The 55363-nt window shown below is 40.6% G+C and carries 51 protein-coding genes and 1 pseudogene; 18 read left to right on the forward strand and 34 right to left on the reverse strand.

Going from position 1 to position 55363, the window contains the following annotated elements; all coding sequences use genetic code 11:
• Window positions 1-50 precede the first annotated feature (50 nt).
• Window positions 51-305 (reverse strand): annotated as a pseudogene (locus tag RMX89_RS26490) (hypothetical protein); the annotation flags it as partial.
• Window positions 306-998: 693 nt separating this feature from the next.
• Here RMX89_RS26490 and RMX89_RS26495 point away from each other — a divergent pair.
• A complete protein-coding gene (locus tag RMX89_RS26495) occupies window positions 999-1925 on the forward strand; it encodes a LysR family transcriptional regulator (RefSeq protein ID WP_322691022.1) in 927 nt (308 codons plus the stop codon).
• Between the two features lie 80 nt (window positions 1926-2005).
• Here RMX89_RS26495 and RMX89_RS26500 read toward each other — a convergent pair whose 3' ends face one another.
• Together RMX89_RS26500 and RMX89_RS26505 are read right to left on the reverse strand one after the other, a co-directional pair.
• Window positions 2006-2404 carry a hypothetical protein gene (locus RMX89_RS26500; protein WP_322691023.1) on the reverse strand — a complete coding sequence of 133 codons (399 nt, stop codon included), beginning with the start codon at window positions 2402-2404 and terminating at the stop codon, window positions 2006-2008.
• A 25-nt stretch (window positions 2405-2429) separates the two neighbouring features.
• A complete protein-coding gene (locus RMX89_RS26505; RefSeq protein WP_322691024.1) occupies window positions 2430-4418 on the reverse strand; it encodes an AAA family ATPase in 1989 nt (662 codons plus the stop codon).
• A gap of 301 nt (window positions 4419-4719) precedes the next feature.
• Here RMX89_RS26505 and RMX89_RS26510 point away from each other — a divergent pair, with 301 nt between their 5' ends.
• Window positions 4720-4950 (forward strand): type II toxin-antitoxin system HicB family antitoxin, encoded by a 231-nt coding sequence (locus tag RMX89_RS26510; protein ID WP_322691025.1) that lies wholly within the window; start codon window positions 4720-4722, stop codon window positions 4948-4950.
• A gap of 28 nt (window positions 4951-4978) precedes the next feature.
• Here RMX89_RS26510 and RMX89_RS26515 read toward each other — a convergent pair whose 3' ends face one another.
• The 4 genes from RMX89_RS26515 to RMX89_RS26530 all read right to left on the reverse strand — a co-directional run bounded on the left by RMX89_RS26515 (window position 4979) and on the right by RMX89_RS26530 (window position 9546).
• Complete coding sequence (locus tag RMX89_RS26515) at window positions 4979-5596, reverse strand: Uma2 family endonuclease (RefSeq protein WP_322691026.1); 618 nt, start codon at window positions 5594-5596, stop codon at window positions 4979-4981.
• A 171-nt stretch (window positions 5597-5767) separates the two neighbouring features.
• The gene (locus RMX89_RS26520) at window positions 5768-7525 is read right to left on the reverse strand and encodes an ABC transporter ATP-binding protein (RefSeq protein ID WP_322691027.1); all 1758 of its coding nucleotides are present in this window, start codon (window positions 7523-7525) and stop codon (window positions 5768-5770) included.
• Between the two features lie 243 nt (window positions 7526-7768).
• Window positions 7769-8899 carry an aldo/keto reductase gene (locus tag RMX89_RS26525; protein ID WP_322691028.1) on the reverse strand — a complete coding sequence of 377 codons (1131 nt, stop codon included), beginning with the start codon at window positions 8897-8899 and terminating at the stop codon, window positions 7769-7771.
• 149 nt (window positions 8900-9048) lie between these two features.
• Window positions 9049-9546 (reverse strand): bifunctional nuclease family protein, encoded by a 498-nt coding sequence (locus RMX89_RS26530; protein WP_100901288.1) that lies wholly within the window; start codon window positions 9544-9546, stop codon window positions 9049-9051.
• A gap of 340 nt (window positions 9547-9886) precedes the next feature.
• On the opposite strand from RMX89_RS26530, the gene RMX89_RS26535 reads away from it, so the two are divergent.
• A complete protein-coding gene (locus RMX89_RS26535) occupies window positions 9887-10564 on the forward strand; it encodes a riboflavin synthase (RefSeq protein ID WP_322691029.1) in 678 nt (225 codons plus the stop codon).
• Between the two features lie 99 nt (window positions 10565-10663).
• Here RMX89_RS26535 and RMX89_RS26540 read toward each other — a convergent pair whose 3' ends face one another.
• Together RMX89_RS26540 and RMX89_RS26545 are read right to left on the reverse strand one after the other, a co-directional pair.
• Window positions 10664-12256 (reverse strand): peptidoglycan DD-metalloendopeptidase family protein, encoded by a 1593-nt coding sequence (locus tag RMX89_RS26540; protein WP_322691030.1) that lies wholly within the window; start codon window positions 12254-12256, stop codon window positions 10664-10666.
• A gap of 90 nt (window positions 12257-12346) precedes the next feature.
• The gene (locus RMX89_RS26545; protein ID WP_322691031.1) at window positions 12347-13165 is read right to left on the reverse strand and encodes a biotin--[acetyl-CoA-carboxylase] ligase; all 819 of its coding nucleotides are present in this window, start codon (window positions 13163-13165) and stop codon (window positions 12347-12349) included.
• 78 nt (window positions 13166-13243) lie between these two features.
• Between RMX89_RS26545 and pgeF the strand changes: the two genes are divergently transcribed.
• Window positions 13244-14029: a peptidoglycan editing factor PgeF gene (gene pgeF / locus RMX89_RS26550; protein WP_322691032.1), complete on the forward strand. Its 786-nt coding sequence runs from the start codon at window positions 13244-13246 to the stop codon at window positions 14027-14029.
• Window position 14030: 1 nt separating this feature from the next.
• On the opposite strand, the gene RMX89_RS26555 is transcribed toward pgeF, so the two are convergent.
• Together RMX89_RS26555 and csaB are read right to left on the reverse strand one after the other, a co-directional pair.
• Window positions 14031-14483, reverse strand: a complete 453-nt coding sequence (locus RMX89_RS26555; protein ID WP_322691033.1) for a retroviral-like aspartic protease family protein — start codon at window positions 14481-14483, stop codon at window positions 14031-14033.
• Between the two features lie 25 nt (window positions 14484-14508).
• Window positions 14509-15555, reverse strand: coding sequence for a polysaccharide pyruvyl transferase CsaB (csaB, locus tag RMX89_RS26560; RefSeq protein WP_322691034.1), 1047 nt, complete (start codon window positions 15553-15555; stop codon window positions 14509-14511).
• Between the two features lie 456 nt (window positions 15556-16011).
• On the opposite strand from csaB, the gene RMX89_RS26565 reads away from it, so the two are divergent.
• The 6 genes from RMX89_RS26565 (at window position 16012) to RMX89_RS26590 (ending at window position 20357) form a co-directional block, all read left to right on the forward strand.
• On the forward strand, window positions 16012-16722 hold the full coding sequence (locus RMX89_RS26565) for a TVP38/TMEM64 family protein (protein ID WP_322691035.1): 711 nt from the start codon (window positions 16012-16014) through the stop codon (window positions 16720-16722).
• A gap of 113 nt (window positions 16723-16835) precedes the next feature.
• On the forward strand, window positions 16836-17834 hold the full coding sequence (locus tag RMX89_RS26570; RefSeq protein ID WP_322672268.1) for a glycosyltransferase family 2 protein: 999 nt from the start codon (window positions 16836-16838) through the stop codon (window positions 17832-17834).
• Between the two features lie 124 nt (window positions 17835-17958).
• Complete coding sequence (locus RMX89_RS26575; RefSeq protein ID WP_322672269.1) at window positions 17959-18294, forward strand: DUF2499 domain-containing protein; 336 nt, start codon at window positions 17959-17961, stop codon at window positions 18292-18294.
• Window positions 18291-18590 carry a DUF3593 domain-containing protein gene (locus tag RMX89_RS26580; RefSeq protein WP_322672270.1) on the forward strand — a complete coding sequence of 100 codons (300 nt, stop codon included), beginning with the start codon at window positions 18291-18293 and terminating at the stop codon, window positions 18588-18590. The genes RMX89_RS26575 and RMX89_RS26580 overlap by 4 nt, the downstream gene beginning before the upstream one ends.
• A gap of 47 nt (window positions 18591-18637) precedes the next feature.
• Window positions 18638-19411 (forward strand): 1-(5-phosphoribosyl)-5-[(5-phosphoribosylamino)methylideneamino]imidazole-4-carboxamide isomerase, encoded by a 774-nt coding sequence (gene hisA / locus RMX89_RS26585; RefSeq protein ID WP_322672271.1) that lies wholly within the window; start codon window positions 18638-18640, stop codon window positions 19409-19411.
• 541 nt (window positions 19412-19952) lie between these two features.
• Window positions 19953-20357: a hypothetical protein gene (locus RMX89_RS26590; protein ID WP_322672272.1), complete on the forward strand. Its 405-nt coding sequence runs from the start codon at window positions 19953-19955 to the stop codon at window positions 20355-20357.
• A 186-nt stretch (window positions 20358-20543) separates the two neighbouring features.
• Here RMX89_RS26590 and RMX89_RS26595 read toward each other — a convergent pair whose 3' ends face one another.
• The 3 genes from RMX89_RS26595 to RMX89_RS26605 form a co-directional block, all read right to left on the reverse strand.
• Window positions 20544-20735 (reverse strand): hypothetical protein, encoded by a 192-nt coding sequence (locus RMX89_RS26595; protein WP_292774856.1) that lies wholly within the window; start codon window positions 20733-20735, stop codon window positions 20544-20546.
• Between the two features lie 320 nt (window positions 20736-21055).
• On the reverse strand, window positions 21056-22600 hold the full coding sequence (locus RMX89_RS26600) for a hypothetical protein (protein WP_322672273.1): 1545 nt from the start codon (window positions 22598-22600) through the stop codon (window positions 21056-21058).
• A gap of 125 nt (window positions 22601-22725) precedes the next feature.
• The gene (locus tag RMX89_RS26605; RefSeq protein ID WP_322672274.1) at window positions 22726-23328 is read right to left on the reverse strand and encodes a DUF3318 domain-containing protein; all 603 of its coding nucleotides are present in this window, start codon (window positions 23326-23328) and stop codon (window positions 22726-22728) included.
• A gap of 231 nt (window positions 23329-23559) precedes the next feature.
• Here RMX89_RS26605 and RMX89_RS26610 point away from each other — a divergent pair, with 231 nt between their 5' ends.
• Window positions 23560-23820 carry a hypothetical protein gene (locus tag RMX89_RS26610; RefSeq protein ID WP_322672275.1) on the forward strand — a complete coding sequence of 87 codons (261 nt, stop codon included), beginning with the start codon at window positions 23560-23562 and terminating at the stop codon, window positions 23818-23820.
• Window positions 23821-23892: 72 nt separating this feature from the next.
• Here RMX89_RS26610 and RMX89_RS26615 read toward each other — a convergent pair whose 3' ends face one another.
• The 5 genes from RMX89_RS26615 to RMX89_RS26635 form a co-directional block, all read right to left on the reverse strand.
• The gene (locus tag RMX89_RS26615; RefSeq protein WP_322672276.1) at window positions 23893-25572 is read right to left on the reverse strand and encodes an iron uptake porin; all 1680 of its coding nucleotides are present in this window, start codon (window positions 25570-25572) and stop codon (window positions 23893-23895) included.
• A 132-nt stretch (window positions 25573-25704) separates the two neighbouring features.
• On the reverse strand, window positions 25705-26334 hold the full coding sequence (locus tag RMX89_RS26620) for a Crp/Fnr family transcriptional regulator (protein WP_322691036.1): 630 nt from the start codon (window positions 26332-26334) through the stop codon (window positions 25705-25707).
• Window positions 26335-26766: 432 nt separating this feature from the next.
• Window positions 26767-27435 (reverse strand): phosphate signaling complex protein PhoU, encoded by a 669-nt coding sequence (gene phoU / locus RMX89_RS26625; protein WP_322691037.1) that lies wholly within the window; start codon window positions 27433-27435, stop codon window positions 26767-26769.
• A gap of 28 nt (window positions 27436-27463) precedes the next feature.
• Window positions 27464-28783 (reverse strand): sensor histidine kinase, encoded by a 1320-nt coding sequence (locus RMX89_RS26630; RefSeq protein ID WP_322672279.1) that lies wholly within the window; start codon window positions 28781-28783, stop codon window positions 27464-27466.
• A gap of 53 nt (window positions 28784-28836) precedes the next feature.
• Window positions 28837-29589 carry a winged helix-turn-helix domain-containing protein gene (locus RMX89_RS26635; RefSeq protein ID WP_094349166.1) on the reverse strand — a complete coding sequence of 251 codons (753 nt, stop codon included), beginning with the start codon at window positions 29587-29589 and terminating at the stop codon, window positions 28837-28839.
• A 513-nt stretch (window positions 29590-30102) separates the two neighbouring features.
• On the opposite strand from RMX89_RS26635, the gene RMX89_RS26640 reads away from it, so the two are divergent.
• Window positions 30103-31086, forward strand: coding sequence for a hypothetical protein (locus RMX89_RS26640; RefSeq protein WP_322691038.1), 984 nt, complete (start codon window positions 30103-30105; stop codon window positions 31084-31086).
• A 53-nt stretch (window positions 31087-31139) separates the two neighbouring features.
• Window positions 31140-32219 (forward strand): hypothetical protein, encoded by a 1080-nt coding sequence (locus RMX89_RS26645; RefSeq protein ID WP_322691039.1) that lies wholly within the window; start codon window positions 31140-31142, stop codon window positions 32217-32219.
• A 454-nt stretch (window positions 32220-32673) separates the two neighbouring features.
• On the opposite strand, the gene RMX89_RS26650 is transcribed toward RMX89_RS26645, so the two are convergent.
• From RMX89_RS26650 to acpP, 7 genes are all read right to left on the reverse strand, one after another.
• On the reverse strand, window positions 32674-35892 hold the full coding sequence (locus RMX89_RS26650; protein ID WP_322691040.1) for a S8 family peptidase: 3219 nt from the start codon (window positions 35890-35892) through the stop codon (window positions 32674-32676).
• 28 nt (window positions 35893-35920) lie between these two features.
• Entirely contained in the window at window positions 35921-36922 is a 1002-nt protein-coding gene (locus tag RMX89_RS26655; protein WP_322691041.1) for an ATP-binding protein, read from the reverse strand.
• Window positions 36923-37063: 141 nt separating this feature from the next.
• A complete protein-coding gene (locus tag RMX89_RS26660; protein ID WP_322691042.1) occupies window positions 37064-37357 on the reverse strand; it encodes a hypothetical protein in 294 nt (97 codons plus the stop codon).
• Between the two features lie 112 nt (window positions 37358-37469).
• Window positions 37470-39497: a transketolase gene (tkt, locus tag RMX89_RS26665; RefSeq protein WP_322691043.1), complete on the reverse strand. Its 2028-nt coding sequence runs from the start codon at window positions 39495-39497 to the stop codon at window positions 37470-37472.
• A 54-nt stretch (window positions 39498-39551) separates the two neighbouring features.
• Complete coding sequence (locus tag RMX89_RS26670) at window positions 39552-39707, reverse strand: hypothetical protein (RefSeq protein WP_157816647.1); 156 nt, start codon at window positions 39705-39707, stop codon at window positions 39552-39554.
• Between the two features lie 102 nt (window positions 39708-39809).
• Window positions 39810-41060: a beta-ketoacyl-ACP synthase II gene (gene fabF, locus RMX89_RS26675; RefSeq protein ID WP_322672284.1), complete on the reverse strand. Its 1251-nt coding sequence runs from the start codon at window positions 41058-41060 to the stop codon at window positions 39810-39812.
• Between the two features lie 235 nt (window positions 41061-41295).
• Complete coding sequence (gene acpP, locus RMX89_RS26680; protein WP_322672285.1) at window positions 41296-41550, reverse strand: acyl carrier protein; 255 nt, start codon at window positions 41548-41550, stop codon at window positions 41296-41298.
• Window positions 41551-41968: 418 nt separating this feature from the next.
• Here acpP and RMX89_RS26685 point away from each other — a divergent pair, with 418 nt between their 5' ends.
• Window positions 41969-42874 carry a CoB--CoM heterodisulfide reductase iron-sulfur subunit B family protein gene (locus tag RMX89_RS26685; RefSeq protein WP_322691044.1) on the forward strand — a complete coding sequence of 302 codons (906 nt, stop codon included), beginning with the start codon at window positions 41969-41971 and terminating at the stop codon, window positions 42872-42874.
• Window positions 42875-43202: 328 nt separating this feature from the next.
• Here the strand turns inward: RMX89_RS26685 and RMX89_RS26690 are convergent, their stop codons facing one another.
• The 3 genes from RMX89_RS26690 to RMX89_RS26700 all read right to left on the reverse strand — a co-directional run bounded on the left by RMX89_RS26690 (window position 43203) and on the right by RMX89_RS26700 (window position 46875).
• Window positions 43203-44009 carry an iron-containing redox enzyme family protein gene (locus RMX89_RS26690; RefSeq protein ID WP_322691045.1) on the reverse strand — a complete coding sequence of 269 codons (807 nt, stop codon included), beginning with the start codon at window positions 44007-44009 and terminating at the stop codon, window positions 43203-43205.
• A 597-nt stretch (window positions 44010-44606) separates the two neighbouring features.
• Window positions 44607-45659, reverse strand: a complete 1053-nt coding sequence (gene lpxD / locus RMX89_RS26695) for a UDP-3-O-(3-hydroxymyristoyl)glucosamine N-acyltransferase (protein ID WP_322691046.1) — start codon at window positions 45657-45659, stop codon at window positions 44607-44609.
• Between the two features lie 133 nt (window positions 45660-45792).
• Complete coding sequence (locus tag RMX89_RS26700; protein WP_322691047.1) at window positions 45793-46875, reverse strand: hypothetical protein; 1083 nt, start codon at window positions 46873-46875, stop codon at window positions 45793-45795.
• 292 nt (window positions 46876-47167) lie between these two features.
• Here RMX89_RS26700 and RMX89_RS26705 point away from each other — a divergent pair, with 292 nt between their 5' ends.
• Complete coding sequence (locus RMX89_RS26705) at window positions 47168-47650, forward strand: SMI1/KNR4 family protein (RefSeq protein WP_322691048.1); 483 nt, start codon at window positions 47168-47170, stop codon at window positions 47648-47650.
• 140 nt (window positions 47651-47790) lie between these two features.
• On the opposite strand, the gene RMX89_RS26710 is transcribed toward RMX89_RS26705, so the two are convergent.
• The 3 genes from RMX89_RS26710 to RMX89_RS26720 form a co-directional block, all read right to left on the reverse strand.
• Window positions 47791-49035, reverse strand: a complete 1245-nt coding sequence (locus tag RMX89_RS26710) for an NAD(P)/FAD-dependent oxidoreductase (RefSeq protein WP_322691052.1) — start codon at window positions 49033-49035, stop codon at window positions 47791-47793.
• A gap of 51 nt (window positions 49036-49086) precedes the next feature.
• A complete protein-coding gene (gene rd / locus RMX89_RS26715; protein WP_292774831.1) occupies window positions 49087-49251 on the reverse strand; it encodes a rubredoxin in 165 nt (54 codons plus the stop codon).
• A 140-nt stretch (window positions 49252-49391) separates the two neighbouring features.
• On the reverse strand, window positions 49392-49586 hold the full coding sequence (locus RMX89_RS26720) for a hypothetical protein (protein WP_292729343.1): 195 nt from the start codon (window positions 49584-49586) through the stop codon (window positions 49392-49394).
• A 421-nt stretch (window positions 49587-50007) separates the two neighbouring features.
• Between RMX89_RS26720 and RMX89_RS26725 the strand changes: the two genes are divergently transcribed.
• The gene (locus RMX89_RS26725) at window positions 50008-50565 is read left to right on the forward strand and encodes an SRPBCC family protein (RefSeq protein WP_322672291.1); all 558 of its coding nucleotides are present in this window, start codon (window positions 50008-50010) and stop codon (window positions 50563-50565) included.
• Between the two features lie 210 nt (window positions 50566-50775).
• On the opposite strand, the gene clpB is transcribed toward RMX89_RS26725, so the two are convergent.
• Window positions 50776-53394, reverse strand: coding sequence for an ATP-dependent chaperone ClpB (clpB, locus tag RMX89_RS26730; RefSeq protein ID WP_322672292.1), 2619 nt, complete (start codon window positions 53392-53394; stop codon window positions 50776-50778).
• 144 nt (window positions 53395-53538) lie between these two features.
• Between clpB and RMX89_RS26735 the strand changes: the two genes are divergently transcribed.
• A complete protein-coding gene (locus RMX89_RS26735) occupies window positions 53539-53778 on the forward strand; it encodes a hypothetical protein (RefSeq protein WP_322691049.1) in 240 nt (79 codons plus the stop codon).
• Between the two features lie 252 nt (window positions 53779-54030).
• Entirely contained in the window at window positions 54031-54579 is a 549-nt protein-coding gene (locus RMX89_RS26740; protein ID WP_322691050.1) for a hypothetical protein, read from the forward strand.
• A 338-nt stretch (window positions 54580-54917) separates the two neighbouring features.
• Here RMX89_RS26740 and RMX89_RS26745 read toward each other — a convergent pair whose 3' ends face one another.
• Window positions 54918-55094, reverse strand: coding sequence for a hypothetical protein (locus RMX89_RS26745; protein ID WP_322691051.1), 177 nt, complete (start codon window positions 55092-55094; stop codon window positions 54918-54920).
• Window positions 55095-55363: the final 269 nt, after the last annotated feature.

Genomic DNA, 55363 nt, shown 5'->3' on the forward strand with positions numbered 1-55363 from the left:
TTTTTATTTCTGTATCATTTTTCCATAACTTTTGTTTTAAGGACATGTCTTTTGGTTTCCCAGGAAATGGCAAGCATTGTTTGGAGGATAGCTGCTTTGTGAGGATGGTCTTGGATTCCTCCCAGAACTTGAGGGGCAAATACCCGGAAAAATTTTCCTTCTTCATCCAGTTGGACAACTATTAGGAAATCTTCTAGATTATCAGCCTCTACACCTGTTATAATTCGGTCTTCTTCATCATCAAAACGGTAGTCCCAACCAAGGTTGTCTAAATAGTTGGCAATCTGTTTGAGGTTAGCTCCCATAAAAGCCTCATAAGGAACGTGGAGCAGTTGTTACCAGACCTAGTTTAACCTGCTAGAGGTATTTGTTTGGGTTGGTGTGGATACTTCTAATCCCATAGAAGTATGCAATTAAGGTATTGGGCATGGGTTATGGGGCATGGTGCATTGAAGATGAGAAAAATAGATGATCGGTCGGCGCTATGAATGATATTTTTTGAATGACTCTTGCTCATTATTTAAGAAGCAATAATTACTCTTTTTCAAATCCTAGCCAGTGAAGTATATAGCACTAATTTGCGGAAATTTTAATATTATTTTCTAGTTTGAATGAATACTTTGTTATATCAAGTATGGTGGCAGTATTTGTAATCAAACTTGAAAACTGAAGGCAAGTTTAAATAATTTATATATAGCATCTGATGCTTTTGAGAATATACGTAAAGACTTCAAGTACTGCTTTTAAAAGCGAATAAATATAGCACAGAAGCTGATACAACTTTATATTACAAGCAACAATTTTTTCACAGAATAATTGTAGTGAAGAATACATTTTTGAGCGTCGAGTACCAATGAAATTTATGCGTAAATCAGCACTAATTCTAGCGATCGCACCTCTAATTTTTGTTATAAATTTTCTAAACCCTCTGCGCTACTTTGCGCCTCTTTGCGTTTATATATTTATAAATAATTGAAACTTGTAAAATATCAAAAAAAATGGAATTGCGACATCTGCGCTACTTTATTACTGTAGCTGAAGAACTGCACTTCAGTAGAGCCGCCGAGCGACTGCACATCGCTCAACCGCCCTTAAGTCAGCAAATTCAGCAATTAGAGGCGCAATTGGGGGTAGAACTGTTTCATCGCAAAACCAAACGACAGGTGCAGCTAACAGAAGCAGGGGAAGTTTTTTTGCAAGAGTCTTATCAACTTTTAGCTCAACTCCAAAAAGCAATTGAGCTAACCCAAAAAACGGGAAGAGGTGAAAAGGGACAATTACGAATTGGGTTTACCAGTTTGGTAACTTACGATTTGCTTCCTGTGATTTTGCGGCGGTTTAGAGAACAGTTTCCAGAAGTAGAGTTGGTATTGCAGGAATTAACCACAACTCAGCAAGAGCAAGCGCTACAGAATCGGCACATCCATGTAGGTTTTGCCCATCCACCTTTAGAAGACAACACACTCAATCAAGAATGCATTCAGCAAGAAGCTTTAATTGTCGCTATGTTGCAAACTCATTCTTTAGCTGAACAAGAAAAGATTTCAGTGCGATCGCTAGTAAACGAAAACTTTATCATGTTCCCTCGCCATTTGGGGCCCGGACTTTACGATCAAATCGTAAGTCTTTGTCAGCAAGGAGACTTCAGCCCAAAAGTGACTCAAGAAGCGATTCAGATGCAGACGATTTTCGGATTGGTTTCAGCGGGAATGGGGATTGCGATCGCACCGTCTTCATTGCAAAATCTTCAGAGAACTGGTGTAGTTTATCGTACTCTAGAGGAGAAAACACCATTAGTAGAAACGGCTATAGTGTGGCGGGAAGAAGATATGACACCTGTACTAAGGGAATTTTTACAAGTTGTCAGAAGTATCTACGGTTACAAGAGCGATCGCTTTTTATCAGATTTAGGGAGGGTTAACTAGCACCATAGTGATTGGGGGATAGTGGGATAAGCCTAAGCAGATGTTTAGTTCTTTTTATACTAAAAATAATGAATTTTCACTTAAGTCCAACGTTGACTGATACGTTCTCGTAATTTTCTTTGACTATCATAAGTTTGTTTTTGAGGTAAAGACATATATAGACTATCTTGTTGCAAGCAATATTCAACAAATAATTTAATAATAACTAGCCAATCTTGTCTAGTTCTTTTCTTTTTCAGAAAATCACGCACACGTACAAGATAACTTTGACTAGCAATAGGTGTATTTAAAGCCATTTGACCTATATAAATTCCTTCATTTTCTTCAACAGCAAATTCGTAATGTATACGTCCGCAAGGAGTAATTTTAACTCTTTGTAATTCGTAAATATTTGCATCAGTTGGGTCATAGGTTTCAATAAGGCGATAATCCAGAAGAGCCTTTAAGTGTTCCTTAACTAGAATCCTGTTAATTGTCACAGGCTCAAAATAATTTAGAATATCATCATATATACAGATAATTCTTTTCTGTATCTGAGTTCTCAGAATATGTGTCAGATAATAAGCGTAGTATAGATAACCTCAGTAGTGGGCTTGTAATACTGCTAGGTTGAACTTCAAAAAGGTTTAAAATAAAATTGCTATCTTTTTGATAAAAGTGATTATAATCTCCAACTAATAGTGCTTTTTTTATTTGCCAATGACTGATATGAGACTTTTTACCAATTACATAAGCATTTACAAGTAAAGAAATATCAGTGATAGGTGAAGTGATAATTCTTCGAGCAATTTGTAAACTTCTTCTGATATCATGATTAGAGAGCCATCCTACTACACGTCCTATGTAATCTTCATTAATAAATATATCTTCTACAGCAAAAGCAAAAGCACTAATGTTAGGAATTGATAAGCGAATACCTTTTTTAGTAAAGTATTTTTTACTACCTTCTGAATCTTCTATTGCTTTTTCTTTTATAAACTCTATCCGTTTAGCTAAAACGTCTTTTGTAGACGGTACAGGAAGATAAAAAGCTTGATTTTCATATGACTGTAGTGGGCCTGACTTTGACAACTGCCAAATCGTTCGATCTGTTATTGGACAAATAATAAATGAAAAAACTTTTCTATATATAGATTGTGCATATTGAAACACTGCTTTTTGGAATATCTGTGGGAAATGATCAGTGTTATCAAAAACTATACATGGCATTAATCCTCTTGCTTTAGTAGCATTTTTAATCAATTTCATTACATAATCATCTGGATGCTTTTCAGTAAAATCTGCTATATATTCTCCAAATTTTTCCTTAAATTCATTTTTGTTCCTTTCGTACAAAGGCTTACGCTCACCACATTTCCATCTTTGATATTCTTGATAAAATACTCCTTGAAGTTCGCTATATGATGGATATTCACCCTTAAACAAGCCATTTTCTAACTCAATTTTTAGTTGTTCTGTTAGCCAACTAGTAATAGTAGCTTTTTCCCCATTGGAATCAGCTAAATCAATCCTAATTAATAAACAATGTTCTCTAAGATTCTTGTCTAAGATTAGACGAAAAAATCTATCGATAAATGTAGTTTTACCAGCTCCTTTACTACCTATTATTAAAATAAATTCTCCTTTGTGCAATTCTACAGCATTACGGATTTGATTTTGTAGCTCAATACCCTTCGCTGAATTAACAATATCAATCCTATTCAATAAGTTCCGTGTTATTTTTTGTAAATTTTCATCGGCTTCTCTACTTTCTTTTGATTCCACAAAACATTTGGCAAGCATATCAGGATCATCTTCCCCTGACATACTAGTGAAAAAGCTGTGGTAGACGTTCTCAATATCTTTGAATAATGGAGACTTTGTAAGTAAATATCTATCAGAATTCTCAAGAACTGAATAAAGAGATTCATTATGACTAATTTTTAATCCTTCCGCCTCATATATGTACGTTTGGTATAAATTTTTTAAGATTCCCTCTCGTGAGAACACCTCGTAGAAGGTAGCAAAATTCTGTTGAATAGATTCAAGGTTAGGGAATACAATTGCTTTACCCTCACTTGGAGGCGTACCGTCAGTACGAAGGGCCCAGAAGCCAATCCACTCAAAACCTGTTGTCAAAGCACAAAACAACACAGCTTTGTCAGTACAATAGCGTTTTGCTTGATTTAATCCATCCGCTGCTGACTCAAGCGCAGAACCACCAACTTTGTACCAAGCCATACATGATTGACGAGTATCAATCAGTCGCTTTGATGTTCGCTTCGCCTCCACTACAAGCCTGCTGCGTCCTCTAGACGTTATTAAGTAATCAATATAGCCACTGTCTGTATGAGGCTCTGTAAGAATTTCTGCTCTCTCCCATCCCAAAACTTCTGTCAAAATGCGGTCAATAACTTGGAACCGTGCATCCTGTTCAGTCTCAATTTTTATGCAGCTTTGTGTTAATTCTGTATATAGTGAGTTAAATTTTTCTTTTGCTTGATCAATATTCATTAGCATCTAATCCTTTGCAGATACTACAGATTAGCGGCTTGAGGCTGCTATTAGTATAAATATACTAATCTAATTTAGAGTAAAAAATAATTCTTATTCTCTAGTCGTGGATGATACCTTAACTTTTATTGTTACTAACCTTATTTGATAGGTAGGAGAGTTTACGAAATATCTACTATCTGCTTTGGATAAGCAAAATAATCGCTCAATTAAATCAGATGATCATCTTAGTCAGTAAAGATGAATTAGGCAATCGCCCTATCAACCTTATAGGCAACAATAATTATATGGCGTAGGAATAATGAACGATCGCTATAGTATAGTAATTCAATGGTCAGATGAAGATAATTGCTACTTAGTACACTTACCGGAATTCCCTTGGCAGCAATTCCACACTCATGGTAAGAGTTATGAAGAAGCCGCTAAACACGGGCAAGAGGTAATTGAATCTCTGATTGAATGGTATGAAGAGCAAGGAAAACCTTTGCCAGAGCCAATTACTTTTCCTCAAAAACCGTTAAAAGTGGCTTAAATATTTTTAAGATACAGGGCATCGCACCTTACCCCAATTGCTCAACATCAGCACTTTCGCCTTCAAACTCAACAGGCTCAAACTTAACTTTGTTGTATAAATCTTGTAAGGAAATCTCAAAGGGTACGGTTACAAGTGCGATCACTTCATCTTCTTCATCATATTCACGAAGCGTCCATTGCTTTTTCCCGGTTTTGGAAAATTGATCTACATGAATCTGTGTTTGGTCAATTAATAGATATTCTTGAAACGTAGAAATTGTTCGGTAAGTCTGAAATTTATCTTCGCGATCGTAGCCTTTGGTAGATTTTGATAAAACCTCAACAATAATCTGTGGATTCAGAATTATATCCTTTCGGTTGTTAAAAAACTCTGGTTCACCCGCCAGAATCATCACATCTGGATAGGTATAGGTACGCTTTTGGAGTATCCATAGACGAATATCACCCATAAAGACCCGGTAGTTCTGCTTTTTAAAAGCGAAATTTAACTCAGTACTTAAGTTGAGTGCTATTTGATTATGATTTACTGTTCCACCCGCCATAGGAATTATTTGCCCATCAATGTATTCACTTTTGTAGTCAGCAGCTTCTTCTAACTCTAAATATTCCTCTGGGGTATAGTATCGCTGTTTTGTTATTTGCATAATTTTATCGGGTAGCAATGTTTAACGATACGGATTGTCTAATGAGCCATATTTACTGAACAGTTTAACGTGGTTAGATAAAGATGTTATGTGCTTTTTACAAAGTGAGCGTAGGCGCAGCCGACTGTAGGCATCGCTATCTCAATTCACATAGTCTTTTAACTTCTTTTCCTATTGATAACCAGCAGCTTGTAAGAGAAACAACTTGGCATAACGTCCTCCTAGCTGTAACAATTCTTCGTGAGTTCCCTGTTCTATAACTTCGCCGTTTTCTATAACTAGAATTTTGTCAGCCATTCGTACCGTTGAGAAGCGATGGGAAATCAAAAGTACCATCTGATTTTGAGTAATCGCGCGAAAATGATTGAAAATCTCAAACTCAGCTTGGGCATCTATTGCTGATGTTGGTTCATCTAACACCAAGATATCTGCTTGCGATCGCATAAAAGCACGAGAGAGAGCAATTTTCTGCCATTGTCCCCCAGAAAGTTCTTGTCCTCCCTTAAACCAACGACCAAGTTGAGTCTGAAAGCTTTGGGGTAATTGCTCAATAAAAGATTGGGCCATGCCTTTTTCAGCAGCAGTTTTCCATTGAGTTTTGTTTTCGAGATGTTCTACATCGCCCACGCCAATATTCTCCCCCACAGTGAACTGGTAGCGGACAAAGTTCTGAAAAATCACACCAATGCGACGCCGCAACACATCCACATCCCATTCCTGCAAATCCAAGCCATCTAAGAAAATTCGCCCAGAGTCTGGCGTGTAGAGTCGGGTAAGTAGTTTGATTAAGGTAGTTTTACCGGAACCGTTTTCACCCACAATTGCCAGTTTTTCTCTGGGTTTGAGATGCAGCGAAATATTTCTCAATGCTGGCTTGGAACTTCCTGGATAAGTAAATGAGACATTCTCAAAACGGATACCATCTTGGGGATTTAAACCAATGGTTGCCTTACCCCAAGATTTTGGTACTTCTTCTTCCAGAAAATCGTAGAGATTTGATAGATATAGGTTGTCCTCATACATCCCTCCAATAGAAGTGAGAGCATTGGAAAAAGTAGATTGTCCTTGGCGAAAAACGGTGAGATACATTGTCATATCTCCCAAAGAAATCCTACCTAGCACTGTTTCCAGCACAATCCAAGCATAAGCTAGGTAAAAAGCCCCAGTACTGACTAAACCCAGCAGATAGCCCCACAATCCTCGCCGCAGAGTCAAATCACGGTCTTCGCCATAGAGTTGATCGAACAGGTTGCGGTAACGCCCTAGCAACATCTCTCCCAGTTGGTACAGTTTGACTTCTGTGACAAAATCTTCTCTTGCTAGCAGATTTTCTAAGTAGTGCTGTTGACGGGTTTCTGCCGCACGCCAACTAAACAAGCGAAAGCCTTCTCCAGCAAACTTTGTTTCGGAAATAAATACAGGCATAGCTGCCAAAATCAGCACCACCACTGCCCAACCTGAGAAATTTACTAGCAAAATACCGTAGGTGAACAGGGAAAGACCATTTTGCACTAACCCAAAGGTGCGGTTTACTAAGGAAAGGGGACGAACTGATGCTTCTCGGCGGGCATTGGTCAATTTGTCATAAAATTCTGAGTCTTCAAACTGCCTAAGATCCAGTGTCAGCGCCTTTTCTAAGATGAGTACATTTACTCGCTGACCCATTAGCGCCCGCAATAACGACTGACAAATAGTGATTCCCCGCTGGCTGCCTGCTAGTAAAATTACAGCGATCGCTTCTAATCCTACATAAAATAGTGAAGGATAAATATTGACAGAACCATTGCTTTGTGAGTTCACTTGAGATGCAAATACCACTGCATCAACAATTAACTTACTAATGTAGGATATCGCCGCCGGTAAAAGACCAGCCATTAAAGTTAAACTAGCCAGAAAAATAGTAAGCGATCGGCTAGTAGTCCATACCAAGCTTACAGCCCGTCCACTGTAACGGAAAACCGTCAGTGATTGGCGTAGGATATTTCTTTTTTTTTAATTTTCATCTTTTTTTGGTGAGACACCCCAGCTTGGGCCGATCTTCCTAACTCTTTTAATCTTTATATAATTTTAACAATAAAGAACTCAGAACTCAGGAGCTAGAATGACGAGTATGCGACTGGGTGGTGAATACCATGCTGAAGTTAACGGATATTCTGACTCCAGTTTACATTTTTATCCCCACAATCTCCTACCTGCTTTCCCATTTAATTTTTGGTGAGTATCTTTTAATAAAGCTGGAATATTTAACTTTTCTGGACAGCGAGGCAAACAGTCACCACATTCTGTACAACGGTTGCCTTTCATTCCAGGGAACCAGTGACCTGCATTTTCAAACATTCCGTAACGATATTGGCCATAGTCTTTCATCTCGTATGCTACGGCAAGATTACGTAACCGCAATACCTCTGGAATATTGATATTTTCTGGACAAGGCAAACAAGCATAACACTGGCTACAATTATCAGTTTTCAAAGCAAGTTTTTGGTGATTTTCTAACCGTTGGAAAGCGGAAATTTCTGCTGATGTTAACTCTCCATCATGGTCAGCGATTTGCAAAGGTTCTCTTAATTCCTCTGGGTTAGCTGGCCCTATACTCAAAGTATTAATACGGGCATCAGCAAGTAAAAACCGATAATTCAGTTCTAAGGGTGAATACGGGTAACATAGGTCTTTTAGAGTTTGTGGTGGCGTGTAGAGGCGTCCTCCCTTATCAGCAGGGGAAATAATGAAAATGCCCATATCCTTTTCGGCAGCTAGTTGAATTGCTGGTGCGTGCCGTTGAAAAAAATAGTAATAATGCAGATTGACAAATTCAAATAAATCTGTGTTGATTGCTGCCTGAATTACCTCTAATGACCCGTGGCTGGAAAAACCAACGTGTCGCACTCGACCATCAGCAACAGCTTCCTCTACTGCTTGCATACAGCCATTTTTGGCTTGCACCCATTCCAAATGTTGCCAAGTGTTCAAACCATGAACTCCTAAGCAATCTAAATAATCTAGTTGTAATCGTTCTAGAGATTCGTCGATGCACCGACGCATGGTGTCAGCATCTGCTGTGGCTGAGATTTTGGTAGTGACATAAAGCTTCGTTCGGGGTACTGACAACCCAGCTTTTAGCGCCCTACCGAGATACTCCTCGCTTTTGCCATAACCTCTGGCGGTTTCTAGATGATTAATTCCTAGCGCTAAGGCTTGTTCGATGGTCTGGTGAGCATTTTCAAAATCAGCCAGGTAGCGCATCGTTCCCAAGGAAAAAACCGAGAGGCGCAGATTCGTTTTTCCAAAGCGTCGGTATTGCATAAATTGAGTCCTGAGTAGTGAGTGCTGAGTGCTGAGTAGAAAGACGATTAATATTGTCTGTACAAGAATGAAAAAGTGAAAAAGAAAGAATAAAGAATTTACTTTTAAGATTCTCTATTCTTTCTCAGCACTCAGCACTCAGCACTTTCCTAGCTGTCGTCATTACCAAAGCGCTTGATCAAATCTTCAGGACGGAGATTAGAAATAAATTCACGGAAGGCTTGCTGCTCGGCTTCATCTGCATCGCGATCAACAGGGATAGAAGCATCGGCAATGACTTCTTCCATTACCCAAATGGGAGTATTTGTACGGAGGGCAATAGCGATCGCATCGCTAGGACGCGCATCAATTTCTTTTTTGACCTCGCCTTGCTGGACAATTAAAGCTGCATAAAATGTATCCTTTTGCAGGGAATGAATGATCACCTTTTCTAGAGTCATGTTCCAAGTCTCTAGAAGATTCACAATCAGGTCATGAGTTAAGGGTCTGGGAGGCTTCTGATTCTCCAGTGCGCCCATAATTGCCCTAGCCTGTTCCTGACCAATGTAAATTGGCAAAGCCCGCCGATCTGAAGAATCTTTCAAAAGGACGATCGGGCTGCGGGTTATGGCATCTAATGCTATGCCAGCGACTTTCATTTCAATCATTGCCTAAGCCTCTACAATGCTTTGAGAGTCTTGGATGCCGTGTAATAAATAGCACCCACTTTTAGGCGGTTTGGTAACAGTAATAAACATAAGCATTCGTTCTCTATAATTGCTTCTATTAAACTCCGAACTTGTGGTGAAAACCAGAGTAAGTCAAATTGGTCTTCTTAGACAATAACCTTCTTACCCAAGTATGCCCTGTGAAGGATGCTAATGTGTTAATATTCCTATGCGAAAAAAAGTCAGAAAATATACTTGGATGTTCGAGATTTATGTGACAATTACCAATTGATTTCAGGCAAAATTAGGCAATAAATAGAGTTAGTTTGACAAAAAAGCCGTGTTTACAGGATTAATCCAGGCATTAGGAACGATGGAACCCTTGGGGGGCGATTCTTGGCAAATTACTTGTGTAAACCAGTCGGGTGAAGTAATTATGCAAGATTTGGCTTATGGTGACAGTGTTGCTGTAGATGGTGTTTGCCTGACAGTGGAACAAGTTTTAAAAGACGGGTTTATTGCCACGGCTTCACCAGAAACTCTACGCCGGACAACCTTGGGAGGTGAGCAAACCCAAAGGAGATATGTCAATTTAGAAGCGTCGCTAAAGGTAGGCAGCAAAGTTGGGGGTCATTTTGTGATGGGTCATGTAGACGGCATCGGTCGATTGCTAGTGGCAGAACAAACGGCTAGTTCTTGGGAAATGACCTTTATTGCTTCCGTTGCGATCGCACGGTACATTGTCCCCAAAGGCAGCATTGCCGTCAATGGCATCAGTCTCACAGTAGCTGCTTATGAGCCAGAACTCTCCCAATTCAAAGTAGCGGTAATCCCTCTGACATACAGCGAGACAAATCTTCGCTATTTAGTTTCTGGCAGTTTGGTGAATCTAGAAGGGGATATTCTCGGCAAATACGTGGAAAAATTGCTTTATTCTGGCAATTCCCACACTAGAGCTAATGATGACAGTATAGATGGCATTACACCCGCATTCCTAGCAGAACACGGGTATTTGTAATTGGGCATTGGGCATTGGGCATGCGGCATGGGGCATGGGGCATGGGGCATTAGTTATTCTTCCCCTGCTCCCCCTGCTCCTTCTGCCCCTCAGTTTCTTCTAGCTACCTGGTTCTTGGCTTACCTGAGCGGTTTGCAAACCTCGCACTAACTGACTGAGGGCACTTTGTAATTCCACGCCTGGGTCAGAAGCAACCCACCCATCTTGTGTCAGGTGGCGAACTTCAAAGTGTAAGTGAGGACCTGTGGAGTTACCAGTGCTGCCAACTCGCCCGATGATAGTTCCAGGTTGTACCCACTGACCGGGTTGAACGAGGATTTCTGACATGTGGCCGTAGAGAGTTTGTTCAGCAGATTTGTGATTTAAGATAACAGTTAAACCATAACCACCCACCCAATTAGCAGTTTCCACTTGACCCGCAGCAGCTGCCAAAACTGGTGTTCCCGTAGGCGCACCCAAGTCTGTACCAGCATGGAAGCGTTGAGTACCTGTGATTGGATGAATTCGCCAACCAAACAAAGAAGTAATGGGAGCGGGAATAGATAGGGGATACATCATTCCCGTACCACTATATGCAACTCTCCCTATGTAGGGAATTTGCGGCAATACTGATGCCAGTGAAAAATCGTAAGCTACGTTGCTGGGGCGGGGTGCAATGTTACCATCTGCCATTGGTGGCGGTAAAGTACCACCACTCGGTGCAATGGGAGTTGCACTAACTCTTGTAGGACTGAATTCAGCGGGAGTCGGGATAAACCGATTCGAGCGAAATGCGCTCTTGGTGACACCGCTAGAATCACTTTGAGTTGGAGTAGCACGCCATCTGCTGGTGTTGCCAGTAGAAGATGCAATCTGCCGCACAGGTGGAACTACTGGTAATTGTGCATTTTGACTTCTTCTGAGCCAATTAGGTGCTGGTTTACCATTAGAATCAGCTACACTCCTTTGAGGTACTTTGGCGCAAACGCCGCCTAATACACTTTGTCCTGATGGCAAAGTGGCTCGACAACCACTGGAGCGTTCTGTAAGAATTACAGAATTTGGTGCTTGATAAGTACCTGTTGCACCACTGTCATAACTATTAGGATCGATATAAGCGTTATTATAATCCTTGGTTTTCTCCGCCGTTGCACTGACAGGGCTGTTAGAGTTATTTGATGGTTGAGCAACTACTGGAAGTTTTTCAGGTGCATAGCGGGCAGGGGTATTGGGTTTTTCTTGTCTCACCCTTAAAGGAGTAACCTGGGAGGCTTCTACTTTGGGCTTTGACTGTCTGATAATCACAACAGGTTCAGCTGCTTCGATTTTGGGTGTAGACTGCCTAACTGGCTCTTTTGATTGAGCAACTTCTGGCTTGGCTAATCTTTGTCTGAGTCTGGTTCGCCGTTGGGAAAATTCCGGTTGTGCTTGAGCGGCTTCCGGCGACGCAACAGCCTGTTTTTTAACACTTCGACTTCGCTCAGTGTTAACTGGATTTGTAACTGCTGTTGGTTGAGAACTTTCAACAGTGGGAACGATGTTGTCTATTTGTGCTTCCGTTTGGGCAAACACGAAGCCACCGCTAAGGAGGCTAACGCTACTCAGCCAGCAGAGACTCTGGGCTGGTAGTGTTGAGGCAAAACGTTTTTTTGTTAGACCTTGCTGCCATAAGTAATGCAAACGATGATCGGCAGAATGTTTGCGCTGCGTCATTTGTTCTCTCAGTTGTGTGTAATTAGCCTAAAGAGATGATGCTAGTGGTTTGTCTTGCCCAAAGAGCGAAATTTTGAACAAACCTCAAATTTAAACGGAAGATTTATGGTACCCCAAACTGATTGTACCGGGTTCAATATAAATTTCCGGTGTAATTAATTCCTTTGTATCATGTGTTTCTAAATCAATTCGTAAATTTCCTTGAGATGTCACCCCAACTACAGTACCTAAAAGATTATTGACGTACACCCGATCGCCCATGTTTGTAAGCAAGTCTAGATAGCCAGACAAGAGTATATTTACTCCTTCTTGAAAAAGGCACTCTATACCGGATTCTATTCCCAGCAAGACTTTAGAGGTGAGCATTTCCAGACACGAAATTGGTCTGAAATCTTGGGAAGCTTGCCACGATTCCAGATTGATTCCAGTTTCTGGTACTGGGTTCGTCCAGTTAATACCAACACCAATTACTGCTTGGGTAATTTGTCCTTTGTTTACTTTGGTTTCTGTCAAAATGCCGCCTAGTTTGCGACCATTTAAAACTAAATCGTTAGGCCATTTTATCCCAACATCTATACCGCATTGGCGCAATTGCAACGCAATTCCCCAAGCAGTAGCGAAAGTTAGCTGATAGCTGTCAGTAGCTTCTATTTTGTGGTCGAAAGAAATCGCCACGGAAATATATAATCCCCCAGCCGGAGAAATCCACTGGCGGCCCCATTGTCCCCGCCCAGCAGATTGCTCAGTTGCAATTACTACTGTTCCCGAAATCGCCCCTTGGTTGAGTAAGCTCCAGAGGGTTTCGTTAGTTGAAGAGACGCTTTCAAAAAAGTGAAGAGAAAATGGTAAATATGTATGCTTACGCCCTGTTTGCAAGGCTGCTTCCAAGTTTTGCAGATTAAATCCCACAGCAGTTAACCCAAATTCCGTTGTTCAAGTTAGCATTGATTGGCTGATGAGTGATTTTCCGTTTAGGTTTGGTTGAAGATGCACACTTGGCACTGGCACAATTGGGAAGGACTCCCCTATCTAACTTGTAGTATTCTGGAACGTTGGCACCACGGCTTCTTTACCCAGCAGTTTTGGCCGCGATCACCACAAGTTATCACAGAAGTATTGCAACCAGAGGCATCAGTCTATCGCTTAAAGCAGGTTCATGGCAATACTGTTCTCACCCCCCAAGAAGTTGAAAGCTTCTTAAACTCTGCACAGGAAGATTTCGCATCGGCAGATGGTTTAATGAGCGAACAACCTCTACAAGCGGTTTGGGTAGCTAGCGCAGATTGTACACCCGTGTTGATTGGGGATGTGCAAACTGGACGGGTGGCGGCATTACACGCAGGCTGGCGGGGGACTGCTAAAAAGATTGTTCCCTTGGCGATCGCTCGATTACAATCTCAAGGCAGCAAACTTGATGATTTGAGGATTGCGATGGGCCCAGCGATCGCTGGTGAGGTTTACCAAGTCTCGATTGAAGTGGCTGCCGAAATCGGGGCTAGCATTATATCACAGAATGACGAAGAAAAAATTGTAACTGCATTACATGAACTACCAAATTCACCTTTACTAGAAGACCCTAATCCAGGAAAGGTAAGGCTAGATGTGCGGCGAGTAAATACCTTACAACTGGAAAATATGGGGATTAGTGCAGAACAAATTGCGATCGCACCTTATTGTACTTTTCAAACTCCAGAGCATTTCTTTTCTTACCGCCGGGAAAAAGAGAAAAAAGTACAGTGGTCAGGGATTGTTAGCAAGAAAACGAGTGACTAGCCTATATTCTCATTACAGGATAGTTAGGATGTTCAGGATTCGGGATAAGTCGCTGATTTCTACAGTCCACCAGTAAATCCAGCGTTTCTAGAACCGTCTGTCCAATTAGGACTATATTACCTGTAACTAATGTGGCTTCGGTAGTTTCTCGTCCTGCCAATTCAATAATTACGGGTTCAGTTACGCCGATAGATTCTTCACTACCATTGGCGTATTGAGCAATCTGCTGTCCTCGAATTCTTAGACCAAGTTGCTCAACAATAGACATGGGTAGTACAGTACGTACTGCCCCGGTATCCACTAATGCTTCTGTTTCATACACCCGCAGCATATTTGGATTGAGCATTCCTCGACTGACAAGCGCTTCATCAATGGCATTCGTGAGCTTGACTTTAACTCGAACTGCACCCAGATGTTGATTAGCGGCAGAATTTGCACGATTGAGATTTACCATAATCTGTATAATTTTGGGAAATTCTTTAACTCAAAGCTTCACTCAACAACTCGCAGTGCATTAAAGCGCCATCCACCAAAGATTGGATTTTCTCTGATGATAAAGGATCGCCATTGGCGTAATGCTCCATCCAAGTCAGACCAATTAAATTGGGGTCATCGGGTAAACTCGCTAAATCCCAACCAGGCATTTCTAAGTCTTCCATGAGACGATTTACTTTGGGGTCATAACTGAGAGCAAAGCAGCGACAACCAACAGCCGCAGCCATAATTAAACTGTGCAGGCGCATTCCAATCGCCATTTCAACGCCGCGAAACACACCTTTTAAAAGTTGCGGATCTTCCAGGCACAAAATCTTGCTAACATCTTTTAGATGTGGTTGAATGGCTTCGGCAATACTTAAATCTTCACTTTTTTGAAACGGCATTAATAAAATAAAAGCTTGCGTAGCTTTTTGAAAGTCAACCAAAGCACGAGTTAAGTTTGCTAGACGTGTTTCTGTAAGTTGGGGATGCGATCGCAACGTTACCGCAACTCTTGGCGCAGGTAAATCCCAAAGCCCTGGAACTGGTTTAGATTCCAACGCCCAAACCGGGTCAGGAGCTATCATACAAGGAATTTGCCAATCAGATAATAAAGCGGCACTGGCGCGATCGCGTACACTAACTTTGGTACAATTACTAAAGGTTTGCCGTGCCAACCAACGAGTTTGCGGACGCACCAAAGGGCCAATACCCTGCGCCCAAGCAACAGTTTTCAAACCCATTTTCTGCGCCAATGCCATCAGTCCCCCATAATAAAATGGGCTGATGGTACTGGTAACATCTTGAATCAGACTCCCACCGCCCCAAATTAAGGCATCACTTGAGCGTAAAGCTTGTAGTACAGCTAAGGGAGCCATGCGATCGTAGGTTTCTACATTGTAGCGATCGCGGGTTTCTTTTGGATTACCAGAAAGCACCACAGGCGTTACGTGAGATGGCAACATTTGCAAAAGCGTTGCCAATAAAGCTTCGTCACCACCATTACCTTTACCGTAATATCCAGACAATAATGCCCGTATGTTGACCATTTTAGATTTTGGATTTTGGATTTTGGATTAATTAATAGCTATTGTTAAATGAATCTCTGCCCCTCATATAGATGGTAAACTCATTCCCAAGTTCTATAGCAGTGGTTAAACAACTTAGGACATTCATTGGCAAATCATCAGAGAATTACTGTCACAGCTATCCATAGCAGACTTGTCTGAAGCAGGATAAGCCGCTATGATTACTTACATTTTTTCGATTCCGAAGTGTTCATTTCCGGTTTCATCGACAAAAGTCTTTCTACCTTGCAGTTTCTCGATCTGTGCTTAGATACTTTTATACTTGAATAAAGGTTATGATCGCTTCTCTTTAAAACTAGCTAATACAATAGACATCTAGTAAAAAATCCTTGTAGAAACTCTAAATTTCGCCTCTATACAAGGATTTAAATTTTCAAAAGATGGTTTTGTTATACAAAAAGTAGGAGTAAAGTTCTAATGTGGAACTTGAAAACTGGTATTTTGCTACTCACGCTGAGTTGCATAATTGCAACTGGTATAACCGTATATCTTCTTGGCGGCATTGAACCAGTACAAATTCAAGCTTTGCTGAAATCTTCTGGTATCTGGGCACCGATTATTTATATTGCTTTGTACGTTGTGGCAACCATGTTAGTTTTGCCCTCAACGGTACTAAATTTGACTGGAGGTGCCATTTTTGGCCCTTGGCTGGGTACTGTCTGGACTAGTGTTGGAGCAGTCATTGCGGCAATAATTGCCTTCGTTTTTACTCGAACTATTGGACGCAAAGCAGTTGCAAAACGACTAGCAGGACGCTGGCAAGCTATGGATGCTGAGGTGCGTCGTGGAGGGCTTTTTTATATGTTTGCCATCCGATTAGTACCAATCATGCCCTATGGCTTGGTCAACTTTGCCGCAGGACTGACTTCAATCGGTTTTAAAGATTATGTTCTAGGTACAACACTTGGTACTGTTCCTAGTGTTTTACCTTTTGTACTACTAGGTAGTTCTGGTCTGAAGGCAGTGAATACAGGCGATTTTTTGCCGTTAATACTTGCATTAGGCTTAACTGGAACCCTGGTAGCAGGGTCTACTTGGTATCGCCATCGTCGAACTTGTCCCAAAAAAGCTGTAGAAAGGCTGAAAAAATCAGACTCTTCAGATAACATAAATCCGAAGAATAAATAAATAAAGTATAAGAATGAAACTTAAGTGTTGCTAGGTATACTGTGAACCACACCTTTTCGATCGCAGGCAGCCTGTTATCTTGGCTGTAAAAAAAAATTAAACAATATTTTTAGATGTTACCAAAGTATTCATTCATTGTTCCAATTTATAACGAAGAAGAAATTATTCCAGAACTATACCGCAGACTGAGTGCAGTAATGAATCGGATGGATGGGCTTGTCGAATTAATTTTAATCAATGATGGTAGCCGCGATCGCTCTCTACAATTACTACGAGAACTTCATCAAAAAGACCCGCGCATTTGCTATCTGAGCTTTGCTCGTAACTTTGGTCATCAAATTGCCGTAACTGCTGGTCTTAATTTTGTCCGGGGTCAAGTTATTGTTATCCTTGATGCTGACTTACAAGACCCACCAGAACTAATCCCCGACATGGTTGAAAAATGGCGACAGGGCTATCAAGTCGTCTACGCTCAACGCACTCAACGCCTTAAAGAAGGATGGTTTAAGCGTTTTACTGCCTATTTCTTTTATCGAATCCTTAAGAAGCTTGCAGATGTAGAGATTCCTACTGATAGTGGTGATTTTTGTCTAATGGATCGGCAGATTGTAGATATTCTCAATTCTATGCCAGAACGTAACCGCTATATTCGTGGTTTGCGTTCTTGGGTTGGCTTTCAGCAAACAGCAATTCGGTTCGAGCGCAACCCCCGCTTTGCTGGGGAAGTTAAATACACTTTTAGCAAATCCTTAGCCCTTGCGATCAATGGTTTAGTGTCTTTTTCAATAGTGCCACTGCGGTTATCAACCTACTTAGGCTTAATAGCAGCGGCAGCGGCCATCTTCATGGCTTTATTAGTCTTGTATTGGCGTCTTTTCGTCCCCCATTCCCCTTTAACTGGGTTTACGATTATTTTGATGGCAATTTTCTTCCTCGGATCTGTGCAGTTAGTTAGTGTTGGCATCTTAGGTGAATATATAGGGCGCATCTACGAAGAAGTGAAAGCCAGACCCCTCTATACTTTGACAGAGGTAGGTGGTTTTGCGCGCAAATCCTCCAACTCAACGAGCAATTCTGACAAACTAGATAATTTAGAAGACGCTTACAAATAAAAATCTTTATTTGGCGTTGCATAATAAAGGTTTGTTTAAACAAATATAAAATTCAAGCTACATATCACCTTGACAGTGCTACTCTCCACTCCAAATCTCTAACTCCCAACTCCTAACTTTACTTATGCACACCCTTTCAATTCCTACCTGGATTATTCATGTTTCTAGCGTTATAGAGTGGATTGTCGCCATTTGGTTAATCTGGACTTACGGCGAACTGACCAATAACCGCAGCTGGTGGGGATTATCCCTGGCGATGTTACCAGCTTTAGTCAGCGCTATGTGTGCTTGTACCTGGCATTATTTCGACAATGCCGAATCTCTGGAATGGCTGGTAACGCTTCAAGCTACCATGACTTTAGTTGGTAATTTTACACTTTGGGCGGCAGCGTATTTGATTTGGCGTTCTACCAAATCTGTTAACACTGTTGAACCAAACCCTATCAAATCAGAGCAATGATTTCTAAAGAAACCCTGTTTGCACTTTCACTGTTTCCCTATTTGGGTTTCTTGTGGTTTATCAGCCGCAGTCCGCAAATGCCGCGTTTGGCGTTGTATGGATTTTACGGCACTCTCGTCTTTGTTGCCATTACCATCCCGGCGGGGATTTATGCTGTATTGCATTATGGTAAGTCTTTGGCCAATGTAGATTGGTTGCACGGTGGTGCAGAAGTATTTTTGACGCTTTCTAACATCTTGCTTGTGCTAGGTTTTGGGCAAGCTGTAAGGCAATTACAAATGAAAAATGAAAAATAGTAAATTCAGCTATAGATAGCGTTTTGATTGCAATGAGGAAGAGTTAAATGGACGTAATTCCAGCGATTGATTTACTAGAAGGTCACTGTGTGCGACTGTATCAGGGAGACTATGATCGCTCGCAAGTTTTTAGCGAAAATCCCGCTGATGTTGCCAAACAGTGGGTAGATGAAGGTGCTACTAGATTGCATATAGTTGATTTAGATGGTGCTAAAGCAGGTAAAGTAGTAAACCTGGGGGCAATTGAAGCGATCGCTCAAGCAGTGTCAGTACCCATTGAAATTGGTGGAGGATTGCGCGATCGCACCAGTGTACAACAAGTATTTAATCTAGGCATACAGTGGGCAATTCTCGGAACCATTGCCGTAGAACAACCCCAGTTAGTGCAAGAACTCTGCCAAGAATTTCCCGAACAGATTATTATCGGTATTGATGCCCGTAACGGTCGAGTCGCAACTCGCGGCTGGTTAGAAACCTCAGAAGTTTTAGCCACTCAACTAGCTGTACAAATGCAAGAATTGGGCGCAGCCGCCATCATTTACACAGATATCCACCGAGATGGTACACTTACAGGGCCAAATTTAGAAGCTTTGCGAGAACTTGCAGCCGCAATTTCCATCCCGATAATTGCTTCTGGCGGGGTAAGTTCTATCACCGACTTGTTGAGTTTGTTGGCGTTAGAACCTCAAGGCGTGACTGGCGTAATTGTCGGACGTGCCTTGTATACTGGGGATATTTTACTCAAAGAAGCATTACGAGCGATCGGGCCGGGGCGAATTCAGGATATTCCACCCAATCTCGGTTTTTCTACCTTTGCTTGACATTTTCTTGGCAAGTTCGCTATCAAAATCTAGAATTACCCTGGTTGCGCTGGTGGGATAGATAATCAAGGATGCGACAAATAGACCATCTTGTAGAGACGCGATTCATGAGCCAGCGCGTTGCGGGGGTTCCCCCCGTTGTAGCGACTGGCGTCGCGTCTTTAACCAAGAATGTATTGCAATCATTAATTGAATTGATATTAGTTTAATTAATTTGACAACTATCTTTAGATAGATAAGGTAAACACTACCTTATTTCTGATTGCAAATCCCTTGTTAATTGTGAAAAATCTAAACTTCATATTTGATTGATTTTGTCAAGATGTAATCCCTTGTATGATTTAAAAAATCAGTAAGGCCTTCTCTGGACTGAATTTATATTAATGCTTTCAGTAGATGCAGTTATGACTTTGGAAATGCAATAATGAATGTGTTCTCAAACAATATAGTTGCTGTGATTCGAGATAAAAATTTAAATTTTATCAGACTCTAGTAACTTTGGTTTTTAAAAAATTGTTTGATGTTTTGAGAAGGTAACACAATGAATAAAATCCTAAAACGCGCACTTTTACCCAGCCTCATGGCTGCAAGTTTAGCTGGTGTAACCTTAGTTCCCGCCAAACCCGCTGCTGCTGATGACCAAGTACTAAGAGATGCAGGTATTGGGGCTGTTACCAACGTCGTAACCGGAGCTGTTAGGGGAAATGGCAGTGTACTAGGGAATGCTGTTAAAGGTGGTGTCACTGGTGCAGCCGTCAATGGTGCAAATGGTCTGAGAAATACTCGCAATCGCCGTCACCGGAACGCCGCTCAAGATGTCGGAGTCGGTGCAGGCGCTAGTGCATTGACTGGTGTAATTACTGGCGATAAAAGAGATACTCTTGGCAATGCTATTGATGGTGCAGCCGTAGGTGGAGCAATCCATCTATTAACCAATGGTAAATAATTGGTAAATTGGTCAGCTGAAATATTTTCCAACGGTTAACGAACTTATCCCTCCCTAATTGCTCTCTTTCGTAAAAGGAGCAAACCTAACCTCGCTTCCCTAGAAGGGGAGCGAGGTTGTAGGTTAGATTTATTTGAGATATATACCACCGTCAGGATTGGATGACGTTAGGCTTAATAGTAATCTCTAACCCTTCAACGCCTTTCTAAAGTTTCGACGATAAGACTGATTTGTAATAAACAAAGCTGGCCATAGCAAAGATAAACCAATCCGATTGGTCAAAGTTGGATTAAAATTAGTCCGTCCAAACCCATTCCAAAATTTCCAAGCGCCGCCTCCGTAAACTCCTATCAAGCCAATAAAAATTAAGGTACTCATTCCCATCAACTCCGTTAGTAACTGACAGAATTTAAGTTAAGTTTTACCACACGAGGTAATCACCTCATAAGGAACACCGAGAAGGTATGACAAAACTCCCCAGTTTTGGATATATAAGCCAGTTAAACACACATTCTCTTATTCCAGTGTAGATTAGCCTCACGCATCCCAGCTAGTTATCAGGGGTGGCAAGCTAGTCAAAGGATGCAAAAGCGTTATTTTTGAGGTATTTTGGCGACACATTCAAATGTAAATGCCGATCCTTTAGTACAAGAAAGTTTATACCATATTAAACTACAAAGTTCTGTGGCGCATTATTCTTATACTTCATCTACCCAATAAAGATAATATCTTTCATTATCCACCCAGCCTCTCTGAAAATCTTTAATCGGAACAATTTTCAAATCATTGCGGTTGACATTCAGTTTTTTATTTAAAATCAGCAAAACTTTCTTTCGCTCATCTTGATTTTGAAGTAGAGAATTAACCTGGCTTAATATCTCTGCTTGTTCCACTTCTTGACGACCTTTTTTAAATAAAGTAAAGCTTCCCATTTTTGCAATTTCTGGATAGTAAAACTTTCGATTCAGATAACCCGATAAAGGAGCCATATTCGCATCTCGACTGGCAACAATAAACTCATTATCTAATCCAGATTTGTAAATATATTGGGCTGTTTCGCGACTAGCAGAAAATGGTATAACTAAATCTCTGGAAAAACTATAAATTCCTCCCCCAAACTGGACATAAAGAATGAGCATCAAAGTCAGATAATGCCATTTGTGAATAAATGTAATTGAACGTGGAATAATAGAAATTTTATTAAGTAAAACTATAGATTTTTGATAATAACTTCCCAGCCATAAAGCTGCTATTAAAACTAAATAAAAATGTCCAAAATGCCGTGGCATACCTATAAATCTCAAGTATGTAAAGGCAAATAATATACAATTGCCTATCATGTAGAAAAAGAAAATAACTGGCTTTTCAGATAATTTTATTAAAGTTAAAATTACAAAAAATAAAGCAATTATCGCACAAACAATTAAATCCAGCCATCTTTTATGTGTAGGAATAATTAATAAATAACTACCAAATACTCTGCCAACGCTTCTCAACAGATGACGGATATCTAATTCTATTAGCCAACCATTATTTAACCCACCGTGAAGATAACTATCTGTCGGAGGAGTAATAATATAAATAGATAAAATAAAAGATAATGTGATAATTAAAATACTTAACAATAAGTCGTACTTTTTGGTTTGACTAAAATAGTGCTGCCGATGTTCGCTATCAAAACAAAATTCAACCAGCAAAGTTAATAATAAAGAAAATGATACTAGTAAACCATAAGCACTACTATTTGCTAGTAAACCCAATAGAATTGCTAAATAAGCATAAGTTATTTTTCTAGATGCAAAAACTGTACAGAATGCAAAAACAAATAACATACTAAAGGCATAGTTTCGAGAAATTAAAAGATATTCGTAAAAAGGAAAGAAACCAAAAGAAAATAGAAATTTTTGTTGATAGTTAAAAGGACTATATAGGCAAAAAAGTGTAACTGAAACAACAGTAATTGCCAAATGGAAAATTTGCATAATAATAGGAGAATCGACTATTTTTCTCAGAATTGCCAGAGAAAAATACCATAGAATAGGATGACCTTCATAATGAATATTTGCAATTAAATCCCCGAACGATTCACTATCTCTGACAATCAGCCAGGGATTTAGTTCATCTCGCCACATAGAATGATTAAGAATACCTATTAAACCAAGAAAAGAAAAAAGAAGAATAATAAACCAAGGAGAATTAAAAGGTAATTTTGAAGTATATTTGCTAATTTTATTGCTTAACATTGTTAGTTCAGAATCCAACTTGTTTGGATCGGCAAGATTGCTGTAAATGCGATGATCGTCAAATATTCTTATGATTCTTTAACTATTCAGACAGATGAATTCTGAATTTTGATTATTACTTATTTTTACTTATAACTTTCTGGTATACCTACTGGTGATAAACCTGCGATCGCTCGTAAGTTTTGGCAACGAATCAACTCAGTAAAATTGAAACTGGAACGTCCTTCAATTTTGGCTACCGCTTCAATTGCTGATAATAGGTGCTGTGCTGCTTCAACTTCTGAATAACCACGCCGCTGTGCTATTTTAATTGCGGTTGCATCAGCATTTAACTCTGACTCTTGAGATTTATTAGTGCGCCAGATCCGAAAAGCAGCGATCGCACTTAATCCCCCAGCGACAGCAACGCCCACTACATCTGACTGTGCTACTTCCAAGAATCCGCCTAACAGCCCAGCCAACACCACGCCTTGATAAATGTCGGGTTTAAACCACTTTACCCCCGTCAACCAGCTAACCATCTGCAACAGCAGCAAGTCTCGTTGCGGCTTTGTCAGGCGACGCCACAAATCAAAATTAATATATATCGGTCGCGCTTGGTTCCAGGGTTGGGGAAAGGAAGCGTCAATTACTTTTGCTTGCTCTGGCTTACTGACGATTTTTGTCGTCATCCGACCAGAAGCAGGCATCACATCTAACAAACGGCGAATTTCAACATTTGGCTCCATAAATTTAATTATTAGCCATAATGTGCATAGTAACTAGGTGTGTAAAAATAAAGTTTTCATGTTAACCTTTGATTTATGAGATGCTCTCACAGTCTTGAATAGATTCAGATCGAGCTATAAGAATATTTATTCAGCAGTTTGATAGTATGGCGGGATTTTATAGTATTTCTTTGCCGCCAAATTCCAAACCTCAAAGTTTTGGCTTGCCATTAAAACTATATTTGTAACTACATGGACGCTTTTGCTACCCTCCCACCTGAATGGACGAATAAGGCAATACATGCATACAATTTTTGCTGTCCTAACTGCCACTCAAGTAGCCTAGAAGCTGAGAAAGTTTGGCTAAATCGGCGATCGCCTGTACTTACAGAAGACCGTCGTCGCAAATGGCAAGAGTTTTATTACTGTCACTGTGGTTCTGTGTGGTGGGCTTGGAGTAGCGATCGCCCCCCAAAAGATATATCCAATCAGCCAGATTACCATCCTACATAGCCAATTTTCTTCCTAAACAAAACCCCACCTAAAAGTGGGGTTTTGTTTATCTAATTCTGAGCTTTGCCAATTTTAAAAGGTGAAGGTAGTACGTAGAGTACCTACATATTCAGTGTCGTTAGCGTCATTATGCTCTGGATTGAAAATTACTAACAAGCCAGGTGTTACTTGAATATTATCGGAAACCTTGTACTTGTAAAGACCCTCTAAGTGATAAGAAGTACTGTCGTCGAAGGTAGTATTGCCAGCGACATTTTTGATACTACCACCAGTAACTCTGGGTGGTTGACCAAAGATCACACCTAAAACGTTGCCTTCACCACCAAAGTCTTTCAAAGCAAGCGCTCCAGCCCAGTACCAAACATCTGCGTCTGTACCCGCATTCGCACCAGTAAGAGCATCAGCAGTTGTATAACCTCCCCAACCACTAATAGCTAAGGTAGAGCCTAGTTGGAAGGTAGCTTCTATACCGTAGTTATTGGATTCAGTGCGAGTACCAGCCCCAAAGGGGTTATTGGCAAAAGCGCTACCTGTTCCTTGGAAGAGACTGTTGGCAGCATTTCCAGCGAAGTAACTATGGGCATAGGTTAGACCAATATTGAAGGCTTTGCTGGGTTTGAAAGTTAATTGACCGAAGATGGTGTTATCACCATCGAACAGCCCATTATTAAGACCGGGATTGTTAGCACCAAAGATACCATTAGTACCACTTGAAGGTGCTAAATAAGCACCAGTCAAACTGATAGCTTTGTTAGGATTCAAAGTAACAGTCAAAGCAGCAGAATTTTGACCTTGACGGTAAATCGGGCTAAAACGTCCATAGCGAGAGAGCGCACCTCTAGCAGAGCTTGTAAAGTCAGGGTTGAAGGTGTTTACGTTTTCGTATAATTCACCACCACTAGCGTCAACTTTGACACGCACCGCGTCAGAAAAGTTAAAAGCATAGTTGATTTTATCAATCACAACAGCGTTGCCGTTATCTCCATCAAAAGCCAAGCGGGTCATGTTAGTACCAGTACCGGTTGCAACACCATTAACAACGCTACCAGCATTAGAAATGGTATTGTTAGCATTCAAACGGATTTGCAACTGGTCTGTACCAGTGAAACTGCTGAACAAGTTCAAACGAACGCGATCGCTAAAAGTGGTGTTATAATTCAAGTCTTGAGTAGGAGCACCGCCAGGAACTGCTCTACTGTCACCAAAAACATCAGACACGGCAAAAATTGCTTCTCCAACCAACTTGGTGGTAGTGGAGAACTGATTAGCTTCCAACTCTGAAGTGCGGGCTTCTAATCCATCAACACGACCGCGCAGAGTTGCTAGTTCCGCAGAATATTCTTCTTGCAAGCGCTGTAAAGTAGCTAAATCTTGTTTGCTGACCAAATCGGCAGTAGCTGTAGCAATCAGTTCGTTAACCCGATCCAAACAGGCATTCAAACCTGCGGCAAATTCATAACGGGTTAAAGCACGGTTTCCACGATAGGTACTGTTAGGATAACCTGCAATACAGCCGTAGCGCTCAACTAGAGATTGTAAAGCTTGGAACGCCCAATCTGTAGGCTGCACATCCGAAAACTGAGAAACTGATGTTACCTGACTCATGTCGTTAGACTCTTGAGTTTCAGATAACTCGCCAACATTTGTTACCTGTTCGTTAACTTCAGCAGCTAAGGCACTATTAGCAACGAAAAATGTAGCGGCTAATACAATTGGACTAACCTTAAAAAGATTCCAGAATCGTTTTGTCATGTTTTTACTTTCACTCACACCTACAATAATCCAGTCATGATAAAATGCTTTAAACACTTTTCTTTCGTGGATTTCACACACAATCACAGCAACGATTATACCTTTACCCTGTGATTATTACAAGCAATTCATTTAACATGCTGCTGAACTATAGTTTTTCATTAATTTATTTGGTAATCGCAAGATAATGCGGCGTTTGTGACGTAAAACTGTTCCTTCTTCTTCTAACTGCTGTAAGAGTCGGGTAACAGTTACTCGCGTAGTATTTAAAACTTCAGCAATATCCTGATGGGTAATATTTAAATCAATTAGCTTGCCCTTATCTATGTCACGGCCAAATTTTTCACTTAACCATACTAAAAACTGCCATAAGCGTAGCGAAATTGGTTTTTGATGCACAATGCTTAGTAGATCCTCTGTTTGTTGAATATGAGACAACAAAGCATTAATATCCTGATGCCACAAATGAGGTGGCACAATGCTTACTTCCACGCCCGTAAGACATTCAATCTGGTAGGGCTTCACCTTAGACAAAGGATAGCCAATCAGATCCCCTAGTCCCCAATAACCAAGAGTAATGAATGTTCCATCTTCACTCCACGTTAAAGTACGAACTGCACCATATTCAATTCGCCAAATTATGTCATTGTAAGGTGGAATTACTTCCCGACGGATAAATATCTGTTGGGGTAATTGTTCGCCCAAAGCAGAACCATTTAACACAATAGAAGAGTTTGAAGTAGGACTTGGGGAATACATCATTAACCGTAACTACATAATTATTAGGGAATCTCGCTATTTACAATGATTAAGAAACTCTAACAATTTGTCTCAAAATTTACCTGTCTTAACTGAAAGTCTATTCTTCTCAATTCAGAGCTAGGAACTAACTCAAAATTTTCTGATAGTAACAACTTTTACTTAAGGGATTTATCAGTAAGATATAGCCAAAATTTTAAGTTGTTTATCTGCTACTTTAATTGTGTAAGTTTAAGAATAGGTAAGCTTTTAGTAAAATATTTAGTTAACTTATTTTTTATTATTTGGTCTTTTCTGAAGACTAAGTAAGTATGTAGGCGCAAAAATTATGAAGATATTGGGGTAGAATGACACTTACTAAATCGCTGGATTTAGATCCCCAACTTCTTACAGACATCTGGAGGGTAGAAGTCGGGGATCTTTGCAGCATATCAATTAGGAGCGTTGACCGGTGACAATATATGCTACCCTTTGACCGATATTCGTAGCGTGATCTGCCATACGTTCCAGACAACGAATTGCCAGTGCCAGCAGTATAATTGGCTCGACTACACCAGACACATCTCGTTGTTGGGCTAAAGTCTGATAAACGCGATCGTAGGCATCATCTACAGTATCATCCAGATGCTTTAAACGGCGTCCACTCGCTTCATCGAAATCTCCTAAAGCCTTTAAGCTAGTTGCTAGCATCGCCTGCGCGTGAAGAGACATAGCTTCAATGTCGGGCATCGACCTATGAGGCGCGTAAGGAAAAATTTTAATCGCAATTTCAGCTAAATCCTCAGCATAATCGCCAATGCGCTCTAAATCTCGCACCAGCTGCATAAAGGCACTCAAGCAGCGCAAATCGGGAGCTGTAGGCGCTTGTAGCGTCATAATTGCCGTACAGTCTGATTCGATTTGACGATAAAAGCGATCGATCTTTTTATCTAATCGGGGGAGCTCCTCAGCTGCTGTTAAGTTACGAGCAAATAACGCTTGGTGGCTGAGGCGAAATGATTGTTCTACCAAGGCACCCATGCGTAATACATCCCGTTCTAAGCGCCTAATGGCGCGTGCGAGTTGTGGTCTTTGAGGATTGGGAGTATTATCGACGGCTTTCACACTTGTTGTCTCAAAGGTGAAGATATTACTAACTATAGTCTTGGCTTAGGGAGTTTGCCATAACTTCAGGAAATTGGAGTTGCATCCACGCACCACCAGTTTCTGGATGGTTCATCGCTTTGATTGAACCACCGTGGGCAATTAGAATTTGCTCAACGATCGCTAATCCTAATCCATTGCCAACGATCGCTCCTATAGAATTACTATCTTGGGGGGAATGAGTTCGCGCTTTATCTCCTCGATAAAATCGCTCAAAAACGTGGGGTAAATCTGCTTCAGAAAAGCCGACTCCAGAATCAATAAGATTTATTTCCAAGATTGAGGAAGCAGGATCGTTATCCTTTGTGGATAATATTTTCGCTTCAACATGAATACTTGTGCAAGGAGGACTGTACTTAATGCTATTGTCTAGCAAATTCAGAAAAACCTGGTAAATCCGGGGTTTATCTGCCTTAATCCACAGATTTTCGGGGCCAGAATAAGAAAAAGACAAATGTTGGCGTTGTGCCAAAGGTTCTAGCGTTTCCCAAACAGATGTAATCAGCGATCGCAATTCTACAGCTTTGGCTTGCAATTGCATATTTGGGTTTGCTTCCATTTGGGTAAGGTCTAACCAGCTTTGCACTAAGTTAATTAGCCGGTCAACTTCTTGCATCAGGCGGTTAACCCAGCGATTTAAAGGTGGTTCTAAACGGTTTTGTAAAGTTTCTACAACTAAGCGAATCGAAGTCAAGGGCGTTCTGAGTTCGTGTGCTAGATCGGAAAAAGAGCGATCGCGTGCTTGATTTATATCTAATAGAGGTTGACGATTTTCTAAAAAGACTCCCACTTGTCCATTGGGTAAAGGCAAGCTAGAGGCCCGCAAAGCCAGAGATTTAATTGTTGCCATCTCTGCTGCATCATCACAAGATGGATGAAATACCCATTCTCCCGTCTGGGGTTTTTGGCGATCGCGAGTTTGCTCAATTAAATGGTCGAGTTCATAAGACCTGACCAACTCCAATAACAAGCGCACCTGTTCTGGTTGCCACCTTTGCAGATACAAAATTTCCTGCGCCTGTCGATTGCACCACAGCAGTTGATTTTCCTCATCCACCTGCAAGTATCCCACTGGAGCCAAATTTAGCAGGTCTTGATAAGTTTGCAACGACTGCTGCAAATCTTGCCGCTGCTGTTTCACCATCGCTATTTCTTGCCGCAACCCAGGAATCAGCAGCAGTCCCATCTTGTCAGAATGCGAGGTTAACGGTCGGAGTAAGCGCCTCAGGTAGCGGTTAAGTTGAACCTGTTGCCAAACCCAAAACCCAATGCCTACCGCTAAACCCAGAAAAAATCCCAATAAAAGCATTTGAGTTGTTAGTTTCTTGGTGACTACTAAAAACTAACAACTATCCCAGCTAATTATCCAAACCTATAGCCAAAACCTCTTACAGTCACAATATATTCGGGATGGCTGGGGTCTTGCTCTAATTTTTCGCGCAACCACCGAATGTGAACGTCTACGGTTTTACTATCGCCAACAAAATCCGGCCCCCAAACCTGATCGAGCAATTGTTCTCGTGACCATACCCGGCGGGCATAACTCATAAACAGTTCCAGCAAACGGAACTCTTTAGGAGAAAGACTCACTTCTTGACCGCGAACTAGCACGCGACATTCTTGGGGATTTAAGGAGACATCCTTAAATTTTAATACTGGTATTGGTGGTAAATTGCTTAGGCGTTGGCGGCGGAGTAAAGCGCGACAACGAGCAACTAACTCGCGCATACTAAAGGGTTTGGTCAGGTAGTCATCTGCACCCACCTCTAACCCCAAAACACGGTCAGTTTCACTACCCTTAGCACTGAGCATTAAAATAGGTACTGGGTTGCCTTGATGACGCAGCAAACGGCAAATATCTAGCCCATTGATTTGCGGTAGCATCAAATCAAGAATGACCAGATCGAAGGGAAGTTCCCCTGAATTGGTTTCAAAACTTTTCAGATACTCTATAGCAGACCGCCCATCGGGAGCAGTTATCACCCCATAACCTTCTTCTTCCAGAGCTACAGCTAGCATTTCCTGGATTAATTCTTCATCTTCTACTACTAGAATACGGCTGGTTTGTCCAATGTCCGTTCTGGCAGAGTACTTGGTCGATTCACTGGTATACATTGATATCACAAAAGTCTAGGACTGTGCTTGTATCAATTAGGATGATCAAGTCTATTATCTCGCCTTACTGCAACTGCGCTTCTACTAGGGTCAATTCTTTTAGATTTTATTTACATAAAGTAACATACACCACAGCAGTCTTCTAAATCATAAATCACTGTGCCAGCAAGCTTCTAAATAGTTTTTAATTAAAGACTTTGAATTTTCGATTGTGTCTTCACAAGATGGAAAGACATTATTGGATGAAGGATTATCTTGACAGAGGAGATTAGTTTAGGTATATTTATTTTAGTACAAATGTACTGTTAAACCCCAAAGGGAAAACTATACCTAAAAAACAGAAAGACATATATGTGGAAAATTCCTACCCACTAAGTGTCAGATGTGGATCATTTCAGTATTTCCACGGCGTTAAAAATGTTGATTAAAAAGCTACTCTGATGTCTGCATAGGGTAGTCATTGGTATGGCTTGCTACCCAATAAATCATTTGCCTATTGAAGGGAGTTGGAAGATGACTACAGTTGGAGTCAAAGACAGCAAACAACAACTAATGCAAGCATTTCAACAAATTATTATCCACAGAAAAAAACTTGAATCTAAAATAGCAACCAAACAAGAGGAAGCAGAGAAGGCAAAAAGTCAAGAAATTCTGCAAGCAGCTTCTGCATATACAGTTGATAGTATTGTCAAAGGTTTAGCTGATTTACAATTGGAGTTTGGCAGTATTCTCAACGGATTATCTGAAAAACTAGCTCAGGAAAACTCCAAGTTAGATGAATTGAACCGAGCTATAGAAATTGAAACCCAACGTCTACAAGAACTGCAACAAATTAGAGTTGTAGCGGATACTCTAGATGTTTTAAGTCAAGAACATCAAGAAAAATTAAAAATTCTCGAACAAGATACTATTAGCAAAAGGGAAGCACTAGAGAAAGAAATTACAATCAGGCGAAAAGAATGGCAAAAAGAACAAGCAGAGTATGAAGAAAAACTCAAAGCATACAATGATTTATTAGCCAAAGATCGCCAGAAAGAACAAGAAGAATTTCAGTATAAATTAGAAACTACTCGTAAACTCAATACAGACAGCTACGAAGGGATAAAGCGCCAACAACAAAGGGAAATACAAGAAAACTCTCAGAAGAAAGAGAAAGATTGGGCAGAACGAGAAAAAATCTTCGCTGAACGCCAACCACTCTTTGCAGATTATCAACAAAAGGTAACTACGTTTCCTAGCGAACTGGAAGAAGCAGTTAAGAAGGCTAGAGAAGAAGCAATTAAAGAAACAAGCCAAAAAGCTAAAATTGATGCTGATTTATTTGAAAGAGAATGGGAATCTAATAAGCAGAGTTATGAACAAAAAATTCAATCTCTGGAAGAAACAATTAAGAAACAATCTGAGCAAATAGAAGGTATTTCTGCTCAATTGCAAACTGCATTAAAACAAGCACAAGACTTAGCTATGAGGGCTTTTGGTAGTTCTAACCCTAAATAGTTGTGAGTTCATAGCATCTTAATCATTTTGAATTCCTGAAGAGGAGGTTTGTTGTGGTGGTGAAAAAACCGACTGATAAGAATACTAAAGTAGAAATTCTTCAGGCGTATGAAGAGTTAGCAAAAGAAAAAGCAGTACTGAAATCAGAACTTGATAAAGTTGGCAAAGAAAGCAAGTCTGAAACTAAAGAACAGCCTAAATTAGAACAAAAAACAGCTATGAATCAGCTTTCTAGTGTCCAACAAAAGATGAACAATACAATTGAAAGCTTGGCAAAAATTCAATTAGGGTTTGGCAGTGCTGCTAATGAATTATCAGAACAGTTAACCACAAAAGCCTCAAACTTGGAAGAAATTAGGCGAACTTTAGAAGAAGAAATCCAACAATTAACACAACTGCATAATTTAGAAATTTCTGATGATATCTTGGATACTCTTATCCAAGCTTATGAAGATAATACTAAAGCTTATCAGGAAGAATATAGCGAACGTTCTGAAGTGTTATTCCAAGAAATACTAGAGCAAAGAAATACTTGGGGAAAAGAACAAGAAGAACAGCAACGGGCGATAAAAGAACGGAATGAAAACTTAAATAAAACTCGGCAACGCGATGCAGCAGAGTATAAATATAATTTAGAACTCCAACGACAACTGCAAAATGACGAATACGAGCAACAGCAAAAAGCGCTATATAAGCAATTAGAAGAATTACTACAAGAAACAGAAAAGCAATGGGCTGAACGGGAGAAAGCAATTTCTGAGAGAGAGAAACAATTTGAAGAGTTAAAAGCCAAGGTAGAGGCTTTTCCGAAAGATAAAGAAGTAGCCATCAAAAAAGCTACAGAAGAAGGTAAAGGCATCGCCCACTACCAAGCTAAAGTCAAATCAGATTTATATTCTAAGGAAGTAGAAGGGCAAAAGCGTTTCTATGAACAAAGACTGCAATCTCTAGAACAAACTATTACTAATCAAGAGACGCGAATTCAAAATCTTTCTAAACAACTGGAATCCGCTCTCAAACAAGTTCAGGATTTGGCAGTTAAAGCTATTGAAGGTACTTCAAATGTTAATTCATATCAGGCAATCAAAGAAATAGCTTTAGAACAGGCAAAGACTCAAGCGAAAAATAAGTAAGCTGATTTATTTTTGATGAAAATTGCAGAGACTTAAATTAAATTAAGTCTCTGCAAGTAACTCTAATGCTTTTTATTCAGTTTTCTTTGGTTTTTTGAGGTCTGGCGGAGGTTGTACTTTCTTTTTCTTTGTTGGGCTAGCCTGCGTTTGCTTCAATGCTTTGTTGGAATTTTGTTCTTGACTAGACATAATACTAAGTTTTAATATTTACTACAATATTTCTCACATTAAAGTATCATTGATTACATAAATATATCACAGAGAATTTAAGTTTAACTAAAACAAGTTAGTAAATAATATTACCCCTGTAGGAACCTTCACTTTTAACAGGATAAATACAAATCTTAATAAATATCTCATGCAAAAGAGACTTAGCACTGCTACGTCTCTACAAGGGTTCTGGATAATCCATATTTAATTTATGGAGATGTTTAATAGCGGGGGTGCGATCGCCTCAGCTAACTACAATAGATTGAATTTCTATCGGGGGTTGAATCTCTGTTTCAACTTGAGCCTCGACAATTGACGTATAAATTGGAATATCAACTTGTATGGCTTCAAAGCTCACAACTAGAGAGTATGGAACGCTAGCTTCTGGATCGTTATTCCAACCTTCATGTCCAACAACTGCAATGGAAAATGCTTCTGTGAGTTCAAATGAATTTACAACAGCCCAATCTTTTTGAAGGGTTCCTGCACTTCTAGATACACCTTTAATTATTCCATGATGATTTTGTTTGCCGAGCATCCATTTAAAAAGACCTTCTCCCTTCTCCGCATCTTCTGGAGCATCAAACTCTTTCAAAACTCTAGCCTTAAAAAGTTCTGGATCTTCTCCTTTTTTACTACATTCCCAATCAAGCCAAGTTGAAAGATATTTTCGACGATTTCTACGGGTTCGACGTGGTTGGGCTTTGTATGATAAAGTAACCTCTAAAAGAATCTTAAATGCCTCTCCTTGAGAACGTAATTTTTCTGGCAGTTTTACTTGGTAAATATGAGCTTGTTTAGCTACAATACGCCGCTCTCCTGTTGTCATCAAAGTGATTCGATTGGGAGAATTACCCAAAGCACGATCAACATCGGGAAGACCATAGCCAATTTGACGAAGAACGTGGAATTTATTAACATCATCTGCCACTGTCCATTCAGGCCACCTTGCTGATTGCACTATTAATGCACGGTAAAGAAGGCAACTCTCATGAGGTAGTTCAGCAGCAAGACGTGCTGCAACATGGCTTACTTTTGGTGCTGCAAAAGAAGTACCAACTTTATCAGCCCCAATTGCTAGACCACCGTTCAAAGTTGACCGTACTAATTCGGGACAAACATCTTTAGGAAAAGTTATGTTTGGTGGTGTACCTTCATCTGTTACTAAATCTCCACCATACTCAACTACTTCTGGTTTAATTGTTTTCCAAATTCCCAATCCAGAGCATGAAAATGCTGATGGTTTATCACTTTGTGAAATAGAAGAATAGGGGGGTGAGTTATAAGAAATTGAAGCAATAGAACCAACCGTTAAAGCTTGAAAACTTTGTGCTGGATCAGCAATTCTGCAAGAACTATCTAATAAATAATCTGGATATATTCTATTTGCAGCAAGATATTCTTTGACAGATAATCTTGTAAAGCCAATTTTACCATCTAGAGGTAAGTTTCCTGCTGAGACAATAAAGAGAATATCATTTTGCCATGTTAGATTATCAATAGCTGACGCCCAAGCACTCATATATCGAGTTCTACAAGGAACAGAAGCATTGATAGAATGATTAAATAATCTTGTTCCGGCTTGTGTTTGGTAAATTCCTACAATCTCATCTAAAAGATTAGGTGGAAATAGTTGCTTAGGTAATTTACATTTTTCATCTAAAACTCTTGCATTTTGAATCCAGAAAATACAGTTTTTACCTTCTGTACGAGGTATAGTTCTTGGATAAAGAACAGCGCCGGCTACACTCGTTCCGTGTCCACCATTAACATAATCAGCAGTTTTATTTATCTCTCTAGGAACCCAAGATATAGAGTTTACTGAGTCAATCGCTGCTTTTAGTAATGGATGTCTTTCTTGAATACCACTATCTATAATACATACTTTGGGAGCATTCAATTCTGGAGGTTCTAATTGAAATAAGGGGAAGAAAGAATCATATAATTTTTCTTTTTGAAGAAGTTCTAAAAATTCATTTGGTTCACTGACATCAAAAATATATGGAAAACTGAAAACTAAATCTTTTATTCCTTTACCGATAATTTGAATTCTACATAAGAAACAGTCTGGTATATGAGCATATTTAGAAATATGTCCATCAATATTTTTTATGATTACTCCATTATATGTTTGATGTTGAACAAAATCTAGAAATTGCTCCTCAATTTCATATTTTACATTATCCCATTCTTCATAGGATAAATTACGTTGGTTAATCCAGTTATTAACTCTTTGAATAAACTGGTAGTTACTTTCATGAGTTTTTTGTACTGGATAGTCAGTAAATTGATCTTTATTTCCTATACAGGATAATCCTACATCAACAGTATATATTTGGTCATCTTTAACTTGATTCCAATGTTCCATTAATTCTTCGGAAAGAATATATTCTGGTCTTTTAGTTCCATCGAAAATTTTCCATATATTAGAAATTTGTTCATTTCCAAAATTTTCCGTGACAAGTTTTACTAATTTTTTTTGAAATTCACTAATTTCTTGTTCAGCATCAACTTCAGCAGTATGAGATTCCTTTAGCTGAGAAATGATTTGATTATTATTTATTGAAGATTTCTCTGGATTATCATGAATATTTTCGTTGTGTAAGCTAATCTCGAAAATATATGGAAAATTAAAAATTAAATCTTTTAAACCTTGTCCAGATATTTGAATACGGCAAGAAAAACTATCTGGAAGTTGGGCTAACTTAGGAATATCTTCGTCAGTATTCTTTAAGAACATTCCTTTATTTTCTTGAATCAAGGCTTTAAATTCATTTTCTCTTACTGACTTAATTTCATCCCATTGTTGATATATTAATTGACGTTTTTTCATCCAGCTATCGATTCTTTGAAAAAATTGAGCATCACTTTCAAGATGATTGCTTGTTGGATAATTAGGAAATAAAGGATTACTTCCTAGACAAGATATTCCTACATCAACAGTATATATTTGGTCATCTTTAACTTGATTCCAATTTTCTATTAAATCTTGGGCAAAAATATATTCGAGTCTTCTACTTCCATCTATAATTTCCCAAATTTCTGCAACTTTATTACCACCACGTTCTTTATTAATAAATTTTTCTATCTTTTTTTGGAACTCACTTAGTTCTATATCAAGGGAAATAGCAAGAATATATCCATCCTCCAATTCAGCAATTACTTCAATGCCAAATGTTCTAAGTCTATCTGCATCGAAACAAGAAGGATCTATCTTTAAAATAAGCGAGATAGGATAGAGAACTTGAGATTTGTTCTTTTCTTCACGTTTTTCTTGAGTATCTTGCCAATCAAATATTAAGGTTTCAATAGAAACCTTTAGTTGATTGCCATGTTCTTGGCGATTACCCAAATTAGCAACTGTTATTGGATTTCTTATTAATCCACCTGGTAGCGATGCAGCACGTCCTTCTGTTGTCAGCCTAAGCGGGATATGCGGAAAACTCTGAGAACCTTCAACCATTTATTTCTCCGAACACCAAAAATTAATACTAGGAAACTTTGATTTCTGCGATCGCTTCTTCTAAGTGTTCCTGAATCACTAGCTCCTCTCGCTCAAGAATTGCTCTTTTAGCTGCATCTTGTGCAACCCTCACAGCTTGAGCCGCAGAAAAATCTCTCATCTGCTCAATGATCCTTGTCCAGTTGATAGATCCGACTTCAATTGCAGATAGTGTTTCCTTTAGTATAAATTCTAGCTCCTGTTCTCCGGGTTTGGGTACTGCGATCAAATCATCAAATCTTCTCCAAAGGGCAGTATCCAGAGATTTATTCAAATTTGTTGCTGCTACTAAAAGCCCAAAAGAGGGTTGATACTCATCCAAAATTTGAAGAAATGTATTGACTACTCGCTTAATTTCTCCTACTTCTTGAGAGTCTTCTCGTGTCTTAGCAATTGAGTCACATTCATCAAGAAACAATAAACATGGACTTTTTGAGGCATCCTCAAATACAAGTCTTAAATTGCTGGCAGTTTCGCCTAAAAAAGACGACACCATTGCATCAAACCGAACTTTCAAGAGTGGTAATCCTGTATTCCAAGCTAAACGTTCTGCTCCTAGTGTCTTTCCACACCCAGGAGGCCCATATAAAAGAATTTTTTGTCTGTAACGCAATCCATGATGAGCAAGCCTATCTCTAGCCGCATACTCGCGTTCAATTCGACAGAAACGTTTTTCAATATTTATTGGCAACACCATGTGATGCCGCAAATGATCCCTTGGTATGATAGTTACTAAAGGAAGATTAAATCGCTTACTGGTTGATAATTCAGTTAATGTCTGTAAGTTTTCTGGTACTGAAGAAGCAGGTTTGCTAATGTTAGTAGGCTTCTCTTTCTGGCTTTTTTTAGTGATATTCTCTAACTGGTCAGCTAAGAGAGTATGTCCCTTACTGCGTTCTTCCTCAATCACTAGGTATGTAAGCTTATCAATCGCGTCTTGATCTGAACTAGCGATCGCTCTAAAAAATCTCTTGAGAAGCTCTGCTTTCATAGTGCCTCTCAGTATAAATAGTAATTTTGGACTAGCTTAGTACTATTGTACTATGAAAGTATAGTGCGTTATAAATCATAACGCGATCAGCTTGTTTCTAATCATTATATTAAGTTATATAACAAAAAATCATTCTTCTGCTTAGAAATTTACTATATCTAAACATAAGACATTGCTTTCAAGGTCTATATAATCTTCCCCTTCAATCAATAACAAAGTCATCATATCTCCCTCAACAAACCCTGTTAATCTGAAATCAGATATAGCTTTTAGTTCCTCCATAGATACTTTCTTAGAATAGTATTTAAATATAATTTTAATTGCTTTATCTTTATCTAGATAATACTGATAGCTACTATCCTTTTGCATCAAATGTTCTACAATTTTTGTTATCCGGGCTAGAAGTACGTCTCTTTCCTCAGAAACTTCCTGCATAACTTCCTCCCAATTAGTAACTTATTACTCCAATTATAGCTAATCTTTCTTTACATAAAAAAGGCGGGCCTTTCAGCCCACCTCACAAAATTTTGAGAATATTCTGTTGCTATTAACCCAACAATTGTTTAGCCTTAGCTAACACATTATCAACGCTAAAGCCAAACTTCTCTAGACAAACACCGCCTGGAGCCGAAGCACCAAAGCGATCGATACTAACAGTATCGCCTTCAGTACCTATGTACTTATGCCAACCGAAACTAGCGGCAGCTTCTACAGACAAACGCTTGGTGACAGCTTTCGGCAGAACGGACTCTTTATAAGCCGCATCCTGTGCTTCAAACAGTTCCCATGAAGGTAGCGAGACAACACGGACTTTCTTGCCTTCAGCCTTGAGTTTTTCGGCTGCGCCGACGGCGAGGCTCAGTTCTGAACCAGTTCCAATCAGGATGAGATCGGGTGTACCTTCGCTATCCACCACGGTGTATCCACCCTTTGCCACGCCCTCAACCGATGTACCAGCCAAGTTAGGAACGTTTTGACGGGTAAACGCCAAAAGAGACGGAGCGTTTTGCTTCGCTTTCTCGATCGCTATTTTATAAGCACCAGAGGTTTCGTTACCGTCTGCGGGACGAAACACGGTTAAATTAGGAATAGCTCGTAAGGAAGCCAGAGTTTCAATCGGTTGGTGTGTTGGCCCATCTTCACCTTGTCCTATGGAATCGTGGGTCATCACCCAAATCACGCCAGCTTGAGAAAGTGCGGATAAGCGGATGGCAGCACGCATATAGTCTGTGAAGATTAAGAAGGTAGCACCGTAGGGAATTAATCCCGAACTGTGCAACGCTATACCATTACAGATTGCGCCCATACCATGTTCCCGTACCCCAAAGTGGATGTTGGGATTTTCGTAGTGCCCTTTTTGGAAGTCGCCCTTGCCTTTGATTTCAGTCAAGTTGGAGTGGGTTAAGTCAGCCGAACCACCAATCAATTCAGGTAAAACTGCCGCCAGTTTGTTGAGGCAAGTTTCTGAGTGTTTACGGGTGGGCAGTCCTTTGTCTTCGGGGGTGTAGGTGGGTAGTACTTTATCCCAGCCGTCGGGTAGTTTGCTGCTTAGGTAACGTTCAAATTCAGCTGCTTCTTCGGCATACTTAGCTTTGTAGTCGGCAAATGTTTTGTTCCATTCGTCTTCGTAGCCTGCGCCGCGCTCAACTGCTTTGCGTGTGTGGTTGAGGGCTTCTTCTGGGATTACGAAAGGTTCGTATTCCCAACCCAAATTCTTCCGAGTCAATTCTATTTCGTCTCCACCAAGGGCAGCACCGTGAACGCCAGCGGTGTTTGCTTTATTGGGGGAACCGTAACCAATAATGGTTGTTACTTTGATGAAAGAAGGCTTATCGGTGACAGCTTTGGCTGCTTCAATTGCTTTAGCGATCGCTTCTAAATCGGTGTTGCCGTCCTCAACGTGTTGGACGTGCCAACCGTAAGCTTCAAAGCGCTTGGAAACATCTTCGGTGAATGCCACATCTGTGGAACCGTCGATGGAAATGTGGTTGTCGTCGTACAGAGCGATGAGTTTGCCTAATCCCAAGTGTCCTGCGTAAGAAGCAGCTTCACCCGAAATTCCTTCCATGTTACAACCGTCACCCACAATTACGTAGGTGTAATGGTCAACAATCTTGGTATCGGGTTTGTTAAATTTAGCGGCAAGGTGAGCTTCGGCGATCGCTAAACCAACTCCATTGGCAATTCCTTGACCTAAAGGGCCAGTGGTGACTTCTACGCCTGGGGTCATGAAGTTTTCGGGGTGTCCAGGGGTTTTGGATTCCCATTGACGGAATTGTTTGATATCTTCGATGGTGACGCTATCGTAGCCTGTCAGGTACAGTAGGGCGTACTGCAACATCGAGCCATGACCGGCAGATAAGACAAAGCGATCGCGGTTAAACCATTTGGGATTCTTGGGATTAAACTTCATAAAGCGATCCCAAAGGACAAAAGCCATCGGAGCCGCACCCATTGGTAGTCCTGGGTGTCCCGATTTTGCTTTTTCTACGGCATCAACAGCCAAGAAGCGGATCGAGTTAATAGCCAGTTCTTCGACGGACAATTCTTTGGCGGATTGGGTTGCAACAGTCATAATCTCTTGTTTTTAACGACGGGTTAGCACTCTTCGTAGCTTCTCTTGCTGGGGTTATTTTAGATTCCCCACAGTATCCTCATCATCCCACTCCCGCTTGTCGATGGACAAGCGGGATCTCCTGAGTTTCTGGTGATAAATCAAGCTGATAATTGGGTCATGCTGAACGCTTAAATTATATCGGAATGATATTTCTGATACTTTGGGCATTGGGCATGGGGCATTGGGCAAACGAGCAAAGTTGGATTAAACTACTGAATTCTTACTCCTGACTCCTGCCTTCTGCCTCCTGCCTCCTGCCTCCTGCCTCTTTTAAACGTATTTCTTAAAGGCCAGTGTGACATTATGACCGCCAAACCCAAAAGAATTGGATATTGCTATCTCGACTTTTTGAGCGCGGCTAGAGTGAGGCACGTAATCTAAGTCACACTCTGGATCGGGATTTTCCAGATTGATTGTCGGTGGAATTTGGTCATTAGCGGTCGCTAGTACTGTTGCAACTGCTTCAATACCTCCAGAACCGCCCAATAAATGACCTGTCATCGATTTGGTGGAGCTAATTGCCACCTTATAAGCATGTTCTCCCAAAGCTTTTTTGATTGCTGAGGTTTCAGTTGAATCATTAGCTGGGGTACTAGTGCCGTGGGCATTAATATAGCTAATTTGTTCGGGAGTTATGCCAGCATCTTTGAGCGCTAGTTCGATCGCTCTAGCGGCTCCAAGCCCACCAGGTACGGGGGAGGTGATATGGTAGGCATCACAGGTCATACCATAGCCGATCATTTCGGCATAAATATGAGCGCCGCGACTTAGGGCGTGTTGCAGTTCTTCGAGAATTAAAATTCCCGCACCTTCACCCAAAACAAATCCGTTGCGATCGCGGTCAAAAGGACGGCTAGCATGAGTCGGGTCATCATTGTTAAAAGACAGTGCCTTGCAGGCGGCGAACCCAGCTATCGACAATGGTGTGACAGCTGACTCCGTTCCCCCACAAATCATCGCTTGGGCATATCCCCCTTGAATTAAGCGAAAAGCATCTCCAATGGCATTAGAACCAGCAGCACAGGCAGTTACAGGACAAGAGTTTGGCCCTTTAGCACCCGTGTGAATTGCCGTTAATCCTGCGGCCATATTGGCGATCATCATTGGGATCATGAATGGACTACAGCGATCGGGCCCACGGTTGAGGTAGATAGTTTGCTGGTCTTCTAATACCTTAATCCCACCAACGCCAGAACCGATCATCACACCTACCTGTTCTGCATTCAGGTCATTAATCGCTAACTCCGAGTTAGCTAGAGCCTGTTTTGCTGCCGCAACCCCAAATTGGGAAAACCGATCCATACGCTTGGCCTCTTTGCGTTCCAAGTAATCATGCGGATCGAAGTTTTTCACCTCACCAGCAATTCGGCAATCATGGCTAGACGCATCAAATAATGTGATGTAGTCAATGCCATTACGTCCACTCAATAATCCATCCCAATATTCTGTTGCTGTGTTACCTATAGGTGTAATCGCGCCAACACCAGTTACAACAACGCGTTTACGTGTATGATCTGTCATGATTCAGTTAAAAATGGCGAAAAAGCAGCAGGCAAAAAATTTGAGGTTAGCGACTAGGTACTGGTGAGCCAGCGCGGTCTTAAAGGTTTCCTTTACGAGCGACTGGCATCGGATTTGCTGACTTCAAGTGAGTGTCGTTAACGTCAGCATTAGTGACATTAGCAGCGTCACGCGAAGAGTGGCTAGATATTAGAGAAAAATCTCCCCAATCCCAATCCCCAATTCCAATCCCCAGTTAAGCTGAGGCGGTTACTTTGTTATTGATGTAATCTACTGCCTCTTGAACCGATGTAATCTGCTCGGCAGCTTCGTCGGGAATTTCGATATCAAATTCTTCTTCCAAAGCCATCACCAACTCAACGGTATCGAGGGAATCTGCTCCCAGGTCTTCCATGAACTTGGCTTGTGGTGTAACTTTGGCATCGTCGTCAACACTCAGTTGTTCGGTGACGATTTTCTTGACCTTTTCAAAAATTTCCGTTTGGCTCATAAATAAAAGTCCTTAACCACTTGCTACGATCTGCTCTTTAGAGGAGACATTGTTTTGAGCATATACATCTTATCGTCAAGCGCGATCGCCCGCATACTTCCAAGGGTTTTTCTGCTAGAAAACCTTTCCCATTCCTAAAATAAATCGGATAAGTTTTCTCTTAACACTTGAACTGTAGAGCGCGTTACGCCATCGCCGATCCCGTGTAAATGCTTTGGTTTTCCAATTATTGCTAAAATTTTTGACAATGTCTCATCGGTATTTACAGCCTTGCTAGCAATTAAGAATATGTAGATGCTGCGACCTTTTAACCTAGACGCTTAAAAGGTAGCTAAACGTCAAACATCAGAATGATGCTAACAAGGAATGATAAAACAGTTATTGTTTAGAGCGATCGCTCTAACCCAAACATACTTCTATGCTACCTCAGACACTGAAATACGCTTACTTCCCTGGTTGTGTTGCTCAAGGGGCCTGTCGGGAACTTTACCAATCAACTCAAGCGCTCACCCAAGCACTGGGCATTGAACTAGTTGAACTTAAAAAAGCTGCTTGCTGCGGTTCCGGCACATTTAAAGAAGATTCGCAACTGCTAGAAGATACAGTCAACGCCAGAAATATTGCCCTAGCAGAAGAATTAAATCTGCCCTTGCTTACCCATTGCAGTACTTGTCAAGGTGTTATCGGTCACGTCAATGAACACCTGAAAGAATGTAAGACTTCTAACCCTGTCTACATTGAACAGGTTAATGGCTTGCTACATAAAGAAGGCTGTTCGCCTTATCGCGGCAGTACTGACGTTAAACATCTTCTTTATGCCTTGGTGACAGATTACGGTTTAGAGGAAATTACCAAACGCGTCACCCGAAAGTTAACTGGATTAAAATGTGCGGCTTTTTATGGCTGTTATCTCCTCCGCGCCCAAAAATCTATGCCTGATGACGACCCTTTCCAACCGGAAGCGATGGAAAATATGTTTCGGGCAGTGGGTGCAACACCAATTTATTACCGAGGGCGGACACAATGTTGTGGTTGGCCCCTTGCTAGTTATGCCACTACCCAATCTTTTAAGATGGCGGGGATGCATATTCAGGACGCTTTAGCGTCTGGTGCTGACTGTATAGTTACACCTTGTCCTCTGTGCCACTTAAATTTAGATTCCCGTCAGCCAGAGGTAGAAAAGGTGATTGAACAAAAGCTAGGTTTACCAGTGTTGCATTTACCCCAATTGATTGCTTTGGCACTTGGCGTTAGTCCAAAAGAACTGGGTTTAGACCGTCACATTGTTTCCACAAAGCCAGTGTTGGAAAAATTAGGATTTTAGTTTTAGGACTAGGCCTTTTAATCTGACTGGTAAAATCTCTTTTTTTCTCTGCGTCCTTTGCGTCTGTGCGGTTCAAAAGTCTTTTATTTAACCACAGAGGCGCAGAGAACACAGAGTTATTCAAAAATTGCCGAATAATTCAGGAGCAAAGCAAGAATAGCTGCGCCAAGGCGTTAGTCGTATAGAATAACCTTGTTGTATTCTGACAACTGACGCCAATATTGCTGTTTTGATAAAAAAATTTCCAAAATTAACCAACTTACAATATATAAGACTGGTAATTTTGGATAACTTTAATTAAACTTTAATTTTGAGAATCGCTCTGGTATTAGCTTCGTAAAGTCAACGCTTCTTTTTCGATGTTTTCATCCATCCAAGAAAACATATCGCCAATTGATTTAACCATATCTTCAACTCCTTCACGGAAGAGTTCTACATCTTTCTCAGACTTGGTATAAATTTGAGCCACTTGAATCAATTCGTCTGTATGTTCTGGATCTAAGTGGCAGTGGAGATGAAAATATTCGATGGTATGGTCATCAATACCTTTAAATATCTTACGAAGCCCTTCGATGTATTTGATAAAAATTCCAGGTAAGACTTGCTCAATTGCTGCAAATCTTCCTAAAGAGCGTACTATAGGTTCATCATCACAAAATTCAAATTTCTTAAAGCGTAATGCCGGAATGAGAAACGCTCCATCTTCGGCATTGATATCAATTTGAGGACAATCAATACCTTTCATAAAACGCATAAATAATGCTACATGAGCAAGGTCTGAGTTGAGTTCTCCATGCTCAGTAAATGCATTTTCTAGCATAATCGTTCTAGCATGGTAACTATCCATTTTAGACGCGACTTTCAGAAAAGCCATATTGAATCTGTTTGAGCCAGGTAGCATTTTCATTGCAAACTGTCGGATTGCATCTTGTGAAAATTCTCCTTTGGCAAAGCGTTGAACAAAGGGATGTAGAGACAAATCTTGCGCAGTTGTGATTTTTAATAAAACTTGCTGTAATTGGTTGGATATCTTAGCATCCAAAGAAAGAGTTGCAGTCATTATTTTAGCAGATAAGTGGGTTGTTGTTGATGCTTGATTGTCTAATTGGGCGTGAATATCTAGATAATTATTCACGCAGCTTGCATAGCAAAAAATGCATACTCTTTGCAACTATGTTTTAGAGTATGTTTGCAAATGCTGATTAACAAATACTTGATTGACTGATTTAATGTGAATAATGAACAATTACTCAGGCAGTTTACATAGTAAAATGTGCAAACCTTTTGTAACCATATTTCACAAGTTTGCAAATCCTGATTTAGGTTAGGATAAGCTTGAAAATTGAGATTATCTTCAATAATTGAGGCTAAACTTTAACTAGAATGCGTTCCAAAAATTTTTGTTTTTGGTTAGCTGAAATATACGTACAGTTATCATGAATAATTTATTACCTCTTTTGGAAATATTCCGTACAAGTTCGTACTTTGTCTTAATAAAAATTCTAGTGTCTTATTTTTTTGTAAGCAAATAAAAAAACATCATTAACTAAATCTTTATTTTTTTCGACAAATTTCTAAAGTTGGTATAAACTTACAACCAACTTTTTTTGTCATCTGTCAATAGGAATAAAAATAAAATCCTCTTGAAGAAGAATACAGAATGGGACGTGCAAGATTCACGCCCCACAAGAATTATTTTGAATTTAGTTATGCAATTTAGATAAGTTTCAGCTTAATCATTGCTATTTTTGAATTTACGTTGCAATTGTTTTAGCGATTGATACATATCTGGCAGGCGACCATAAACAGCAGATACCTTGAGATATAGTTTGTAAGGAAGGGCTGGAGTTCCGCAGACAATTTCTCCTGGGGCAACATCGTTATGAATTCCAGTTTGAGCAGATGTCATCGACCCATCTCCCATCTTCACTTGATTGACTATTCCTGTTTGTCCAGCTAAAATAACGCGATTTCCCAGTTGAACCCCTCCTGCCATGCCAACCTGACCTGCGATCGCACAGCCAGAACCGATTTTGCAACCGTGACCTATTTGCACTAAGCTATCAATTACTGTATTGCGACCTACCCGTGTTTCTCCGACTGCTGGGCGGTCAATACCAGTGTTGCAACCAACTTCCACGCCATCTTCTAAGACTGTATAGCCTGATTGTTCCATTTTGAACCAACCAGTCCGGGTAGGAACAAAACCAAAGCCTTCTGCACCAATGACAGCACCACTGTGAATGACGCAATCTGCACCGATGTGGGTGCGTTCGTGGATGGTACAGTTAGCGTGTAAGGTAGTGCGATCGCCTATTTTGGCATCTGGATAAATCACTACATTGGGATGAATAATTGCGCCATTGCCAATTTCTACCCCTTGTTGAATCACAGCATGGGGGCCAATATAAACATCGTTACCAACTTTTGCGGTGGAGTGAATTACAGCGCTGGGATGAATTTCTGGGGTAGGGCGATATGGTTGATAAAAAAGTGCGATCGCTTTGGCAAACAATAGTCGCGGATCTGAGGTTGCTAGCCAGACAATACCCCTTTGTTGTGCAAGCGTCTGTAATTTTTCGTCCTGGGGCAAAATTAAAGCACTAGCATTGGTATTGCCAACAAAAGACCCAAATTTTGCACCTTCTACGTAACTGAGAGTACCGTTGGTAGCTTCATCAATGGCTGCTACCCCTGTAATTTCTGGGTCTTGGTCTGGGTTGCTAGTCAGGCTATGATTGGTAACCGCGTCACCAAATTGACGGAGGATTTCGCTGAATTTCATTGTTGGGTGTGTTCAAAATTGATCTACAATCGCAAGATAATTTTCCCTCTTTATGCTCCAATACAATAATTTTGTAGACGCGTAGCGGTGAGGCAATCAGACTGTTTCTAGTTTCGCTTCAAGTTGGATAACTTTAGTGACATTCTTCTGTTGATGGCTCTGGTGGGCTTACTTTCACTGAATCTTGTCTCAATAGCGTCTTGAGGCGTTGATTATCTTCGGTAGCGATCGTTTCACCATAGTGATGAAGTTGAAAAAGCTGGCAATACCGATTTTGTTTAGCGCAAATCAAGCAGCCATAAGCATGATTGCCGTTACTACCGCATAACCGATGTCCCATCACCGGGCCGAGAGAAATATTTTGCTCGCTAGCAACAGTACTGAGAATTGAGCGCAGTTTTGACTCGAACTCTAATGATAAGTATTGCTTACGTCCTGGTTGTGTGCGATCCCATTCTGGAACGATTAATTCCTGTTTTAACAGACTCGCTTCAATCTCTTCAGACATCACAAGCCCAGATAGAATAACGTGACGGGAAACATGAGGTAATAATGTACGTGCTAATTGCCACATTAAGGCTTCATCAAACCACTCTTCAACTAGTGGACGCAGATACCAACAACAGGGAATGCCAAGGTTTACTAAATCTTGCAGCAACTGTACCCGACTCTGAATTGAGGCTTGCTCATAGCCTGGTTTCAAGGGTGGTAGACTAACAAAGACAGTGACTCGAAGTGAATGAGGTCGCTCTAGAGTTTTTTTGAGGCGTTCTAGAAAAGATTGACCAGGATGGACTTTGGTAGTTATGTAGACTATATTGGCGGCTTTGCGGTCAATCAGTGCATCCAGAATTGATAGTACGCGTTCTCGATGGGCTGGAATAAAAGGGTCAGAGTAATCGCACAGTGAAATTGGAAAGCCCTTTTGTCCCTCTGGGGTAGCAAAAATGTAGTCTAGCAAAAGATCGAGCAGGTCAACCGGAGCTGAGACATCCTGAAAGTTTTGTGGATAATGATGCCAATCACGGTCTTGATGACAGACACAATAGGCACATTCAACCGGACAACGATTCTGAACATTTGGTAGAAATGGATTGAGGCTGAAGTATTTAACAGCACGCTCCTCATCAGGAATACCAAGCACTGGAAAGCCATGCAGCATATACTGGCTTTCTTGCAACGTAATTTCAGACGTAGGATTTTTATCAGTATCCATATATCTTTTATAAAAAAAGTAATACACCCAGAAAAATTTGTCTTCTCTAGAGTGGCTGGTGTGAATATAGAGTGGCAAGGTGGGAAATGCTGGAGGATTAATAAGAATTTTGATAAGTAAATATAATTAAGTAGCGATCGCTGTTCCTAAAGAACTGGTAAATGGGTTGAGGTTAACACGGAGACACTCTTACTAACAAGCTTTAAGAGTATATTTTTGCTATTTTGTACTAGTCAGATAATTAATAATTAAGATAGAGATTATTTATCCTCTAAACAATTCAAATTTTAAAATGATTAATAATATACAAGAATTAAGAGAGCGCTTGTTTGCTAGTGAAATAGTAAAAAATGAGCAAGACCTACAAGGATGTACCTCAGAGGAAATTGCATACATTGAAAGTAAATATGGAGTTTTACCAAGGACTTACAGGGAAATCTTAGGCTTACTTGGGCATAGTGCCGGAAAGCTTGTTAGAGAATCGGAAATTGAGTTTTATTACGACCAACTTATTAAAATGAATGAATGGCAGCAAGAGATTATCCTTGAGTCTATTGCTGAGGGAGAAGAATGTACACCTTTACCTGAAAATGCTTTCTGTATCTGTGCTTTACATGGAGATCCGTGGTTTATTATTGCCAATGGACAAGATGACTGTTCTGTTTATTTTCTAAATGACAGTGGCACAATCACAGAGTCCAGTAAATCTGTGATGGATTGGATAGAGAAATTTGTAGAACAAGTTCAGTATTTAATAAGGAGAGGACTGAGATAAGATTTAAAAGTTATCTTTTTGAGAATAAATAAACTTTAACGATAACGATTATAGTATTCTGCTACATTAATTTTTCTAAGTTCGTAGTAAGGACTTTAGTCCTGATTTTTTTAGCACTTTAGTGCTTACTACGAACTCTTTTAAGCTATTTGGCTATTCGCCATTGCTACGCCTGCTAAATACCCTGTTGTCCAAGCACTTTGGAAGTTAAACCCACCGGTAACGCCATCAATATCTAAGATTTCTCCAGCAAAATAAAGACCAGGAACTAACCTACTTTCCATCGTCTTGAAGTTGACTTCTTTAAGCTTGACGCCGCCACAGGTAACAAATTCTTCTTTGAAGGCTCCTTTGCCATTGATTAAATACTGTCCTTGAGTAAGTTCTTGCACCAGTTGATTTAAGGTTTTACTAGATATTTCTGCCCAACGGTCTTCTGTAGTAATGCCTACACGAGCAATAATATATTGCCAGAGACGATGAGGAAGATCAACGCCACGATGCAATGCGATCGCTTTTTTTCCCCATTCATCCTTAACTGCTAAAACTTTTTCTCGCACTTGTTCATGGTGCAAATTAGGCAACCAATTAATCAATAATGTGGCTTGATAGCGGCTTTCGTGCAGAACTCTCGCACCCCAAGCAGAAAGCTTCAAAACAGCCGGGCCACTCAAACCCCAGTGGGTAATTAGCAATGGGCCAGTTTGTTGTAATTGGGATTTCCCGCCCGCAGATAAACGCAATTGAGCGGGGTTAACGCTAACTCCAGCCAATTCCCGCAATTTTTGATCGACAATGTTGAAGGTAAATAACGAGGGTACTGGCGGTTCAATTTGATGACCTAACTCTCGAACAATTTTATAACCTGCAAGGCTGCTACCAGTTGCTAGAAGTAGGCGATCGCATTTAATTGTCTCTCCCGATTTGAGAAGGATATCAAAACCCCCATCTGCTGCGGTTTGTTTCACCGAAGTTACGTGTGTACTGATACGAAGTTTTACCCCAGATTTCGCCATCGATTTAATTAGACATTCCACAATGGTTTCTGAAGTATTGGTGACAGGAAACATCCGGCCATCAGCTTCCGTTTTGAGATAGACTCCACCAGCAGCAAACCAAGCTACTGTATCTTGAGGCCCAAACCGAGTCAAAGCGCCCCGCAAAGCTTTTGCACCTCTGGGGTAATTTTGCACCAATTCCTCCGGTTCAAAGCAAGCATGAGTGACGTTGCAGCGTCCGCCACCAGAAATTAGCACTTTCGCTAGGGGTTGACGACTGGCTTCGAGTAAAGTAACTTGGGCATCAGGATTAGCTTTGGCACAAGCGATCGCGCCAAAAAATCCTGCTGCCCCACCCCCAATAACTACAATTTGTAACGGTAACAATTTCAAAAAAGTCTCTTTTACAGCACCTACTTTCTAGGCTAGCTGTTATTTTCACTCTTCATCAGGTTCAAAGTCGTCTTTTGTTGCACCGCAAGTTGGACATGACCAATCTTCTGGGATATCTTCAAAGGCTGTTCCCGGTGCTATGTCGCTATCTGGATCGCCCTCTGCTGGGTCATATATATAGCCACAAACAGTACATTTATACTTTGCCATGTTCCTTTCCCCTCGTAAATTGTTGGCATTGCTTCCCTATTAAATACTTTTGGCAGTAAGTCAAAATAGGCAAGCTACAATTCTTAAACGAGACTACGGCATGAAAATCAAACCGTTTCGCAAAGTCATTAGTCAAATGACTAAAAACGCCACCATGTCCTTTGGGCGTAACTGATAATTCCGATCGCGATCGCCCCAAGTAGCAAGAGCCAAATAATTCCACCTGGGATAAAAGTGAGAATACCAATACCTCTCAGTACCCAGACGGCAACGCTAATGCCGAGAAGTGTACCAAAAATCTGGATTAATCTACGATTTAAAGAAGATTGATTCACCTAATTTTCCTCTCAACTCAACAGACATTACACTTGATATTGATAATTAAAATATGAAGTTACGATGAAGTTATAGTTTCATCAGAAATAACACGTAAAACCAAGAGATACTATCCAAACGTTAGGGTAAAGTACTTGATGTTAAATCGTGTTTGTGCCATTCTAGCTGTTAACAACGCAGTTTTTCATCTACAAGTATTACTTTGACAAAAGTCACTGGAGTATTAATTATGTTAATTGTGATAAGAAACACAGTTTTTACAGTAAAGTAACTGAAATGATGAGCAACAAATCATCCTTTCCGGAAAAGATAAGTATTAAACTGGAACTAATTTAATAATGGGTTGGCTCTAAATCAAGTTTTATGGCTTGTAGTTTCAACTCTATTTAGGTGGATGAGTTGAGGAGTAACTTAATCATTATGTCTGCGTCTTATATATCAGATTCAATTATTGCAGGTTCAGATATGGCTTGGAGTCAAGACAAGCAAAAGTTGCTGGTACAGGGTGAAATTTTGGTAGAAACGCGATCGCACAAGATGTCGGGTGGTGCGGTGACAGCCTGGATGTATTTGCCGATGGTGCGATCGCACGTTTGGCAGCAATTAACTGATTATCCCCGCTGGGTGCAATATTTTCCCGATATCACCAAGAGTGAGGTAGTACATAAAGGTGAAGTCAAACGTCTGTATCAAGCAGCACAAAAAGCCTTCTTCTTTTTCACGGCTCAAGTGGAAATTTACCTCAATGTTGTAGAAGTGCTGGGGCAGCAAATCCAATTTCGCATGGTAAATGGGACTTTTGAGGACTTTAACGCCAATTTAGAACTACAAGATTGTGGTAATGGCACAATACTTGCTTATACTGTGCAAGCGACACCTCTAATTCCGATTCCATCTATTTTTATTCAACAAGCGATGAATTTAGAGTTGCCTGCAAATATGCGTAAAATGCGACAAGTTATGTGTAAGAGTCATTAACAATTCAAAAATCACGCATTCAAAATTCAAACATTTTAGACATTTTCAGATAGGGATTTAAACCCCGACTGTAGCAAGATCCCGCAGGGTAACTAACCATTCATCTAGTCCCCAGTCCCCAGTCCCCAGTCCCTTGCTATACCTCTCGATAATTCAAAAACCCGCTTTCTGTGAGAAAACGGGTTTTTGTGTGTGATTTATCAGGTGTAATTATCCGGTAAAGACTTCAACTGGTAAACGGCTAAAAGACAACCTTTCATTTTGCACATCTACAAAGATAGTGTTGCCGTCGTTGAATTCGCCGCGCAAGATGGATTTAGCAATTTGAGTTTCTAACTCTCGCTGAATCGCCCGCTTCAATGGACGCGCCCCATACACTGGGTCATACCCTACTTCTGCTAAAAAGTCAAGGGCAGCATCCGAGAGTTTGAGAGATATTTTGCGATCGCTCAATCTTTGCCGCAATCTTTCCACTTGCAACAGCACAATTTGCCGCAATTCCCTCTTATCTAAACCGTGGAAGATGATGATTTCATCAATCCGGTTCAGGAACTCTGGACGGAAGCTATTTCGCATTGCTTCCATGACTCGACGGCGCATTTCATCGTAGTGGGTGTTATCCCCAGCGATATCAAGAATGTACTGCGAACCGATGTTGCTAGTCATGATGATAATAGCGTTCTTGAAGTCCACCTTATGACCTTGGGCATCAGTGACGCGACCATCATCGAGAATTTGCAAGAAGATATTAAAGACATCGGGGTGTGCTTTCTCGATTTCGTCGAAGAGAATCACTGAGTAAGGACGGCGACGAATCGCTTCTGTAAGTTGTCCGCCTTCTTCATAACCCACGTATCCCGGAGGCGCACCGATTAAACGAGAGACGGCGTGTTTCTCCATGTACTCTGACATATCGATTCGCACCAGCGCATCTTCGCTATCGAACATATACGCCGCCAGCGCTTTCGCCAATTCGGTTTTACCTACACCCGTAGGCCCAAGGAAAATAAAGCTAGCGATGGGACGATTGGGATCGGCCAATCCAGCGCGCGATCGCTGAATTGAATCCGCTACAGCTGTGACTGCTTCTTCTTGTCCAACCACGCGGCGGTGAAGTTCATCTTCTAAATGCAGCAGTTTTTCTTTCTCAGATTCCACTAACTTGCTGATCGGAATTCCTGTCCATTTAGAAATAATTTCAGCAATATCACCTTCTGTGACTTCTTCTCTTAATAGTGATTTACCACTTCTTTGAGTGTTTGCCAATTCAGCTTCTATTGCTTCCAATTGACGATGCAAACTGGTTAAAGTGCCGTATTTCAACTCTGCAGCGCGGTTAAGGTCGTAGTCGCGTTCTGCTTGCTGAATCTCTAAATTGACCTGTTCAATCTCTTTTTTAACAGACTGAATTTTGTCAATGATATCTTTTTCAGACTGCCATTGAGTATTTAGAGTTTTTTGTTCTTCTTTGAGATCGGCAATTTCTTTTTCCAATCTTCCTAAACGTTCGCGAGAAGCGGCATCGCTTTCTTTTTGCAGCGATAGCTTCTCCATTTCCAATTGCAGAATTTTACGATCGATTTCGTCGAGTTCTTCTGGTTTGGAGGTAATCTCCATTTTCAGTCTAGCGGCGGCTTCGTCTACCAAGTCAATTGCCTTATCTGGTAGGAAGCGATCGCTAATATATCGACTCGATAATACGGCGGCGGCAACTAAAGCACTATCAGAAATTTTCACCCCGTGGTGGTTTTCATAACGTTCTCTCAACCCGCGCAAAATCGAAATACTATCTTCTACACTAGGCTGATCGACATAAACCTGCTGGAAACGTCTTTCGAGTGCAGCATCTTTTTCGATGTATTTGCGGTATTCATCCAACGTTGTTGCCCCAATACAACGCAATTCGCCCCGCGCCAACATTGGTTTCAATAAATTACCCGCATCCATCGCGCCTTGGGTTGCACCAGCGCCGACAACGGTGTGAATTTCATCAATAAATAAAACAATATTGCCGCCAGATTCGGTAACTTCCTTTAATACTGCTTTCAGGCGTTCTTCAAATTCACCCCGGAATTTTGCCCCTGCAATCAAAGCACCCATATCTAAAGCGATTAGCTTACGGTCTTTGAGGGATTGAGGTACATCACCTGCGATAATACGTTGTGCTAATCCTTCAGCGATCGCAGTTTTACCAACACCTGGTTCGCCAATTAGCACAGGATTATTTTTGGTGCGGCGAGAAAGAATTTGCACAGTGCGACGAATCTCATCATCTCGTCCAATTACTGGATCGAGTTGACCTTTACGCGCGGCTTCTGTAAGGTCACGCCCGTATTTTTCCAGTGCTTCGTATTTGCCTTCTGGATTTTGATCGGTCACTTTTTGACTCCCACGAACTTGTTTAATAATATTTTTGAGTTTGCCTTCGTCTAAACCAAACTCTTGGAATAAAGCTTTGCCAAAGCGGTCATCTTTAGCGTAAGCCAACAATAAGTGTTCAATTGAAATATATTCGTCTTGAAACTCTTTGCGATATCCGTCTGCTCGATCTAGAAGTGTATCTAAGCTACGTCCTAAGTATACTGAAGTACTATTACCAGATACTTTCGGCTGACGTTGAAAAAATTGTTCAGTGCGATCGCGCAGTTTTTGGAGATTAACACCCGCTTTAGTGAGAATCCCAATTGCTAGACCATCTTGTTCTAGCAAAGCTTTCATCAGGTGTTCGCTTTCGATTTGTTGTTGTTGATATTGTTTAACAATATCCGGGGTATGGGCGATCGCTTCCCAGGCTTTTTCTGTAAATTGGTTAGGATTAGTAGGTTGCATAGGCTTTTTCAGGAACGTAAAGGTGTAGTGGTGAAGCAGCGCGGTCTTGGGGGTTTCCCCCATGAGCGACTGCTGAACCCGGAGGGCTTGTCGCAGGCTACCACCAGAACACCAAGTAAAGATAATTTCTACTTTCAATAGATATTGTATGAAGAGTGGAGCGATCGCCTAGATCGGTGTTCACGTCTTGTAAAAGTGGTATTTTCCCCTAGTTCCGATTTTCCTATGTGGATTTCAATTACCTGTCTGCGGAATGTCAGCAGATGCGCTCTCGTGTGCAATGGCGCAAGGGCCCACGTAGGCGATCGCATTAGTTGGGTTTATTCCAGTGAGCGCTTAGGAGTCGGTACAGAGGTTTTTGGAGTCGCCCTAGAAGCCGAATAGTGCTTACTTGACAGCGCTGGAGGAGAAAGTGTTGCGTGTGCTGAGTTGGAGACTAGCAGTTAATGTAACAATGCTGGAAATCAATGTTCGTGCCAGTCATCCGAAAACTTTTGCGGTGCTTTGGCGATGTCTACACCCGCAGAAAAATCTAATTTTGAAAATAAAATTGCATATTTGCATATTTAATAACAAAATTACTGAATATTCCTTTAGATAGAGGTTTTTTCAACGTCTACTTAAGGAGAAAAAATAATGAATCGATTCAAATATTCCAAGAAGATTTTTGGAGTTCTTGCTGTTTTACTCGTAATTTGTGCAACTTTCTTTCCTAGAATGGCAATTGCAGATTCACTGCCTGCGCCTATTAAGCCAGATTGTACCGTAGTAGGTGATGTAAGAATAATACCAGATCCAAATGACCCCAATGAAATCGATGTTCTACCACCGACTGTGATAGTTAACAATGCCGATGGATGTAGCTTCAGTGCTAACGCGATGAAGTTATCACAAGCTCTGAGGGTTGAAAGAGCTATTATAGAGTTGCCTACGGATGTAACTGGGGTTGTTAAAAGCCTTCAGATCAGCAAAGTCGATAATGAAGGCAATAAAGCAGTCATTTATGGTTGTTCTAATTTAAAAGTTCAGGATGGTACGGATTTAAATGTATCTTGCGGGGGGCCATCTTACTTACCAGCGAACCAGTCCTTGGAATATAATGCAACTATTGCAGACTTTAAGCCAGGAACTAAGTTTGCCATTACGCTAGTAGCATCACAGTCTAAACAACTAGATTTGCAGTAAGTATACGCCTGTTATACCAAAAAACCTATTTGGTGTAACAGGTAAAACTGCTTAGTACAAAAAGCTTAGTACAAAAATGTTTGCTCCTTCCTAGCTGTAACTAAAAAAGACGGGCGTACCCCCTTAATTTTAAGCAAAGCCAACTTTATGGCATACACTGCCCGTAATTAGCTCTAATATCCCTTGGTTGAACAACTGAAGCATTCCAGTCGTGGGTATAAAACAATTTAGTTCTATGTTTTATCAAGAATCGTATACTTAATTTGGTATACGATTCTTTATTAAGTCAATACGATTAAATGACTAGCTCGCTTACTTAATTTTGATACAACTCCTATTTATTTCTGGCTAAGACTGTGGCTTTCATCGGAACTCAGTTCTAATAAATTTGGTGTAGCAATAAAGCCAAAGTAAATGGCGATCGCAGCAGTAATACCATGAAGCCAAATCTCATTGAATTCACAAGCAGCCATCAAATAAACGCTCAAAGCTTTTTCGATTAATATTGATAACATTCTATAGGACTCATATTTGATTTTTGAAAAAAACTCAGTACACCTTTATTCCTTCTTCCCAGTCCCCAGTCCCCAGTCCCTAGTCCCTACGATTAATTCAGAAATCAAATCGGATTGCTAGAGAGATGCTTATTTATTAAATCTACCTTGCCCTCATACAGAGTTACCATGATTCCAGGTCGCCTAGTGGATGCTGAAAATGATTAACCCCTACGACTTTGAAGATGATGTGCGAATCGTTGGCTAGAAACTAAGACCCACAAGAGTCT

Origin of the sequence: Nostoc sp. DedSLP04, assembly GCF_034530775.1 — a bacterium.
In the GTDB taxonomy this organism is placed as follows: Bacteria; Cyanobacteriota; Cyanobacteriia; order Cyanobacteriales; family Nostocaceae; genus Nostoc.

Bases quoted from the DNA above. Each gene is read 5' to 3' on its own strand.
- RMX89_RS26495 (WP_322691022.1), top strand. From the start codon at position 999: ATGGAATTGCGACATCTGCGCTACTTTATTACTGTAGCTGAAGAACTG.
- RMX89_RS26505 (WP_322691024.1), bottom strand. From the start codon at position 4,418: ATGAATATTGATCAAGCAAAAGAAAAATTTAACTCACTATATACAGAA.
- RMX89_RS26510 (WP_322691025.1), top strand. From the start codon at position 4,720: ATGAACGATCGCTATAGTATAGTAATTCAATGGTCAGATGAAGATAAT.
- RMX89_RS26515 (WP_322691026.1), bottom strand. From the start codon at position 5,596: ATGCAAATAACAAAACAGCGATACTATACCCCAGAGGAATATTTAGAG.
- RMX89_RS26525 (WP_322691028.1), bottom strand. From the start codon at position 8,899: ATGCAATACCGACGCTTTGGAAAAACGAATCTGCGCCTCTCGGTTTTT.
- RMX89_RS26530 (WP_100901288.1), bottom strand. From the start codon at position 9,546: ATGATTGAAATGAAAGTCGCTGGCATAGCATTAGATGCCATAACCCGC.
- RMX89_RS26540 (WP_322691030.1), bottom strand. From the start codon at position 12,256: ATGACGCAGCGCAAACATTCTGCCGATCATCGTTTGCATTACTTATGG.
- pgeF (WP_322691032.1), top strand. From the start codon at position 13,244: ATGCACACTTGGCACTGGCACAATTGGGAAGGACTCCCCTATCTAACT.
- RMX89_RS26555 (WP_322691033.1), bottom strand. From the start codon at position 14,483: ATGGTAAATCTCAATCGTGCAAATTCTGCCGCTAATCAACATCTGGGT.
- csaB (WP_322691034.1), bottom strand. From the start codon at position 15,555: ATGGTCAACATACGGGCATTATTGTCTGGATATTACGGTAAAGGTAAT.
- RMX89_RS26565 (WP_322691035.1), top strand. From the start codon at position 16,012: ATGTGGAACTTGAAAACTGGTATTTTGCTACTCACGCTGAGTTGCATA.
- RMX89_RS26570 (WP_322672268.1), top strand. From the start codon at position 16,836: ATGTTACCAAAGTATTCATTCATTGTTCCAATTTATAACGAAGAAGAA.
- RMX89_RS26575 (WP_322672269.1), top strand. From the start codon at position 17,959: ATGCACACCCTTTCAATTCCTACCTGGATTATTCATGTTTCTAGCGTT.
- RMX89_RS26580 (WP_322672270.1), top strand. From the start codon at position 18,291: ATGATTTCTAAAGAAACCCTGTTTGCACTTTCACTGTTTCCCTATTTG.
- hisA (WP_322672271.1), top strand. From the start codon at position 18,638: ATGGACGTAATTCCAGCGATTGATTTACTAGAAGGTCACTGTGTGCGA.
- RMX89_RS26590 (WP_322672272.1), top strand. From the start codon at position 19,953: ATGAATAAAATCCTAAAACGCGCACTTTTACCCAGCCTCATGGCTGCA.
- RMX89_RS26595 (WP_292774856.1), bottom strand. From the start codon at position 20,735: ATGAGTACCTTAATTTTTATTGGCTTGATAGGAGTTTACGGAGGCGGC.
- RMX89_RS26600 (WP_322672273.1), bottom strand. From the start codon at position 22,600: ATGTTAAGCAATAAAATTAGCAAATATACTTCAAAATTACCTTTTAAT.
- RMX89_RS26605 (WP_322672274.1), bottom strand. From the start codon at position 23,328: ATGGAGCCAAATGTTGAAATTCGCCGTTTGTTAGATGTGATGCCTGCT.
- RMX89_RS26610 (WP_322672275.1), top strand. From the start codon at position 23,560: ATGGACGCTTTTGCTACCCTCCCACCTGAATGGACGAATAAGGCAATA.
- RMX89_RS26615 (WP_322672276.1), bottom strand. From the start codon at position 25,572: ATGACAAAACGATTCTGGAATCTTTTTAAGGTTAGTCCAATTGTATTA.
- RMX89_RS26620 (WP_322691036.1), bottom strand. From the start codon at position 26,334: ATGATGTATTCCCCAAGTCCTACTTCAAACTCTTCTATTGTGTTAAAT.
- RMX89_RS26630 (WP_322672279.1), bottom strand. From the start codon at position 28,783: ATGCTTTTATTGGGATTTTTTCTGGGTTTAGCGGTAGGCATTGGGTTT.
- RMX89_RS26635 (WP_094349166.1), bottom strand. From the start codon at position 29,589: ATGTATACCAGTGAATCGACCAAGTACTCTGCCAGAACGGACATTGGA.
- RMX89_RS26640 (WP_322691038.1), top strand. From the start codon at position 30,103: ATGACTACAGTTGGAGTCAAAGACAGCAAACAACAACTAATGCAAGCA.
- RMX89_RS26650 (WP_322691040.1), bottom strand. From the start codon at position 35,892: ATGGTTGAAGGTTCTCAGAGTTTTCCGCATATCCCGCTTAGGCTGACA.
- RMX89_RS26655 (WP_322691041.1), bottom strand. From the start codon at position 36,922: ATGAAAGCAGAGCTTCTCAAGAGATTTTTTAGAGCGATCGCTAGTTCA.
- RMX89_RS26660 (WP_322691042.1), bottom strand. From the start codon at position 37,357: ATGCAGGAAGTTTCTGAGGAAAGAGACGTACTTCTAGCCCGGATAACA.
- tkt (WP_322691043.1), bottom strand. From the start codon at position 39,497: ATGACTGTTGCAACCCAATCCGCCAAAGAATTGTCCGTCGAAGAACTG.
- RMX89_RS26670 (WP_157816647.1), bottom strand. From the start codon at position 39,707: ATGCCCAAAGTATCAGAAATATCATTCCGATATAATTTAAGCGTTCAG.
- fabF (WP_322672284.1), bottom strand. From the start codon at position 41,060: ATGACAGATCATACACGTAAACGCGTTGTTGTAACTGGTGTTGGCGCG.
- acpP (WP_322672285.1), bottom strand. From the start codon at position 41,550: ATGAGCCAAACGGAAATTTTTGAAAAGGTCAAGAAAATCGTCACCGAA.
- RMX89_RS26685 (WP_322691044.1), top strand. From the start codon at position 41,969: ATGCTACCTCAGACACTGAAATACGCTTACTTCCCTGGTTGTGTTGCT.
- lpxD (WP_322691046.1), bottom strand. From the start codon at position 45,659: ATGAAATTCAGCGAAATCCTCCGTCAATTTGGTGACGCGGTTACCAAT.
- RMX89_RS26700 (WP_322691047.1), bottom strand. From the start codon at position 46,875: ATGGATACTGATAAAAATCCTACGTCTGAAATTACGTTGCAAGAAAGC.
- RMX89_RS26705 (WP_322691048.1), top strand. From the start codon at position 47,168: ATGATTAATAATATACAAGAATTAAGAGAGCGCTTGTTTGCTAGTGAA.
- rd (WP_292774831.1), bottom strand. From the start codon at position 49,251: ATGGCAAAGTATAAATGTACTGTTTGTGGCTATATATATGACCCAGCA.
- RMX89_RS26725 (WP_322672291.1), top strand. From the start codon at position 50,008: ATGTCTGCGTCTTATATATCAGATTCAATTATTGCAGGTTCAGATATG.
- clpB (WP_322672292.1), bottom strand. From the start codon at position 53,394: ATGCAACCTACTAATCCTAACCAATTTACAGAAAAAGCCTGGGAAGCG.
- RMX89_RS26740 (WP_322691050.1), top strand. From the start codon at position 54,031: ATGAATCGATTCAAATATTCCAAGAAGATTTTTGGAGTTCTTGCTGTT.
- RMX89_RS26745 (WP_322691051.1), bottom strand. From the start codon at position 55,094: ATGTTATCAATATTAATCGAAAAAGCTTTGAGCGTTTATTTGATGGCT.